A 57,671-nucleotide genomic window follows, 5' to 3' on the forward strand; every position below is an offset into this window, starting at 1 on the left:
GTGCACGGCGGCCCACCGGCGAATCGTGCCGAGTGCCCCCATTTTTAGTGGCTTGACCATTAATTCCGGCACACAGTTCTCACAGCCACGTTTCCAACCCTTGCGGTAAGTGTTAACGGATCGGGAACACTTCAAGCCGAATTGTGCGCTGCGGAACACCTGGGTTGTGGAGACAACCGTTTACGGATAGGGTCACTTCCTATAACCGGTCTCAGGTTCCAAATGCCAAGTGTCGGTGGTCGTTTCGACGCCGATTCGAGGCGGGGCCGGTTCTCTGGTTCATCGGCGAACAGAATCCAGCGGGTTGATGCCGTGTGCTGTCGTGGCATCGGCCGACGGGTCGGCAACGTACGGGGGTGTCACAAGGATGCTTGCCGTGCGCCCGACTCAAGCAACCCCGAGGTGGATGTGGTGAAAATGAGTGGAACCGCCCGAGTAAGACGCTCGGCAAACATCGAAAATGCGGCGCCGGACGCCATTTCGGAATGTTCCGCTCCACGCCTCGTCTCGGTGATACCGACAAACGATATGGCGCAACGGGTCGTCAACATTCAGATTGTGACGGACAACTTTCTCACCCGCGAGATGTTGTGCGGTTTCCTGAATTCCGAAGAGGATTTCGCGGTGGTCGGCGACGTGTCGTGGAGCGAGGCCGGATATCTCGCCGCGGCCGTGCATCCGGACGTGATCGTGCTCGACAACGACGAAATCGGCAGCGCCACCGTGCAGATGGTGCGCGCGCTGACCCGCGCCTGCCCGGCCGCGGCCGTCGTCGTGCTCAGCTCGACCGGCACCGAGACGCTGCTCTACGACATGCTCGACGCCGGCGTGCGATGCTTCCTGCACAAGAAGATCTCGCGCAGCGAGCTGGTCAGCGCGATTCGCGGGATCGCCTCGGTGGAGGACCAGATCACCGTCAGCGTGCCGCGCGACTTCCTCACCGGCTCGGCGGCGAATCGGGGCAGGCTCTCGGCGCGCGAGGAGCAGGTGCTGCGCCTCGTGGCCGAGGCGATGACGAATCGTCAGATCGCCAACGCGCTCTCGATCACCGAGGGCACCGTGAAACGGCACCTGCGGAGCATTTTCGACAAGCTGGGCGCCGTCTCTCGAATAGACGCGGTGAATCGGTACCGGGCCCATACGGGACAACAGAATTCCGCATGACGGCGCCGCCGGGCATGGTCCGCCCGGCGCCCGCGCGCGGTTGTGGCGTCGGCGACCGTTTACCCTGATCCGACCGGGGCATTCGAGCAGCAACCGGAACTGGTCGCTATCCGTCTACCCGTACACTGGGTCGACCAGAAGTAGCCGCGGACGGGAGGCGGATATGCGTATCGCCGAGTTGAGCAAGGTCTCGGGCGTGCCTGCACCCACCATCAAGTACTACATGCGCGAGGGGCTGCTGTTTCCGGGCGAACGTACCAGCCCGAACCAGATGCAGTACGACGATTCCCACGTGCGACGGCTCAAGCTGGTCCGGGCCCTGATCGAGGTCGGCGGCTTGTCGGTGGCGGCGACCAGGGAAGTGCTGGACAAGATGCACACACCGGGGATGACGGTGCTGGAATCCGCGGGCAAGGCACAGTTCGCGATGTCCAGGCCGCCTGCCGCCGAGCCGGACGAGACGCAGCTGGCCGCGGCTCAGCAGGTCCGCGAACTCATCGCCAAACGCGGCTGGCAGGTGCGCGAGACCAACCCGGCCCGCGGCACGCTCGCGGCGGTGCTCGCCACCCTGGGCAGGCTGGGACAGGAGTACTGGGACCTGCTCGACGACTACGCCGAACTGGCCGAACGGATCGCAGCCAAGGAGATCGACACGCTGTTGCGCCAGCCGAACGCGGAGAGCATGGCCGAGGCGCTGGTCGTCTGGACCGCGCTCGGCGATGCGATGTTCAGCGCTCTGCGCCGGCTGGCGCACGAGGACGCGGCCTCGGCCTATATCGCGACGCCCTCGCCGACGAGCTGACGCACCGCGGCGTCCACCTCGGCGGTCGCGGTCGCGGCGTCACGGAACTGCACCGCGCGCCAGCCCGCCGCTCGCGCGCCCTCGCAGTTCTGCGGCAGGTCGTCCACCAGGACGCACCGCTGCGGGTCGATGCCCGCGCGCGCGGCCGCCAGCTCGAAGATCCCGGGATCGGGCTTACGGCAGCCGACCTGCGCCGAGTTCACGATCTCCTCGAACAGCTCCTCCGCGACGACCATCCGCCGCCAGTGCGGCTCCCACGCGGGCGGCATGTTGGACAGCATGCCGACGAACAGGCCGGCGTCGCGGTAGCGCCGCAGCGCGTTCTCCCACGGCACGTTGGCCTTTCGGCCGTCGAACCAGGCGTCCGCGAGGCTGGGGACCTCCGTGTGCACGCCCTGCTTGCGCAGCGCCGCGCGCACCAGCTCCAGCCACTCGTCCTCACTGATCAGGGGCGTGTCCAGCGGCAGCATCATGTCCTCGGTACCGAACGACGCGGTGACTTCCGCGATCGCACGGCGCAACGGATCCGGCGCCAATCCCGTCTTCGCGCAGAATGCGGCGAATGTTTCGGCTACCGGCGGCGTGAGCACTCCCCCGAAATCCGACCAAATGGCGATGCGCTCCCGCGCTGTGTTGCTCGTCACAGTTTTTCTCCGCTCTGTGTTCGGCAATTCTTCGGTGCAGCGGGACCGTATCCGGCACACTGCATCGATCGCCATTACACAAAGGTGACAGTTCCTCCGGACTATTCCTTCCGAAAGATTTCCGTCCGAAAGTGATATGTCTTCCGATCGCGCACGCGTCGCCCTTCGGACCCCGTTCTATGCCTGTCCATTTCATCGCTTGCGCCCGTAATGTCCCTGTTCTGTCGGCACCGTCGTGAGGGGCTGCCGGCTGATAGAGGAGGGATTGCGATGGAAACCACACTCCGGGCTCGAACGCTCGCCGAGGCAATTTCGCAGCGCGCCGCCGACGCTGCCGATAGAATCGCGTACACATTTTTACCGGACGGCGAAAACGAATCGCATTCCTGGACCTTCGGCGAAGTCGAGCAACTGTCCCGCGCACTGGCCGCTCGAATTTCGCAGGACGCCGCGCCCGGCGATCGGGCGCTCATCGTGGCGCCGGATTCCGCGGATTTCGTGCTCGCGTTCCTGGCCTGCCAGTTCGCGGGCGTGGTCGCGGTGCCGGTGTACCCGCCGTTCCCGATCACCTCGCCGCGGCGGGCGCAGACCCTGCGCACCATCGCCGAGGACTGCGGCGCCACCGCGGTGCTGTGCGCCGCGCCCGAGCAGACCCGCGGGCTGCTGACCGAGGCCGTCCCCGAACTGGACCGACTGCGCTGGATCGGCATCGAGGCCGACGCGCAGGGCGCACCGGACTTCGAGCCGGTGCCGGTGACCGGGGCCGACGTGTCGTTCTTGCAGTACACCTCGGGATCGACCTCCGCGCCGAAGGGCGTGGTGGTCACCCACGACGCGCTCATGCACAACCAGGAAGTGATCCGCCAGTCCATGGGTTTCCACCCAGGAACGCGTTTCGTCGGCTGGCTGCCGCTGTTCCACGACATGGGCCTGATGGGCACCGTGGTCCCGGCGATCTACGTGGGCAGCCGCGCGGTGCTGCTGCCGCCGCTGACCTTCGTGCAGCGGCCGATCCGCTGGCTGCGCGCCGTGACCCGCTACCGGGCCACCATCACCGGCGGCCCCAATTTCGCCTACGAGCTGTGCTGCCGCCGGATCCCCGCCGCCGACCGAGAGGGCCTGGATCTCAGCTCGCTCGAGGTGATGTTCAACGGCGCCGAGCCGATTCGCGCGGAGACCCTCGCCAAGTTCGCCGCCGAATTCGCCGGGCATGGCTTCGATTCGAACGCCTTCTACCCCTGCTACGGGCTGGCCGAGTCCACTCTCATGACCACCGGTACGGTCCGCGGCACGGGCGCGGTCACGCTGAGCGTGAGCCGCGACGAACTGGCCGAGGGTCGCGTCACGCCGGGCGCGGATCAGACGCTGGTCGGTTCCGGCCGTGTCTCGTTGCACCGCGAGCTGCTGATCGTCGACCCGGACACCAGGGTCCCCGCGCCCGACGGACAGGTCGGCGAGATCTGGATCGGCGGCCCGGACGCGACGCTGGCCTACTGGGGCAACGACGCGGCCACCCAGGACACGTTCCACGCCGAAACCGTTGCGCCGCAGTCGGGTCCGTACCTGCGCAGCGGCGATCTCGGCGCGCTGATCGACGGCGAGCTGTACGTGGTCGGCAGGCGCAAGGATCTCGTCATCATCGGCGGGCGCAACTACTACCCGCAGGACATCGAGCACACCGTCGAGAACGCCGACTCGCGAATCCGGCGCGGCTGCACCGCCGCGTTCGCGGTCGACCGCGAAGGCGGTGAGGAGCTGATCGTGGTGGCCGAGCTGAAGGCGGACGCCGAGCCCGACGTCGCCGGGCTCACCGCGACGCTGCGCGCCGCCGTCACCGTCGATCACTCGATCACCCCCGCGCGGGTCGTCCTGGTGCGGGCGGGCTCGGTGCCCAAGACCTCCAGCGGCAAGCTGCAACGGCGCGCGACCCGCGCGGCGTTCGAGGACGGCACGCTCGACGAGATCACCTCGCAGGCCGCGACCGAGGCGGTGCGGTGATGAGGTCCACACCCGAGATCGAAGCCTGGCTGATCGCGCGGATCGCCGAGCTACTCGGCGTCGATCCGGCGGGCCTGCCGGTCGACGTACCGTTCGCCGCGCTCGGCCTCTCCTCGATGCAGGCGGTGGAGCTGTCCGACGACCTACAGAGCTGGGCCGGGATCAGCCTGTCGCCGACCTTCGCCTACGACCACCCCAGCGTCGCCGCCGCGGCCGCCGCCCTGGCCGCCGCACTCGCGGGCACGAACGAGACCACCGAGCAGAAGGGATCCGCCGCCGACCCGGCCGATGGCATCGCCATCGTCGGGATCGGCTGCCGATTTCCCGGCGCCGACGGGCCGAAGGAGTTCTGGGACCTGCTCCGCGCGGGCGTGGATGCCATCACGGAGGTCCCCGCGGATCGCTGGGACGCCGCGGCGCTGTACGACCCCGACCCTGACGCGCCGGGTCGAATGACCACCAAGTGGGGCGGATTCCTCGACGACGTCGAGCATTTCGACGCCGGGTTCTTCGGCATCGCGGCCAAGGAGGCCACCAGGATGGACCCGCAGCAGCGCCTGCTGCTCGAGGTCGCCTGGCACGCCATCGAGGACGCGGGCATCGGCCCGAGCAGGCTGGCGGGCACGTCGACCGGAGTCTTCCTCGGCGCGTCGTCGTACGACCACGGCGGGGCGATCCTCGCGCCGGGCACCGAGGTGTCGGCGACAGACGGCACCGGCTCCGCGCTGAGCATCGTCGCCAACCGGCTGTCCTACTGCCTGAACTTGGCGGGCGCGAGCATGGTGGTGGACACCGCCTGCTCGTCCTCGCTGGTCGCGGTGCACCTGGCCTGCCAGTCGCTGCGGGCGGGCGAGTCGGAGGTGGCGCTGGCGGGCGGTGTGAACATCATCGCTTCGCCCAGGGTGGCGCTGAGCTTCAGCAAAGGGCGGCTGATGGCGCCGGACGGGCGCTGCAAGCCGTTCGACGAGCGCGCCAACGGCTACGTCCGCAGTGAGGGGGCGGGCGTGGTGGTACTCAAGACGCTCGACCGTGCCCGCCGCGACGGCGATCGCGTGTACGCCGTGATCCGCGGCGGTGCGGTGAACCAGGACGGCCGGACGAACGGACTCATCGCCCCGAGCCGCCCGGCGCAGGAGCGGGTGCTGCACGCGGCCTACCGCGCCGCCGGCGTCGACCCGAGCCGGGTCGCCTTCGTGGAGGCGCACGGCACCGGAACCGCGGTCGGCGACCCCATCGAGGTCGGTGCGCTGGCGGCGGTGCTCGGTCCGGGCCGCGACCAGGAAAGCCCGCTGCGGGTGGGCTCGGCGAAATCGAACCTCGGTCACCTGGAGGCCGCCGCCGGCGTCGCCGGAATGATCAAAACCGCTCTCTCCCTGCATCATCGGGAGCTGACGCCGACCGTCCACTACCGGCGGCCCAACCCGCTGCTCGAGCTGGACCGGGTTCCCGTCGTGGTGCAGTCGCAGGTCGAGGCGCTGCCGGTCGACGCCGAGGGTGCCGCGATCGCCGGGACGAGCTCGTTCGGATTCGGCGGGACCAACGCGCACGTCGTGTTGTCCACCGCGCCCGCGACCGAGCCCGACGAACCGGTCGGCACAACGGATTTCGTGCTCTTCCCGGTGACCGCCCGGTCCGAGGCGGGGTTGCGGCGGCGGGCGCGCGGCTGGGCACGCGCCGCCGAACGTCATCGCGACGATCCGCACTGGATCGCCCGCGCCGCCGCCACCGCCGCGCTGCGCGGCGACCACGACGGGCACCGCGCCGCGGTGGTGGCCCGTGACGTCGACGAGCTGATCGACGGCCTGTTCGCGCTGGCGGACGGCGAACGGGTGCGCGGGGTCTGCGAGCCGCAGGCCCCCGGCCGTCGCGCCAGGCGCACCGCGCTGGTCTTCCCGGGGCAGGGCTCGCAGTGGGACGGCATGGGCCGCGCGCTCGCCGCCGCGCTGCCCGCGTTCGACGACGCGATGCGCCGCTGCGCCGCCGAGCTGGAGCGACTGCTCGGGGTGCGGCTGTGGTCGGCCGAGCGCGGCATCGTCGCGCAGGGCACCGCCCACGTGCCGCCCGCGCTGTTCGCCATGCAGGTCGCCCTGGCCGAGACCTGGCGGGCCTTCGGCATCGAGCCGACGGCGGTCTGCGGGCACAGCATGGGCGAGATCGCGGCGGCGCACGTCAGTGGCGCGCTGTCGCTGGCCGATGCCGCGCTCATCGTGTGCGTGCGCAGCGCCCTGCTCACCGAGATCTCCGGACACGGCGGCCTCGCGCTGCTCGAACTCGATGCGGCGCAGGTGGATTCGGCGCTCACCGAGTACCGCGACCGGGTGTCGGTGGCGGCGGTGAACGGGCCGCGCGCGACCGTCATCTCCGGCGAGCCGGACGCGCTGGACGAGATCGTGGCGCGGCTGGAGGCCGACGGGGTGTTCGCGCGGCGCATCGCGGTGGACTTCGCGGCGCACAGCCCCGCCGTGGAACCGCTGCGGCCCCGGCTCCGGGAGGCCGTGCGCAACATCGCGGTAGGGCAGCCCACCGTGCCGCTGTACTCGACGGTCACCGGCGGCCCGCTCACCGAGACGCTCGTCGATCCCGACTACTGGGCGCGCAATCTGCGCGACACGGTGCTGTTCGACACGGCGATCACCGCGCTGCTCGACGCGGGCCACGACACGTTCGTCGAGATCGCGCCGCACCCGGTGCTGGCCCGTTCGCTCACCGAGATCGCGGCCGCGGCCGCACCCGGCGCGGAGGTGGTCGCGGTGTCCTCGGCCCGGCGCGACGAGGACGAGGTCTTCGCGTTCCTGCATTCGCTCGGCCTGCTCTACACCCGTGGCGCCGACGTGGACTGGACCCGCCTCTACCAGCCGACCAGTCCGGTGCCGATCCCCTCGCAGGGCTGGAATGCCCAGCGCTACCCCCTGCTTCGCGCCGAGGCCGGGGCCGCCGCCGCGGCGAAGGCCGTGGGCTGGCTCGGGCCTCGCGCGCGGATCGCCACGCACCCCGAGCTCGGTGTGTGGCCGTTGCAGCCGGAGGCCGCGCCGGAACTCGCCGATCACGTGGTGGACGAGGTGCCGGTCATCCCCGGTGCGTACTGGCTCGGCGCGGCCGCGCGGGCCGCCGGTGATCTCGCCGACGGCGAGACGCCGACCGTTGTGCTCACCAACGTCACGTTCGAGGCGCCGCACGTGCTGCTGCCCGGGACGTCGTCGCCGCTGCAGCTGGTGGTCGAATCCGCAGGCGGGCGTTCGGAATTCGTGATCGTCTCCGAGCCGCAGGGCGGTACCGTCACGCACGCGCGCGGCTGGCTCGACCGGGCGGCCGCGCCGCTCACCGATCGACCCGCCCCGGAGATCGCGGAACTGCTGGAGCGGTGCGCCGAGCCGGTGCCGCTCGAGGAGTTCTACGCGCGCCTGGCCGCGAACGGCCTGCACTACGGCCCGGCGTTCCGCGGGCTGACCCAGCTCTCCCGCGGCGGCGACGAAGCCGTCGGAAAGCTCACGCTGCCCGCGTCGCTCACCGCCGACGCGGCGGGCCTGCACCCGGCGTTGCTCGACGCCTGCCTGCACACCGTCGCCGCGGCGGCCGGACCGCGACTGACCGACGCGCTGGCCCTGCCCGCAGGAGCCACCCGCGTGCAGTTCGCCACCCCGGCCGCGCCCGTCACCGAGGTCTGGTGCCACGCCCGGATCGTGCAGTACGGGGAGCGGGATCTGATCGCCGACCTGGTCGTGCTGACCGAGGACGGGCGAGTCCTGTGCTCGGCCATGGACTTCCGGGTCACCACGGCCGAAGCGTCCACCGCCGAGCACGGCAGGCTGTACCGGCTCGCCTGGCAGCCGCTGGAATCCACCGGCGGGCGCGCCCCGCGTGGCAGCTGGCTCGTCCTCGGCGAGGAGCACCCCGCCCTGGCGGCGCTGGCCGAACGCCTCACCGCCCGCGGCGACCGCGTCGTGCGCACCGACGCGCACGACTACGAGGCGGCGGTGGCGGCCGTCGACGAATCCGCCGAAGGGTTGCGCGGCATCATCGACGCGCGGGCCTACGCGAGCGCCATCGAGGACCCGGTCGTCGCGGCGAGCCACACGGCGAACGCGGTGGAGCTGGCCAGGTTCGTGATCGGTCGCACCTGGCGGGAAGCGCCGCGGCTGTGGCTGCTCACCCCCGGCACCCAGCGCGCGGCGCGTCCGGCGCGGCTGTCGGCGGCCAGTCTGTGGGGCGCAGGCCGGGTGATCGCGACCGAGCATCCCGAAGTGGCCTGCGGCGTCATCGATCTGCCTGGCGCGCCGAGCGGCGCCGACGTGGACCGCCTGGTCGCCGTCCTGCGTGATCCGCAGGCGCCGCAGCAGGTTTCGGTCGATCGGGAGGCGCTCGTGCCCCGCTTGGTTCCGGTGCCGCGCACCCGGAGCTCGGTGACCGTCGATCCGGAGCTGTGCCAGGTCGTCACCGGCGGTCTCGGCGCGCTGGGGTTGCGCGTCGCCGACTGGCTCAGCGAGCACGGCGCGCGCAAGCTGCTGCTGCTCGGTCGTTCCGCGCCGGACGCCGACGCCGACGAGGTGATCACCGAGCTGCGGTCGCGGGGCGTCGAGATCACCGTGGCCGCTGTCGACGTGGCCGACGCCGCCGCGCTCGAGGCGGTACTCGCCGGCGCGGGCCGGATCGGCGGCGTCTTCCACCTCGCAGGCGTGCTGGAGGACGCGGTCGTCGCGGATCTCGACGAGTCGCGACTGGTCCGGGCGCTGGCGGGCAAGGCGCGCGGCGCCTGGCACCTGCACCGGGCCACCCTCGATCAGCCACTCACCCATTTCGTGCTGTTCTCCTCGCTCGCCGGGCTTTTCGGCTCGCCGGGCCAGGGCGCCTACGCGGCGGCCAACACCTACCTGGACGCGCTCGCCACGGCTCGGGCCGCACAGGGACGGCCCGCGCACAGCATCGCCTGGGGTCCGTGGGCCGCGATCGGCCTGGCCGCCCAGGTGGGCAGCGAACGCCGCTTGGCCGCCCTCGGTGTGCCCGCGCTGGAGACCGAGGCCGCGATGGACCTGCTGGAGGCGGCGCTGGCCGACCCGGGCCCGGTCCTCGCGGCGGCCGCCTTCGACCTGCCGACGCTGGCCGGTCCTGGCACACCGCCCGTCGCCCGCGAGCTGCTGGCGAATCTGCTGCCCAGCGGCGAAAACGCGGGCGGCCCAGCCGTACCGGCACTGTCGCTGCACGAGATCGACGATCCCGCCGAACGACTCGAGCTGGTGCGCGGTTTCGTGCTCGCCCAGGTCGCGTCCATCGTCGGGACCACGCGGCCGGTCGACCCCACGGCGCCCTTCCGCGATCTCGGCTTCGACTCGCTGATGGCGGTCGATCTGCGCAATCGCCTGGAAACCGGCTTGGGCCAACGGATTCCGGCCAGCCTGATCTTCGCCCACCCCACCGTAGACCAGCTCGTCGAGGAGCTGGCGCAGCGGATGTTCCCGACGTCGGAGCCCGCCCCCGACGCGCCGGCACCGCAGCACGCCCGGCCCGAGATCGACGCGGACCTGGACCAGGCCACCGATGAAGAACTGGCCGATCTCCTGTCGGCCGAACTCGACCTGTCCACCGAAGGGGATGCCCGATGACGACCGAACCGAACGACGACAGGCGCGCGCTACTACGCCAGGCGCTGCGCGAAATCCGAACCCTGCGAGCCGCAGTCGACTCGCACACCGAACCCGCGGCGATCCTCGGCGCCGCGGTGCGGATGCCCTCGGGCATCGACGATCTCGGCGCCTACTGGTCCGCGCTGCGCGACGGCCACGACGCCATCACGCCGCTGTTCGACAACGAGGACGGCCGCCGCACCCTGCGCACCGCGCACAGCAGCCGCTTCGCCGGGCTGCTCGCCGAGGTCGACGGCTTCGACGCGGAGTTCTTCGGCATCTCGGCCGCCGAGGCCGAGCGGATGGACCCGCAGCAGCGGCTAGTGCTCGAGGTCGCCTGGGAGGCGATGGAGGACGCCGGGCTGACGCCCGCCGAGCTGCGCGCCGCGACGACCGGCGTCTTCCTCGGCGTCTACGGCAGCGACTACATGATGATGCAGTTCGCCGACCCGTCGAGCATCAACGCCTACACCGCGCCCGGCGGCGCGCACAGCATCGTCGCCAATCGGCTGTCGTACCTGCTCGACCTGTCCGGTCCGAGCATGGCGGTGGACACGGCGTGCTCGTCGTCGCTGATGGCGGTGCACCTTGCGGTGCGGGCACTGCGCAACCGGGACTGCGACATCGCCCTGGTCGGCGGGGTCAACACGATCCTGTCGCCGCTGTCCACCACCGTCACCGAGAAGGTGCTTCCGCTCGCGCCGGGCGGGCGCTGCCGCACCTTCGACGCGGGCGCGGAAGGCATCGTGCGCGCCGAAGGCTGCGGCATGGTGGTGCTCACCAGGGAATCGCTGGCCAAGGCCGAGGGCAGATCGGTGCGCGCGCTCATCCGCGGCACCGCGGCCAACCACGACGGACGCACCAACGGTCTGACCGCGCCGAGCCCGCGCGCCCAGACCGACCTGCTGCGGCGCGCGCTGCGCGACGCCGCGGCCGCACCCGCCGACGTCGTCTACATCGAGGCGCACGGTACCGGGACGCCGCTGGGCGATCCGATCGAGTTCGACGCGCTGCGCGCGGTGTACGGGGCGGGCGACGAGCCGTGCCCGGTCGGCGCGGTCAAGACGAACTTCGGGCATCAGGAGGCCGCCGCGGGCATCGCGGGCCTGATCAAGGCGATGCTGGTTCTCGAACACGACGAAGTCCCGCCCAACCTGCATCTGGAGCGGCCCAACCCGGAGCTCGATCTCACCGGAACGCGACTGCGCCTGCCGCGCGAGCGCACCCCGCTCGGCGGTGGAACCGGCTCCAAGCTGGCCGCGATCAGCTCGTTCGGCTTCGGCGGCGCGAACGTGCACGCCGTGCTGGCCGCCGCACCGCGCGAGGAGATCGATCCGCACGCGGAAGGCGCTCTGGTGCTTCCTGTTTCGGCGCGCAGCGCGGCCTCGGCGCGGGCGCTGGCCGGTCGGTACGCCGATCTGCTCGCGGCCGCCGACCACGCCACCGCGGCCGAGATCTGCGCGGCCGCGGCCACCCGGCGCGCACATCTGCCGGTGCGGCTGTGCCTCACCGGTGACACGGTCGACGAGCTGGTCGACCGTGCCCGTACCGCCAAGGCGGCCAGGCACATCGGCAACGGGCCGCGGCACCGGACGCTGTTCGTGTTCAGCGGGCAGGGTTCGCAGTGGCCGGAGATGGGCCGCCTGCTCGCCGACGAGCCCATCGCACGGGCCGAGATCGATGCCTGCGACGTGCTCGTGCGCAAGCTGGCCGGCTGGTCGCTGTGGGAGGAGCTGCTGGCGGCCGAGTCCGACACCAGGCTGCACCGCACCGATGTCGCGCAGGTGTGCATCGCCGCGGTGGAGCTGGCGCTGGCCGCGCTGTGGCAGTCGTGGGGCGTCCGCCCCGCGGCCGTCGTCGGGCACAGCATGGGCGAGATCGTCGCGGCAACCGTCGCCGGAATGCTCAGCAGGGAGCAGGCTTTCGAGATCCTGGTGCGGCGGGCCGCGCTCACCGAGCGGCACGCCCGCGGCGGCGCGATGTGCAGCATCGCCCTGCCCGCCGCGGCGGTGACCGAGCTGCTGGCCGGACAGTCCGAGGTCACCATCGGTGCTGTGAACGGCCCGCGCTCGACCGTGATCACCGGACCGGCGCCCGAGGTGCGCCGGATCGCGGCGGAGGCGAGCTCCCGCGGCGCGTCGACCAAGGAGCTGCCGGTCGAATACGCCTTCCACAGCACGCTGCTCGCCACGTGCGCACCGGAATTCGCGACGCACGCCGACACGGTGCGCGCCGCGCCGGGGACCGTCCCGATGTACTCGACCGTCACCGGCGAGCGCGTCACCGCCGAACACCTCACCGGCGCGCACTGGGCGGCCAACCTCGTCGACGCCGTCCTGTTCGCGCCCGCGATCCAGGCGGCGCTGGCCGACGACGCCGCGCTGACCACCGTGCTGGAAGTCGGCCCGCATCCGGTGCTGATCCGCGATATCGCCTCGGCCGCGGGCGAACTCGACCGCTCGGTCATCCTGGCGGCGAGCCTGCGCCGCGACCGGTCCCGATCCGCGTCGCTCGATCACAGTGTCGCCGAGCTCTACCTCGGCGGTCACGACCTGAACTGGTCGGCCGTGCTGGGAGCGCCCAGCGGCCGGGTTCCGCTGCCGCACTACCCCTGGAACCGCAGCAGGCACTGGCTGCCGGAACGGCGCGTCGCCGAGGAGCAGCACGTGCACGCCACCGTCCGCCCGGCGACGGCCAAGCGCAGGCCGTCCGGCCCCGTGGCGCTGACCCGCGCCCACCACGTCGACCGGCCGACCCGGCTCGACGCGCTCACCGGATTCGTGCGGGAACGGATCGCGCGTGCGCTGCGCAAGCCCATCACCGAGATCGACGAGGCGACCCCGATCCGCGACTACGGACTGGAATCGCTCGTGGTGGTCGAGATGAAGAACGAGATCGAGGCCGAGTCGGGCACCGTGGTGCCGCTGGCCCAGCTGCTCGAGGTGCTCGAACAGGGCAGCGCGCGCGACCTGGCCAAGGTGATCGTCGAGGCCGAGTCCGCCGCCGCGGTGAGCGGCGACGAAGGCGGAAGCGGGTCGCTGCTGACGAGCGTCGGCGAGGCGGAGTCATGAGCTCCTCGACGGCAGCGCCGCTGCCCACCGGGCACCGCGGCGTGCTGACCTGCCCACGCCCGCAAGCCAATCCGGCGATCCGGTTGCTGTGCTTCGCCCACTCGGGCGGCAATCCGCGGATGTTCCAGCCCTGGATCGACCAGCTCGCCCCCGCGATCGAGCTGTGGTGGGTCACCCTGCCCGGACGCGGGCCGCGCTGGCGCGAACCGCACGCCAGGCAGTGGGAGCCGCTGATCGCCGACATCACCGAGGCGGTCGTGGCGCACGTGCCGCGGCCGGTCGCGCTGTTCGGGCACAGCCTCGGCGCGCTGCTCGCCTTCGATGTGGCGCTGCGGCTCACCGAGGCCGAACTGCCGCCCGAGCACTTGTTCGTCTCGGCCCGCGCGCACCCGCGGCGACAGTTCGCCCTCGAGCTGCCCGAGGACGACACCGGCCTGCTGCGGCTCGTCGACCAGGTGTACCGCGGCGTGCCGGAGGCGATCCTGAATACCCCCGAACTGGCCGAGCATTTCGCGCCGACGCTGCGCGCCGACCTGATGCTCGGCGCCGACTACCGCTATCGCGGCGCACGCACCCTTTCGGTCCCCATCACCGCCCTCGGCGGCGTGGACGACCCGATGACCCCGACCGAAGAGCTGGCCGCCTGGCAGGACTGCACCACCGCGACGGCGCGGTGGCGTCAGTTCCCCGGGGGCCACTTCTACCTCGACGAGTCCGAAGCCGGCGTGCTCCGGACGATCCGCCGCGGTCTCGCCGCACCGATGGGCAAGGAGTGAAACGATGACCGAAACCGAAACCCGGTTCCCCGCACCGCCTTCCACGCTGACCTTCGATCGCACCGTGGCGCGGTCGCACGCGCACCGGCGCGCACTCGGAGAGGTGTTCGTCTCCGACTCGGTCGCCGACGGCGATTCCACCTTCTACACCGCGGTCCAGGTCCCGCGGGCGCACAGCCTCTGGTACGACCGGACCACGGTCTACCACGATCCGTTCGCGATGGCCGAGGCCGCGCGGCAGGGCTCGTTCGTGATCCTGCACCAGCACGTCGGTGTCCCGGTGGGGCTGCCGTTCAGCATGCAGCGCTACGAGTTCGACGTCACCGATCGGGAGGCCTTCCGCGACGACGAGAGGACCCCGTTGCAGGGCGTTCTCCGCTACGAGATCGTCTCGCGCGTGGACCGCAGCGCCGATTTCAGCGACCTGACACTCGCGGGCGATCTCACCGTCGACGGCCGCGTCGCCATGGAATTGAGCGCGGACGTGGTCTTCCTGGCCCGCGCCGACTACGAGGCGCTGCGCGCCTACCAGCTCGGGCGGGTCGCCGCGGGCGGCCCCGACTACACGGCCGCGCCGCTGCCCCCGGCGGCCGTCGGGCGCCGGGATTCGCGCAACGTGGTGATCGGCGCGCCGGTCGCGGTCGGCTCGGCCTGGGACTATCCGCTGCTGCCCGACCGCCGTCACCCCGCCATGTTCGATCACGACTACGACCACGTGCCAGGCCCGTTCATCATCGAGGGCTTCCGGCAGGCCGCGATCGACACCGTGGTCAGGGAAGGCATGCTCGGCACCCCGAACACGATGGTCATGTCCTGCTCGTCGCGTTTCTCGCAGTTCGCCGAGTTCGGCGCCCCCATCGAATGCCGCAGCACGCCACTGGATCCGACGCGGCCCGGCACGGCCCGCGTCGAGCTGGAACTGCGCCAGTTCGACAAGGTCCTCACCGTCGGCACGATCGAGCTGGCGGAACTGACCGGTCACGAAGACCCCTTCCTGCACCGAACGGAGCACCAGGCATGAGTGAGACGCTGCACGTGCTGGTGGTCGGCGCGGGGCCGACCGGTCTCGCACTGGCCACCGAACTGCGCAGGCACGGACTGACCTGCCGGATCATCGATCGCGCCGTCGACAGGCCCGCCAATCAGGCGCGCGCGCTGACGATGTGGGACGGCGCCCTCGACGTGCTCGACCGCCACGGCACCGGGGACGCGGTGCGCGCGCGGGGCCTCCCGATGACCGCCGCCCGCTACTTCTCCGGCGGACGTCCCGTCGCGCAGGTGCGTTTCGGGCCGACGACCGGCAACGACGCCGAGCCGCTGATCATCACCCAGCCGTCGGTGGAATCCGTACTCGTCGAGAACCTTCGGGCGCTGGGCGTCCCGGTGGAGTGGCGCACCGAACTGCTGGAGCTGACCGATCGGGGCGAGCACGTCGAGGTGCTGCTGCGCCACGGCGACGACGTCGAACGACTCACCGCACAGTGGGTGGTGGGCTGCGATGGTGCGCACAGCGCGGTGCGCACCCTGAGCGGAATCACCTTCGAGGGCAGCACCTATCCGCAGTCCTACACGCTCGGCGACGGCGTCATCACGGCGCCGGTGCCGCCGGGCGAGGCGCACTACCATCTGCACCCCGACGGCGTGCTCGTGGTCGTGCCGCTGCCGGACGGCCAGGTGCGGGTCTTCGCCGACGCCAGCACCATCGGCGGCGATCCGGACGCCGCACCCACGGTGGATGACCTGCAACAGCTGGTCGACAAGCGCGCGCCCTACCCCATCCGCATCCACGAACTCCAGTGGGCCACCAGGTTTCTGGTGCACATGCGGCATTCGGCCGCCTTCCGGTCGGGCCGCTGCGTGCTGGCGGGCGACGCCGCGCACGTGCACAGCCCGGCGGGCGGGCAAGGCCTCAACACCGGCATCCAGGACGCGGCCAATCTCGGCGGAAAACTGGCGGCGATCGTCAGCGGCGGCGCGGACGCCGAGGTGCTGCTGGCCGGCTACGAGTCCGAGCGGATGCCGATCGCGCGCGAGGTGATCCAGGCCGCCGACCGGCAGACCAAGCTGTGGACGGTGCGTTCCCGCCCGGGACGCGCGCTGCGCGACCTGGTGCTCAGCAGCCTGAGCCGCAGCGGGCTGCTGGAGAAGCGGCTGGTGCCCTCGCTGGCCCAGTACGAGCTCGACTACCGGCACAGCCCCGCCGTCGGCAAGCGCGGCGGACGGCGGGCGCTCGGGCGCGCGATTCCGGAGGCGACGCTCGTCGGCCCGGACGGCGCGGGGACCGGGCTGCGCCGGTTGCTCTCCGCGCCGGGGCATGTGCTGCTCGCGGTGCTCGACGCGACGCCGTCGGCCGACGACGCCGGGCGGGTGTCGATGCTGCGCGCGCGAATCAAGGAGTCGGGCTTGCCTTTCCGGCTGCACGTGATCGTGCCCGGCGATCCGTCGGCGACGACCGCGCCCGATCTCGGCGAGGTGTTCTACGCCCCGCCCGGCTTCGCGCCGAAGCACGAGCTCGCGGGCTGCAAGCTGATCGCGATCCGGCCGGACGGCTATGTCGCCGACGCCTCCCCGACGCTCGACCTCGACGAACTGCTCGGCAAGCTGCCCGGCTTCCGCGCGCCGCACGGCGTTGTGCCCACCCCGCTCGGACGGAAGGTCTCCTGACATGTGCTCCCCGCAGATCCTCGCCGCCGCCCTGGCCGAGGCGCCGCCGCACGACGACCTGTGCGGCGGATACGGACACCCCGCGGGCGCGCATCACGAGCACGGCGCGCACGCCGGACGCAGCGCGGACGCGCATCATCAGCACAACGCGACAGCGCATCATCAGCACAACGCGGCCGCGCACCCCGGACACCACACGGCCACGCACCACGAACTCGGTGCGCGGGCGCCGCACGAGCGCAGCGCGTCTGCGACGCACGAGCACGGCCGCGGCGCGGCACCCACCGCCGAGGGCATCGGCCGTCGTCGCGCGCTGCGCACCGCGCTGGGCGCCGCGCTCGGCATCGCGGGTGCGTCGGCCGCCGCCGGGGCGATCGGCGCGCCGCGCGCCCAGGCCCAACCGCTGAACCTGAGCGGCTTCAGCGTGCGCGACCTGACCCATGCGGTGGGGCCGGAATTCCCGGTGTTCAACCTGTACGTGCGCCAGCCGGTGCAACGTCAGGTGATGTTCGAGGAGATCATCGGCTTCAACACCGCCGAGTGGACCATGAACGAACACACCGGAACTCACATCGACGTGCCCGCGCACTCGCAGCGCGGCCTGGCGCACGCCGACGCGATCCCGGTGGAAAACCTGGTCGCCCCGCTGTGCGTCGTCCGCATCACCGAGCGCGCGGCCCAGGACAACACCACCGAGCTGCACGTGGAGGACCTGCTCGACTGGGAGCGCCGCAACGGCCGCATCCCCGACGGCGCGTTCGTCGCGATGGACACCGGCTGGTACCACCGGGTCCACGATCCCGCCGCCTACCTGCCCTTCGACCCACTGCGGCTGGCCCTGCTGATCCCCGGCATCGGCCCCGACGCCGCCGAATTCCTGCTCACCGAACGATCCATCGTCGGCTTCGGCACCGACAGCAGCAGCCTGGACGTCGGCACCAGGTTCGAGCCGATGGTGCACCGGATGCTGCTGCGCTCCGGGCGGTACGGCATCGAGAACCTCGCCGCGCTGGACACCGTGCCGGAACGCGGCGCGACGCTCGTGGTCGGCGCCGCGAAGTTGCGTGGCGGCTTCGGCGCGCCGGTGCGGGCGCTGGCCTTCGTCTGATTGCTGTTGCCGCTCTTGGCAACCCGCCGTAGCATTCCAGATAGATAGCAGCACTATCCGTAGTGGATAGTTCGACTCTATATAGGTGGAGGAATCGTGTTCGAAAAACTCGGCAGGTGGTCCGCCGCCCATCGCAGATGGGTGGTGGTAGGCACCGTTCTGTTCATCCTGCTCGGCGGCTTGTGGGGCTCGGGCGCGGGCAATCTGCTCGGCGGCGGCGCCGGACTCGACGATCCGACCAGCGAGTCGTCGCACGCGGACGAGATCCTGGAGACCACCCTCGGCAGGCACGTCGCCGACGTGGTGGTCATGTACGAGAGCGCGGACATGACCGTCGACGATCCGCGCTACCGCGAGCGGGTCGAGAACGGGGTCGCCAAGATCCCCCGCGACTCCTACACCTGGCTGGAGACGTTCTGGAGCACGGGCTCCCCCGATTTCGTCTCGGCCGACCGGCACAAGACCTACATCTCCATGCAGCTGCCCGGCCAGATCGAGGAAAAGCGGGTGGTGGTGTGGCGCGAGATCGAGCACCTGTTCGATCAGCCCGGCCTCGAGGTCCGCTTCGGCGGACTGGTCGCGGTGAACGACCAGTTCAACGAGATCACCGAGGAAGATCTCGCGCGCGCCGAGTTGATCTCCTTCCCGCTGCTGCTGCTCCTGCTGATCGTCATCTTCCGTAGCGCCATCGCCGCGGCGCTGCCGCTCGCGGTCGGCGTCGTCGTCTCGATCGGCTCGCTCGCGGTACTGCGCGTGGTCGGCACGTTCACCGATCTGTCCACCTTCTCCATCAACCTGGTCGTCCTGCTCGGCCTCGGCCTCGCCATCGACTACGCGCTACTCATCGTCAACCGGTTCCGTGACGAGCTGGCGGCGGGCCGCTCGGTCGACGATGCCATCGGCATCACCATGGCCACCGCTGGCCGTACCGTCGCCGTCTCCGGCATCACCGTCGCAGTCACCCTGGGCGGCCTGGTGATCTTCCCGTCGCGGTTCCTCACCTCGCTCGGCTACTCGGGCGTCAGCGTGGTGTTGTTCGCGGTGCTCGGCGCGCTGATCGTGATGCCCGCCCTGCTGCGTTTCGCCGGCCTGCGCATCAACTCGCTGCGCATCCCGCTGCCGTCGTTCGGCAAGGGCGGCGGCGAGCCGGGCTCGCGCTGGTACAAGGTCGCCCACGCGGTGATGCGCCGCCCCGTGCTCGCCGCGTCGAGCATCGGTCTCGCACTGGTGCTGCTCGGCCTGCCACTGCTCGGCGCGACCTGGACGCGGCCCGCCGACTGGGCGCTGCCCGACGGCACCGACAGCCGGGTCGTCTCGGCGGAGCTCGATCGGGACTTCCCGCTCGATCCGACCAAGGTGATCACCGCGGTGGTCGACATGCCCGGAGACGCCGCGAGTCCGCAATCCCAGCAGGCGCTTTCGGCCTACCTCGACCGCCTGCGCGCGGTGCAGGGCGTGGACAGCGCCACCGTGACCGGAACGGCGGGCGATCTGGCCCGCGTCACGCTCGGTTACTCACTGGACTCGATGGACGCGCCGATCCGCGACGTGGTGCGCGAACTGCGGGCCGTCGAACCGCCCGCCGACGCCACCTCGTCGTTCACCAACCGCCCCGCGGCGGTGGCCGACCTGCTCGACATGCTCACCGAGCGGCTGCCCTGGATGCTGCTGATCGTGACGTTGGTGTCGTTCGCGGTGCTGTTCCTTGCCTTCGGCTCGGTGCTGCTGCCGTTGAAGTCGGTGCTGATGAACCTGCTGTCGCTGTTCGCCGCCTTCGGCATCGTGGCGCTCATCTTCCAGTACGGTTTCCTCTCCGGCCCACTGAATTTCGTGCCCGCGGGCTACATGGACGCGAACATGCCGATGATGATCATGGCGATCGCCTTCGGCCTGGCGATGGACTACGAGGTGTTCCTGCTGGCGCGCATCCGCGAGCACTATCTGCGCAGCGGTGATCCGGTGGAGTCGGTGGCCTTCGGCGTCCGCCACACCGCGCGACTGATCACCAGCGCCGCGCTGCTGCTCGCCGTCGTGCTCGGCGCCTTCGTCTTCTCCGGCATCACGATCGTCAAGATGATCGGCGTCGGCCTGGTGGTGGCCATCTTCCTGGACGCCACCATCGTGCGCGGCCTGCTGGTGCCCGCGACGATGCGGCTGCTCGGCAGCAAGGCGTGGTGGGCTCCCGCGCCGCTGGCGAGGTGGTGGGACAAGTACGGAATTCCCGAACCTGGAGCCGACGCGGCTCCGGAGACCGGCGGTGCAGGCCGGCCGAGCGAACCGGCAAACGCGCTCGGCACTACGGCGGCGACCTCGACAGCGCTGTCGCGGTGATCGTCGGTATCGCGGCGGGCCCGGCATCCTCCTCTTGCCGGGCCCGCCGTACCGGAAGGACATAGAGCATGGCAGCGCAGTACCTAGCCGGTCCGGTCCGCAAGGTCCTCAATCGCGCCGTGATGGCGTTGGCCGCGCGCGGCGCGGGACCGGACGGCATGTACATCCTGGAGACCACGGGGCGGCGCAGCGGTCTGGCGCGCCGAAACCCGGTGCGCATCATCGAATTCGACGGCCAGCGGTGGCTCGTCTCCCCCTACGGGGAGGTGGCCTGGGTGCACAACGTCCGCGCCAGCGATCTCGTCCGCCTGCGCCGCGGCGGCGACGACCAGCGGGTACGCGCCGAGGCGGTGCACGGCGAGCGCGCGGGCGCGGTGCTGCATCAGTACATCAGGAAGGCACCGGTGACCATCCCCTACTTCGACGCCTCGCCGCGCTCCGCGCCGAGCGAGTTCGCCGCCGAGGCGCACAAACACCCCGTCTTCGTATTGCACGGCTGGAGCAAGACCGCATGACCACCACACGCCCGACGACAGCGCCGAATTCGACGGTGCACGAACCGGTCACGGATCCCAGCCGGTGGTGGGTGCTCGCCACGGTGTGCGTGTCCACCTTCATGCTCACCCTCGACATCACGGTGGTGAACGTCTCGCTGCCCGCCATCCAGGCCGACCTGTCGGCGAGCTTCAGCGCGCTGCAATGGGTGGTGGACGCTTACGCGCTCGGCATGGCCGCGTTCCTGCTCACCAGCGGTTCGCTGGCGGACCGGGTGGGCAGGCGCAGCCTGTTCGCGGGCGGGCTCGTGGTGTTCACCGCGGCGTCGGTGGCCTGCGGTGTCGCTGGTAATCCCCTGCTGCTCAACGTTTCTCGTGGCGTCCAAGGCGTCGGCGCGGCCATCCTCTACGCCGTCGGCCCTGCCATGCTTGCGGCGGCCTTCCACGGCAAGGAGCGCGGTACCGCGTTCGGCCTGTTCGGCATGACGACCGGAATCTCGGTCGCCGCGGGTCCGCTGGTCGGCGGCGCGCTCACCGAAATCGATTGGCGCTGGGTGTTCTACCTGAACGTGCCAACGGGGCTGCTTGCGCTGCTTGTGGTGCTGGCGAAGGTGCCCGAAAGCGCCCGGCGCGGCAGCAGGCCGGTCGACCGGGCCGGGCTCGTGCTGTTCTCGGCGGCGCTGTTCCTGTTGGTGTACGGGATCATTCGCGGTCCGGTGGCCGGGTGGACAGCGGGCTCCTCCATCCTGTGCTTCACCGGGTGCGTCGTGCTCGTCGCGGCATTCGTGCTGGTGCAGCGCCGGGGCAGGCACCCGATGCTGGATCTGAGGCTGTTCGCCAACCGCACCTTCGACGCGCTCTCGGCCGCGACCTTCGTGCTGAATTTCGCGGTCATCCCGGTCATCCTGTTCGGGGTGCTGTGGATGCAGGGCGTGCTCGGCCACTCCGCGATCGAGACCGGGCTGCGCTTCCTGCCGCTCACCGGCATGCTGCTGGTGGCGGGCGTGCTCGGCGGCATATTGAGCGTGCGGGTGGCGACCAACCGGCTGATCGGCGCGGCGCTGATCCTCACCGGCGTCGGATTCCTGCTGCTGAACTCCATCGGCCCGGAGGACGACTGGACCGCGGCCCTGCTGCCGTTCCTCGTCGCAGGCATCGGCATGGGACTGTTCAATCCGCCCCGGGCCAACGCCGCGGTCGCCATCGTCGCGCCGGAGGACTCCGGCATGGGCTCCGGGGTGAACGAGACCTTCCAACAGGTGGGTTCGGCGCTGGGCGTCGCGGTGCTCGGCGCGGTCGCGCACGCCAGGATCGCCGACAGCCTGTCCGGGCAGCCGGTGCCCGCCGCGGCCGTCGACGCGATCGCCGCGGGCTCGATCGATCGGCTCACGGCCGAAATCTCCCCCGCGCACGCCGCCGAACTGACCACCGCCGCGCACGCGGCGTTCGTCTCCGGCCTGCACGCCGTGGCGACCATCGGCGGCCTCGCCAGCGTGATCGTCGGCGCGGCGGCGCTGGTGCTGATCCGCCGCCAGGATTTCGTCCAGGATCCGGCCGCACCCGAACACGACGACGCACCCGTCCCTGCCTGACCGGCTAGTGACTTCCCAAGGAGAGACATGAACTGTCGCAAGCACATCGGAAGGTCCGTCGCGGCCGCGGCGGCCGGCGCCGCCGCGCTCGCGTGCGGCACCGCCGGCGCCGACGTGGTGGTGCCGCTACCCGGCGCCGAGAAAGTGCAGACGCTGTCGGACGGCACGGTGGTCACCGTCCGGCTCGTCGGCGAATCGGTGACCATCAATCCCTCGCTCGGCGGCACCCCGCTGCATCGCAACGCCTGGGTGTCGGGCAGCGCGCAGGTCGAGGTGGCCGGGGCGGGCGATCGGCCGGGCGGCAAGCTCATCCCCGGCTACACCGTCGGCTGTCAGGTGGACATCTCCGGCGGCGGCGTGGAGGGCGGGGTGGAAGGCGGGCTCAACTGGAGCAACGGGCAGAACGTGCGTCCGAACGTCGGCGCGGAGTCCGGCGGCGCGCTCTCGCTCGGCCCGGGCCAGACCCGGTCCTTCTACCTCATGGACGTCGAGGTCCCCGACGACTTCGGCAACGAAGACCACAAGCCCGTCAACCGTTTTCGCGGCAACACCGGGTCGGTGACCTGGGCCGACTCCACCATCGCGCTGTCCGGCTGCGCGGGCTACGCGCAGGCACGGGCCTTCATCCGCGTCGAGATCGAAACCGCGACCGTCGCCTCCCACCTCACCGTGTGGGGCGCGCCGTTCAGCCTGGGCTGAGCATCAGCTTCCGTCAGAACATTCCGTGCGGGATCTGCGCGGCGTCGGGCACTGGCTGCACCACATCCCAGTGCTCGACGATCTTCCCGTCCTCGAGTCGCCAGATGTCGACGACCGCGCTGCCGCGCTCCGCGCCCGGCTCGATCATGTGGTAGTGCACCACCGCGTATTCGTCATCGGTGACGACGCGCTTGATGTCGAGCCGGGCGCCGGTCACCGGCGCCGTGGCGAGGAATTCGAGGAACGCGTCGCGGCCCGACGGGTTGCCCGGACTGTGTTCCAGGAAGTCCTCGTGCAGCAGGTCGCGCAGCACTTCGACATTGCCGCCGGTGAATTCGGCGAGGCCGTGCAGCACGAGGTCTTTGTTCTTGGCGGCGAGAGTGTTGTTCGTCATGGGACAACCATGGCGGCCCGAGGGCGACGCGTCGATTACCAGACATGTCATGGCGTCGCGGCGGGAACACCGTCGATACTGGCTGCATGGATCACGATCGTCCGGTCGGCGCGTTGCTGCGCGAGTGGCGGGTGCGCCGAGGGTTGAGCCAGCTCGCGCTTTCGGTGCGCTCGGGGATCTCCACCAGGCACATCAGTTTCGTCGAGACGGGCCGGACGCTGCCCAGTCCGGACATGCTCGATCGGTTCGCCGGACACCTGGACATTCCCCTGCGGGAACGGAATCGGCTGCTCGTCGCGGCCGGGCACGCGCCGCGCTACCGGCAGCGTCCGATCGACGACCCCGAACTGGCCGAGGCGATGGCCGCGGTGCGGCGGGTGCTGACCGCGCACGAGCCGTATCCGGCGCTGGCGGTGGATCGCCGCTGGAATCTGTTGTACGGCAACGCCGCCGCGCAGATCTTCCTCGACGGGGTCGCGCCCGAGCTGCTCACCCCGCCGATCAACATGATGCGACTCGGCCTGCATCCGCGCGGATTCGCCCCCCGGGTGCGCAATCTGGCCCAGGTGCGCGGCTTTCTGCTCCCCCGGCTGGCGCGGCAGGCATTCCACACCGGCGATCAGGAACTCGCCGCGCTGCACGAGGAGTTGTGCGGCTATGCCACCGAAGACGCACCGGATCTGGTCGATCCGGCCGCCGTCGCGCTACCCATTCACCTCGTCCACGACGGCATGCGACTGTGCTTCCACAGCACGATCATGACCTTCGGCGCGGCCTTCGACATCACCCTCGACGAGATCGCGATCGAGACCTATCTCCCTGCCGACGCGGCCACCGCGGAGCACCTGCGCACCCTCGCCGAACAGCGAGCGCGGGAACCCGTCGCGGCCGCTCGCCGACCAGGCGCACTCAGCCCGCGAGATCGCACATGACCGTGTCGAGCATGTCCTGGATGCCCCCTCGCGGGGCGAGCGAGGCGGCGAGGGTCGGCAGCTGATTCATGGCGAGGGTGACCGCGAAACGGTCGGTGGCCGCGCCGACCACGCTGCTGCCGGTGATCGTGCCGCCGTGACCCCACGTCTCCATGCCGCACCTGTTCACCCGCCGGAACAGCCCGAGACCGATCTCCTGGTCGACCAAGGGCACGCCGCTCGGAATCGTCGTACGCATCTGCTCCAGTTGCGCGAGCGGGACCACCCGGCCCGAGTTCAACGCCATGAAGTAGCGATTCAGATCCCGTCCGGTGGCGACCATCGCGCCGTCGGCGAGGCCCCAGTTCGGATCGATGTCGGTGACGTCGACGCGTTCGACGCCGTTGACGAGATAGCTGCGGGGATGCGGGAGGCGCACCACCTGCTCGAGCGGATACAGCGGCCAGTAGGTGTCGTGCAATCCGAGCGGCAGGATGATCCGCCGCGTGACCTCCACGCCCACCGGGAGGCCGGTCACCCGTTCGATCATCGAGCCGATGATCAGGTAGTTGGTGTTGGAGTAGCCCCAGTGCGCGCCGGGCTCGAACTCGGCGGGCCGGTCGAGCGCGCCGCGGATCAGCTCCGACGCCGGACGGTAGTTCTGCATGCCCGCGACGCTGTCGAGATCCACCTGGCTGAGGTAATCGGGGATGCCGCTGGTGTGCTGCAACAGATTGCGCACGGTGATGCGCTGCCCGTCGCCACCCGGGCCCGTGACGACGCCTGGCAGGTATCGATCGATCGGCGCGTCCAGGTCGACGCGCTGCTCGGCGACCAGCTGCAAGGCGACGGCGGCCACGAACGCCTTGGTGTTGCTCGCGATCCGCACCTGCGCGTTGTCGGGGAAGGGCGCTCCGGTGCCGAGATCACCCGATCCGCTGTTCAGCTGGAGCTCGCCGAAGTCGCCGCTGACCACCAGCTGCGCGCCCGGCACGCCCGACACGACCACGACGCGATCGAGATCGGGTTGCCAGGACGGCCGCGCGAGGCTCGGTTCCGCCCCCACAGAACCGGACACCGGACACAGCATCATCGCGACCAGCATCGCCGCCACCGTGAACCAGCGCATGTTTTCCCCTCTCACCGGAACACCGCGGCCCGCCGCCGGGCGGACCACAGGGCCGGGCACAGAGCGAATGACCCTCAACAGGTGTGGACACATCTGATTCGAGCAACCGTTCGGCACGGTTTCCGGCTCCCGAGCGGCTCCGATCGGTATGCCGTACCCATACCCAGCCTTCCGCATGTCACGCCTGGGAGGTAGCCCCCACCGCACGCGATCCAGTCCCCGGCTCCCACGGCGGGGCCGCACGCTGCGAGACCTGCCGCTCTTCACCGCCACGGAGGTCGTCACGCGCTCGGCCGATCCGCCGCCTCGATGCCACGATCCAACGCCCCGGTGCCCCGATCCGAACTCCGCGGTCGGCGCTATCGGCCGAACGCACCGCCGAGCGCGAGCACGACCACCGCGGACGCCGCCACCGACCAGGTCACCGCGGACGCTTCGGCCAACGCGATGAGCGCGGAGAATGCCTGTAGCGCGGCGCACTGCCCCGGTGAGAGCACCTCGAAGCGGCCTTCCTCGCCTTCACCAACGGAACCACGCAGGAGCTCAGTGGATTTCGCGTCGCCGACCCCACCTTCGTCCGTTTCCAACAGCTCTGGTCGGCTGGTCGTGAACTGTCCCCGCCCGCTGACGATGGCCCGCAGTGAACGGGGTAGCGGCGGCAGAGCGGGCGGCAGAGCGCGACGGCGGAGCCACACCCGGGTGGGGCCCCACCGGATTGCGGATCATCGTGCTCGTCCCCTCCACGCGCCGATGCTCTACCGGTCGAATCGTGGTCGGCCCCAGGCTCGTTACCGACTGTCGGCAGCGATCGCGGCGGGTAGCAGATGGTTGCGGGCGAAGGCGCGGGCGTCTTCGTCGGTGTCGAGGCGGAAGTAGCTGTCGGGGATCAGAAGCAAGGTGAGGGAAAGGCGAGCGGCGATCTCGGCGGCGGCGTCGGGATCGATGCCATCCGCATCGTCGGCTTGGCGGAGCTGGTCGGCGAAGAAGGTACGCGCGGTATCGACCAGGGCGCTGCCATAGGTGATGAGGAACGGCTTGCCTGCTTCGTCGGCGAGCAGGATGCGGTTGGTCAGCGGGTCGGCGCGCAGCGTCCGCAGCGCGATGGTGAAGCCTTCGACCGCTCGCGTACGGACGTCGGGGTGGCCCGCGACGGTGTCCGCGATGTCACCGAGCACGCGCTGCACCCAGGTGGTCAGCGCGACGCCGACGAGGGTGTCCTTGTTGGGAAAGGCCCGGTAAACGGTCGCGCGGTGCATCCCGGCGCGGCGCGCGATGTGTTCCATGCGCACACGATCGAGCCCGTGCTCGCGGAACTCGTCCAACGCCGCGTCGACGATCCGCGCGGCCTGCGGATCGGCGTCGGCCGCCGATCCTGGGGAGGCGACCATCTGCCGGGCTGTGAACATCGCTTCATCCCTGACTGAGTGCGGCATGCTCGCGCATGCCTTGGCGGGCACGGGGATGGTAGCGCAGCGGTTCGGGCAGCAACGGCCACGCGTTGCGGATCAGCGTGACCGCGGCGCGGAACCGGGCGCGGTCGACGGCCGAATAGCGCAGCCCGAGCCGATCCCGCGCGGATTCGGGCAGCAACGCGGTGGTGATCACCCGGTATTCGGACATGATCACCGGACGCACCACCGCCTCGATCGGCCCGGGCAGATACGGCAGCCGCAGCCCGCTGGTGACACCGAGCTGCCCGGCCAGCCACCGCGCGGATTCCGTTGCCTCGAGCACGTTCTCGCACATGTCGTCGAAGTAGCGGGTGAACGCGGCGTAGTCGGCGGGCATGGGCCGCTCGCTGAGCCCGTAGCGGCGGTACCAGGTCTTGCCTTCCTGATAGAAGGTCTCGCGCTGCGCGTCGGTCAGCCCGCCGTCGTAGACCTCGGCGATGGTGATCACACCCTGCAGGATGGTGGCGTGGGTCCAGAAGTAGACCTCCGGATTCAGTGCGTGGTAGCGCTTCCCGTGGTGATCGACTCCCCCGATGTCGCGGTGGTAGTCGCGCACCCGCGCCGCGGTACCGGACCGGGGTGAGTCGTAGACGGTGCCGACGATTTCGGGAATCGAGCGAAACACGCGGTCCCACGGATCGACGAAGAAGTCGGAATGGTCCGCCACGCCCGCGCCCACCGCCGGGTGCATGAGTTGCAGCATGCCGTAGGGCGCGGTGACCAGAAAAAGGCGAAGATCCCCCGCGTAACGCCAGGTCAGAGAGCCGGGACCCAGCTCGGGCGCGATGTCGGCATTCGTGTCGTCGATCCGGTGGGCGCGTGCGGTCATCGTTGACCCCTTTCAGTGTGCGACAGAATTACGTTATCTGTCGCACACGTCGCGAGCAAGGCCGCTCGTCAGCGGGCGCCGCACCTCAGCGCTGCCGCACCGGCCGGACGACGATCTCGTTGACGTCCACATCCGGCGCTTGACCCACCGCATAGGCGACGGCGTCGGCGATCGATTCGGGCGCGATCGCGTTCCGCCGGTACTCGGCCATCACTGTCCGCGCGTGCGGGTCGCTGATAGTCTCGGCCAGTTCGCTGTGGACCACGCCGGGCGAGATCGTGGTGACCCGGATGCCGGGCGGCGATTCCAGCCGCAGCCCCTCGGTGATGGCCCACGCCGCGTACTTGGTTCCGCAGTACACGGCCGCGGTGGGGCTGACGGCGTGCGCACCGATCGACGCGATCGTCACCAGGTGGCCGCTGCCTGTGGCGTGGAAATGCGGAAGCGCGGCCGCGATGCCGTACAGCAGACCGCGGATGTTGACGTCGATCATCCGGTCCCATTCGCCGACCAGACCGGCGTCCAGCCGCGACAGCGGCATCACCCCCGCGTTGGCGACGAACACATCGAGCCGGCCGTGCCGGGCGACGAGGTCGTCGACGGCGCGGCGGACGGCATCCCGATCGGTGACGTCGAGGGCGCACGGCTCGATCGCTCCCCCGCTCTCCTCGGCGAGCTCGTGGAGCCGGTCGATGCGTCGCGCGGCCGCGACGACGCGCATGCCGTCGGCGGCGAGCCGCCGCGCGATGGCACGGCCGATGCCGCTGCTCGCGCCGGTGACGAGGGCGACGGAGTCTGTCATGTTCTCTCCCTTGGATATTCGGCGAGACGCCGCGCCGGCCGGGCGGTCGGCGCGGTGTCCACTCTCGAAGCCCGTGGCCGCCGCTGGAAGAGCGAAACGTTCCTGGGAGCAGCGCACCCAGGCTCTCGGCGGGTCGCCGCCCTACGATGCGACCATGGCAGATACCGAGCTCGGCGCGTTCCTGCGCGCCCGCCGCGAACAGATCGCGCCGTCGCGGGTCCGGCTGCCGATGGCGGGCCGACACCGTCGCGTGCCCGGCTTGCGCCGCGAGGAGGTGGCGCTGCTCGCCGGGGTGAGCGCGGACTACTACACCCGCCTCGAACAGGGGCGGGAGCGCAGGCCGTCGGCCCAGGTCGTCGACGCGCTCGCCGCCGCACTCGACCTCGACGAGGACGCGCGCGGGCACCTGTTCCGGCTCGCGGGCCTCGGCCCGCGCGCGCACGCGGCGACCGACGACCGCGTCGACCCGCGCCTGCTCGAGCTGGTCGCCGCTTGGCCGAACAATCCGGCGGTCGTCTACAACCGCGCCTACGACGTCCTGGCCGCCAATGCCATCGCCGACGCGCTGTTCTCCGGCTGGCGCCACCCCCGCAACCTGCTGCGCATCGTGTTCACCGATCCGGCCGCGCGGACCTTCTATCGCGACTGGCCCGACGTGGCCCGCAACGTCGTCGCCGGATTCCGCCTCGGACACGGTGCGGCGCCGCACGATCCGCGCGTCCGCCGAGTACTCGCCGACCTGCTCGACACGAGTCCCGAGTTCGCCGAACTCTGGGCCCGTCACGATGCGCGCGGAAAATCGTTGGAGCGCAAGCGTTTCGACCACCGCGACGTGGGGCTCGTGGAATTGACCATGCAGACCTTCGACGTACGATCCAGTCCCGGACAGGAACTGGTCGTCTACCACGCCGAGCCGAACTCATCGAGCGCCGAGGCGCTAGCGTTGCTCGGCTCCCTCGCCGCCACTCCACGTCCGTCGCACTGATTCGGCCTTCGGCGGCGGAGAGCTCAATGCGTCGATGCGCATATCTTCATAGTGCAATTTTTTCCACGTCGGTCACGCATCTGCTGAACGAGAGCGTGGCAAGGATTCGGCACCGATTGGCCGATGTTCTCGTACGACCTCAGAGACCCCGCGGTCGCCGACGAGCATGGGAAGAACTTCTACACGCGATGCTCGGGCTGTTCCGCAAGCCGTTAGGCGACTCCCCTCCCCCTGGATGCGCCGCCCAGGCCGCCGAAACGACGACATGCGACGCTCGCAGAGCCGCCGAAGCATACGCTCGGAGCATGGTCGATGATGCTGATCTCGTGTACCTGCGACGGTGCGTGGACCTGGCCCGGGAGGCGCTCGACGATGGCAACGCGCCGTTCGGCTCGCTGCTCGTCGGCGACGGCCGGGTGCTCGCGGAGGCGAAGAACGGCGAAGGCGGCGGTGATCCGACCCGGCATCCGGAACTCGAATTGGTGCACTGGGCCATCGCCCACCTCGCACCCGCCGAACGCGCGACCACGACCGTCTACACCTCCGGCGAGCACTGCCCGATGTGTTCGGCCGCGCACGCCTGGGCCGGTCTCGGTCGCATCGTCTACGCCAGCTCGGCGGCGCAGCTGACCGAATGGCTCGACGAGATGGGCATCCCGCCCGCCCCGGTCCGGGCCTTATCTATCAACGTGGTCGCGCCGGGCATCCCCACGTCGGGGCCCGCCCCCCAGCTGGCCGGCGCGCTGCGTGAACTCCACCGACTCCACCGGAGGCCCCACGACTGATCAGCCCGGCCCGCACCGGCAAGTTCGCCGCGCCCCGCGGCATCCAACAGCACTCTTGGCCGGTCCCGCTCGCCCGGCGCGTTATTGCGGCCGCAGCACCACGATCCCGGGTGTCGATCGCACATAGTCGGCCAACGGCGAATCGACCACCTGGTTGTTCGCCGCGAGGGAGGACGCGTTGCGGAAGATCGGTCCGTCGGACGTCATCACGAAGATGCCGACGTGGGTGACGTCCAGTCCGGGCTGGTCGGTGTAGGCGCCGATGTAGTCGCCGGTGCGGAGCTGCCCGATGACGTTCCCGTCGACCGCGGCGCTCGGGATGTAGGTGATGTCGCGGCCGACCACGGGCAACCCGGGGAGATACGTTCCCCCATCGGCTTTCGCGTTGAGCCGCTTGCCGACCGTCACCGCCGCGGGGCTCAGCGTCGCGGTGATATCGGTCGCGGCGATTCGCGGCGTGTGCGACCAGTCGCTGAAGAAGTGTTTGCGCTGGAGGAAGTCGACGCGTCCGCCCGCGTAGCGCGTCTCGATCAGGTTCGCCACGAACTGGTCGCGGTCGGCGGACCTGCTCAGCGCTTCCACGTAGTCGAGGAAGGTGAAGCAGTCCACCCGCCGCAGATCGACGACCAATTGCTCGGGTTGGGTCGCGGAGCCGACCAGCATGTTCGCCCCGTACGGCGTGCCCAGAAACCGGCTCGACAGCAGCGCGAGCAACTCCCCCTTGGCGGCGGTGGGCGCGGTGGCGCGCAGTGCCAGCAGCTCATCGATCTTTCGCGCGGTGGCGTCGTCGAAGCTCGCGGCGTTCGGCGCTCCCACCGCCGCGGGCAGCGCAGGCACCATGCCGCACGCCAGGGCCAGCAGGACGAGCAGTACGCGGGCGATGGTGCGCAAAACGCCTCCCGAGAGTGGACCGGTGCAAGAACCCACCGTAGCCCGCCGCCCCGTCGGCCCGAAGTCGTCCATCCACAGGATTTAGTTGCTTAGCTCAAGCAAGTGAAATATAGTTGCTGACTGCAAGCAAATTATCTCCTGCGGGGAGCGGACATGGCGGTATCACCCGATACGGCACAAAGCCTGATCAAGGAGCTCTACCTGATCGGCAGGGCGATCCGGATCACCCTTCTCCATCCGGAAGAAGGCCAGCTACTGCCCGGCGGCGTCGGCGTGCTGGGGACCTTGGAAACCAAGGGCCCCTGCCGCCAGGTCGACCTGGCGGTGGATCTGTGCATCAGCGCCTCGGCGCTGAGCAGGCACGTCACCGAACTGGTCGGCGCCGGCTACATCAGCCGCCACGCCGACCCCAGCGACGGCCGGGCCACCCTCATCCAGGTCACCGACGCGGGCCGGGACCTGCTCGGCCGCGTCCGGGCGTCGCGGGCGCGCGGCCTGCAGACCGTCCTCGCCGACTGGAGCGAGGACGACGCCGAGCTCGCCTGCGAGTCGGTCCGCAAGCTCAGGAATTCGCTCGCCGCGCACGCGCAGCGCGCGGGAACGACGGAACCCCAGCCGGTTTCGACAGAGAGTCAGGGAGTAGATGTCTAGTTCAGTCGAGACGCCCGTGCGGCGCGACCCGACCGCGATGAGCCATCGCGAAGTCCTCGAGGCGATGACCGGCCTGCTGGCCGCGCTGTTCACCGCCCTGTTGAGCACCACCATCGTCGCGACCGCGCTGCCCACCATCATCGGCGATCTCGAGGGATCACAGACGGCGTACGCGTGGGTCATCACGACGGCCCTGCTCGCCAACGCCGCGTCCACCCCGATCTGGGGCAAGTTCGCCGACCTGTTCAACAAGAAGCTGCTGGTCCAGACGGCGATCGTCATCTTCGTGATCGGCTCGATCATCGCCGGATTCGCGCACACGGTGGCCCTGCTGCTGGTCGCCCGGGTGATCCAGGGCATCGGCATGGGCGGGCTGACCGCGCTGGCGGTCGCGATCATCGGCAGCATCGTGGCGCCGCGCGAACGCGGCCGGTACTCCGGCTACATGGGCGCGGTGATGGCGGTATCGATGTCGGGCGGCCCGATCCTCGGCGGCGTCATCGTCGACAGCCCGCTCGGCTGGCGCTGGTGCTTCTTCGTCTGCGTGCCGCTGGCGGTGATCGCGCTGATGCTGCTGCACCGGACGCTGCGGCTGCCCACCGAACGGAAGCCGGGCGTGTCGATCGACTGGCTCGGCGCCGCGCTGCTCACCGCAGGGGTCTCGGTGCTGCTGATCTGGGTGTCGTTCGCCGGGAAGGCGGGCTACTACGAGTGGATCTCGCGGGAGTCGGCCCTGTACGTCGGCGGCGGCGTGCTGCTGCTGATCGCGACCGTGTGGGTGGAGTCCCGCGCCAAGTCACCGATCATCCCGCTGCCGATCATCACCGAACGCACCACCGGACTGGCGATCCTCGCCTCGATCGCGGTCGGCGTCGGCATGTTCGGCGCCACCACGTTCCTCGGCCAGTACTTCCAGACCGCGCGCGGCTATTCGCCGACCGCCGCGGGCGTGCTGAGCATCCCGCTGGTCGTCGGCATGCTCATCGCCTCGGTCGGCTCAGGTCAGCTGATCACCCGCTTCGGCAAGTGGAAGCGGTTCGTGGTCGCGGGCGGCGCGCTGCTCGTGGTCGGGTTCGCGCTGCTGTCGACTATCGATCACGCGACGAACCTGTGGCTGGTCGGCGCGTACACCGTCGTCGTGGGTCTCGGCGTCGGCATGATGATGCAGAATCTCGTTCTCGCCGTACAGAACACCGTGAGCGTGCACAACATCGGCGCCGCCTCCAGCAGCGTCGCCTTCTTCCGCACCTTCGGCGGCGCGATCGGCGTTTCGGTGCTCGGCTCGGTGCTGGCCACCCGGGTGACCGAACTGTCCACCGAGGGGTTCGCCAAGCTCGGCATCCAGACCCGCTCCTCCGGCAGCGGCAACCTGAATCTCGACGCGCTGCCCGGACCCGTCGCGACCATCGTGCGCACCGCCTACGGCGACGCGACCGGCCGCATCTTCCTCATCGCCGCGCTGGCCACGGTCGTCGCGCTGATCGCCACCGCGCTGCTGCCGAATCGCCCGCTGCGCAACACGATCGACATCGATCCGGCGCTCGACCCGATGCGCGCGCAGGCCGAGGACACTCCCCCGGTCGGCGCATCGACAAGCAGCCGTGACGACGACAAGGTGCGGGTACTACAGAGCTGAGCGACCAGAGCGGGGCGACTCCGAACGGGGGTCGCCCCGCTCGCCGGTACGGGAAAGTGGCCGTGTCGCAAAGCAACTCGCCGACAACGTGTGCAAGTGCGCCGATGGATCGGCAGCTACCTTTCAGCTCACAGGGAATGTAATTATCGCCACGACGCGAGCCGATTCCTACGGTCGGTAGCCGTGACAGCGAATGTGAGCACGTCGTTGAACGACATCACGGAGACCGCCGAGCGCTACGCCGAACTGCAACGGGCCGTGGACGCGCACTGCCCGGTCCTCGATCTCTCGACCGCGGCGACGCCGGTCGAGACCACGCTGATCACCGCCTGACCTTCCCCGCGCCCGCACGCGGGCCTTTCGCACTGGTCGGCGGGCACGGCACGGCCATCGGCGGCGTGATCGTCGACGGCGGCACGTTCGACTGGACCGGCGGGCGGTTCCCCGGCTTCACCGAACCCGACCCCAGCTACCACGGCGTCCGGTACGCCGATCTCGGCGCTCCCGCCTACACGCTCAAGGCCCGGGTGCAGCTGCTGCGCGATCTCGGCGCGGCCATCTCGCCGTTCAACGCCTTCCTCATCAGCCAGGGCCTCGAGACGCTGAGCCTGCGCGTGGAACGCCATGTGCGCAACGCCCAGGCGGTGGCGGAATTCCTGGTGGCGCGGCCCGAGGTCACCTCCGTGTCGTACGCGGGACTGCCCTCCTCGCCGTGGTACGACCGGGGCCAGGCGCTCGCTCCCAAGGGCGCGGGCGCGGTGATCGGTTTCGAGCTGGCAGGCGGAGTGGACGCGGGCAAGCGTTTCGTCGAGGCCCTCACCCTGCACAGTCATGTCGCCAACATCGGCGACGTGCGCTCGCTGGTGATCCACCCGGCCTCGACGACCCACTCCCAGCTCACCCCCGACGAGCAGCTCGCCGCGGGCGTCACGCCTGGTCTGGTCCGGCTCGCCGTCGGCATCGAGGGCATCGACGACATCCTCGCCGACCTGCGCACCGGTTTCGCCGCCGTCTGACCACGCTCGATTCGAGGATCCTCCGCCGCCCCGGCGACGGAGGATCCTCGCCGCCGATCCGGACGACGCGCGAAGCGCGCTGACACATGACTCGCTCACTCCGTTCGCTCATGCGGGAACCCCTGTCGTGATGCTCGTCGGCGTCGCGGGACCGCTGTCGCCCTCGCGATTCGATCACTGCCGCGTGCCCGCTCGCCTCATCCGTCGCGGGTGAGATCCCGTCCGGGCGGCAACATCGGGAACGTCCCGAACGCGCCGCATTTCGGCCCACTCAGCACACCTCGGGCTACTATCCTGGGGTCGTTGCTGTTTCGACCGGAATTCACTCGATTCCGATCGGTTCGGACCATGCGTTCCGGCGTCCGGCCTCCGAGACCGACCCTCGGTGGCCGAGGCGATAGCGGAGAGGACGGCCATGGAACACCGCCATCACGACGAGCCCGGGGGATGCTGCGCGCCGAACGCTCGACGAACGGTCCTTCCCGGCGCGCCGACCGAGACCGAGTCCGAGGGCGACGCTCCCGCCACGCTGATCCTCTTGCCCGGCGGAGAATTCCTCATGGGCGACGAGAGCGCATGGGCCTATCCGGGCGACGGAGAAGGTCCCCGCCACCAGGTGACCGTCGGTTCGTTCGCCATCGACCGGTACACCGTCAGCAACGCCGCCTTCGCCGCCTTCGTCGACGCGACCGGTCACCGCACCGACGCCGAGCGGTACGGGTGGTCGTTCGTCTTCGCCGGTCTGCTCCCCGACGACGCGCCGCCGACCAGGAGCGTGGTGGGCGCACCGTGGTGGCGGCAGGTGGAAGGCGCCGATTGGCGCCACCCCTCGGGTCCGGGATCGCGCATCGACGACGTCCTCGACCATCCGGTGGTGCACGTCTCCTGGAACGACGCCCAGGCCTACTGCGCCTGGTCGGGCACGCGGCTGCCGACGGAAGCCGAATGGGAGTACGCCGCGCGGGCCGGATCGGCCGACTCCTTTCCCTGGGGGCCGGACCTCGAACCGGACGGGCAGCCTCGGATGAACGTCTTCCGCGGCCGGTTCCCGCGCACGGACCCCGGCGCGCACCTCGGCACCGTCGCGATCGATGCCTTCGCGCCCAACGACTTCGGCCTGCACAATGTCACCGGCAACGTGTGGGAGTGGTGCGCCGACTGGTACGCCCGCGACTACTACCGGCACAGCCCCGACCGCGATCCCACCGGCCCCGCGACGGGAGCAGGCCGGGTCATGCGCGGCGGCTCCTATCTCTGCCATCGCTCCTACTGCCGCCGGTATCGCGTCTCCGCGCGGCAGGGCAGCGAACCGGTCTCCTCGACGGGCAACCTCGGATTCCGCGTCGCGCAGGACCGCTGAACAGCTGCCACAATCGAGACCGCCAGCAGGGGCAGATCTCCGAGTACCGCGCCAATCCGGGACACGGTAGAGCGAGGACACTCGGTGTTCGTCATACGTCGCGGGTGAGACGGCGGCTCAGGTCGAGGGCGTCTCGGTGTCTTTGCCGGGCGTCTCGGTGCCCTTCGAATCCTCGCTGCCCTTCGAATCCTCGCTGCCCTTCGAATCCTCGGAGACTTCCGCTTCCCCGGTGTCCGGCGCTCTTTCGGCGATCAGCACATTGGCCCAGCGCGTGGTGGGGTCGATGTCGAACAGGGCGCCCTTGACCAGCAGCGTGAGCGGGATCGCCAGCAGCGCGCCGAGCGGGCCGAGCGCCCAGGACCAGAACGCCAGCGACAGGAAGGTCACCGTGACGCTCAAACCCACGGCGTCACCGACGAACTTCGGCTGTATCACCGACTGGATGACGAAATTGATGACGCAGTAGACCACGATGACCCAGAGCATCAGCCCGACCCCGCCGTCCAGCAGGGCGAGCAGCGCGGGCGGTATCAGTCCGATGATGAATCCGATGTTCGGGATGTAGTTCGTGATGAACGACAGCAGCGCCCACAGCAGCGGCAGCGGCACGCCGAGCAACCACAGCGCGGCGCCGTCGAGCACCGCGACGATGAGGCCGAACACCGTCGACACGAGCAGGTACTTGCGCGTGCCGAGCGCGAAAGCGGAAAGGGCATACGCGATTTCGGGCCTGGTGCGCTCGACGAACGTCATCTTCTTGTCGATCACCATGCCGTCGAACGCCATGAACACCAGCAGCGCGAACACGAAGAACAGATTCGAGAAGACGCCGAGCAGCCCGCGCAGCGCCGATTCCAGCACGCCGACGACCTTGCCGATGTCGAGCGAATTCAGCATGTTCTGAATCTCTTCGGGGCTCACCCCGGCGCCGGCCAGCGCATCGCGCAGCCGGTCCACCAATTCGTCGGCTCGGTCGCTGTAGTTGGGCAACTCGGTGGCCAACTGCGCGGCCGACACCACCACCGCGCCGATGAGCCCGATCAGAATCGACACGACCGCGACGAGGGCGACGACCATGCCGACCCACGGCCGCAGCCCGCGCCGCTGCGCCCACGTCTGGAGGGGTTGGACGGCCATGGTCAGCATCAGGGCGAGGAACACCGGCCCGAGAATGCCCGCGAACGCCTTGATCCCGCCGACGGCGACCACCGCGCTCGCCGCGGCGAGCAGCACGACGAGACCGCGCGGAATGGCCCAGATCCCCGCGGTGGCGGCCGGTGGCCGCACGGCACGCGCCTCCGTCGGCCGTCGCCGCGGCGTTCGCATCGTCTTCCGCCCTGGTCCGGTCAGTCCGCGAAGGCTGGGCGCGAGGTGGCGAACGCGGTGCTCGCCCCGAGCGGGATTGCGGCCATGACCTGCTCCTTCGCTGCTCGATTCGCGCGGGTACGCCGACGCTAGGTCCGCCGCGCCGATGGCGCCTCACCCGTTGCGGGTGAGATCGGCGACCTTGCCCTGCTCGTCCCGATGGTCGCCGCGATTCGGCTCTCGGTGATCGGAACCGGTGTCCGGCTCGGTGCGGCCCACTAGCGTCGGCCGCATGAGCGAACGGAGTGAGCGAATCGTGTGCCAGCGCGCCTCGCGCATGCCGGAGCCGAGCGCCAGCGAGGTGCAGGCATGAGTGTGGGTGGGCGACGGCGGCCTTTGAAGATCGTCACGGGGGTCAGTGGCTCACCGGACGTGTACGGGGCGGCGGTGGATCCGCGACGGTCCACGCTGGCGTCCGCGGTGGAGATCGCGAAGATCGCGGAGGCCGAGAAGTTCGACGCGCTGTTCGCGGCGGACCTGCTGAGCTTCGGCTCGCAGGGCGCGATCGGCGCGCAGGAGCCGCTGATCTTCGTCTCGGCGCTGGCCGCGGTGACCTCGCATGTCGGGCTCATCGCGACGGTGACGACAACCTTCCACCACCCGTACAACCTGGCCCGTCTGTTCGGCACCCTCGACCACGTGAGCAACGGTCGCGCCGCGTGGAACGCGGTGACCTCCTCGGTGGGTGAGGAGAACTACGGCGACCAGGAGCTGCCGAGCCCCGAGGAACGGTACGCGCGAGCGGCTGAATCCCTGACGGTGGTCAACGCGCTGTTCGACAGCTGGGCGCCGGGCGCGCTGACCCCCGACGGCCGCGGCGGCGCGGTGCTGCGCCAGGAACTGGTGCGTCCGATCGACCACGCCGGACCGTACTTCACGGTGCGCGGCCCGCTGAACATCCCGCCGCTGCCGCAGCGGCGGCCGGTGCAGTTCCAGGCCGGTCAGTCCGAAGGCGGCATCGAGCTCGGCGCCCGCTTCGCCGAGGTGGTGTTCACCTCGCTGCCCACCTTGGCCGACGCCATCACCTACACCAAGCGCATCCGCACCCGCGCCGCCGAACTCGGTCGCGCCGAAGGGCTTCCGTTCATCATGAGCTCCTTCCACGCCACCTACGGCGCCACCGAGGCCGAGGTGCGCGCCGCGGTACGGGAACGTGCGGAGGCCACCGACTTCGACGCCGGGCGCCTCGCGCTGGCCGACATGCTCGGCGGCGCCGTCGACCTGTCCGAGCTGCCGCTGGACGAACCGATCCCCGAACACCTGCTGCCCGATGTGCACGCGGTGCACCGCCGCCGCGGCCGGGTCGAGATCTTCAGCAATTTCGCCAGGTCGGGAAAGACGCTGCGGGAGTTGATCATCGCGGCGAAGGACACCGGGCACTGGGCCGCGGCGGGCACACCGGAACAGCTCGCCGACGCCATCGAGGAACGCTACGACGCGGGCGTACTGGACGTCATCGCCCTCGGCGGCTTGGACAACCCGCGCACCAGCGACTTCCTCCGCAACGGTCTGCTCCCCGAACTCCGCCGCCGCGGCATCGTCGGCGCCGACTACGTCGGCGACACCTTCCGCGCGAATCTGGAGCTGCCGCCGCTGCCGGAGTGAATGCCGCCGCATCCGCTCCGTGTCGGCGCGTCAGCCAAGGACGGCGAGTTTGCCTGTCAGCACCGATCTTTCGCGTTCGTTGGCGCACAGCCGCACGGCGAGTTCCAGCTCGGTGCGCGCCTCCGCCGTGCGACCGAGCCGGGTGAGCAGCTCGCCGCGCACGCTCGGCAGCAGGTGCGAATTCGACAGCGCCCCAGCGGCTACCAGATCGTCCACGATCGGCAGCGCCGCTGCGGGCCCGTGCGCCATGGAGACCGCGACCGCCCGGTTGAGGTCGATCACCGGGGAGGGCGCGAGCCTGCCGAGCGCCTCGTAGAGCAGCACGACGCGCTCCCAGTTCGTCTCCTCGACCGATGCCGCGACGGCATGGCATTCGGCGATCGCCGCCTGCAAGCCGTAGGCGCCGAGGCCACGACCGAGCCGCTCCGCGGCGGCGAGTGCGGCGCGGCCACGCCGAATCGCCGCGCGGTCCCACCGGCGGCGGTCCTGCTGCTCGAGCAGGACCGGCGTGCCGTCGGGCGCGGTGCGGGCCGGGAAGCGCGCCGCGGTCAGCTCGAGCAGCGCGAGCAGGCCGTTGGCCTCGGTTTCGTCCGGCACCAGGCGGGTGAGCACCCGCGCGAGGCGCTGCGCCTCGCTCGCCAGATCGAGCCGGATCAGATCGCTGCCGGAGCTGGCCGTCGACCCTTCGGTGAAGATCACGTAGACCACGTTCAGCACCGACCCGAGCCGGGCGCGCCGCTCCTCGGGCGAGGGCGCCGCGAACGGCACCCTGGCCGCCGCCAGGGTCTTCTTCGCCCTGGTGATCCTGGCCTGCACGGTGGCGGTCGGCACGAGGAACGCCTTGGCGATCTCGTCGCTGGTGAGACCGCCGACCACCCGCAGGGTGAGCGCGATCCGCGCTTCCCGCGAGAGCACCGGGTGGCAGGAGATGAACATCAACGCGAGCACGTCGTCGTCGATCTGGTCCGGGTCCCAGAGCACGTCCTCGGCCGGCTCGGCGGGCGCGCCCCCGGAGGCGGCGCCGCCCTCGCCCAGCTCGTGGGCGAGCGCGGCGTACCGCTCGTCGAGGGCGGAGCGCCTGCGGAACGCGTCGATCGCGCGGCGCTTGCCGACGGTGAGCAACCATCCGGCGGGATTGCGCGGCACGCCCTCGCGCGGCCAGGTCACCAGCGCCTCGGCCAGCGCCTCCTGGGCCAGGTCCTCGGCCAGCGCGAAGTCGCCGGTGTAGCGCGCGAGCGCGCCGACGATCCGCGCGGACTCGATCCGCCAGACGGCGGCGACGGCCTCACGGCCGGTGTGGTCGGCCATCGCCGGAGGGCCCGCTCAGAGCTGTCCGGTGGCTTCGCGCCACGCCCGCTCCTTCTGGATCCACTCGTTGTCCTGCGGGAACTCGTCGATCGTCGTGACCCTGCGGATCTCGGTCTTGAGCCCGGGGCCGGTCAACGGCGCCCGCTTGGCCCACTCGATGGCCTCTTCCTTCGAGGCCACGTTGAGGATGTAGAACCCGCCGAACAGCTCCTTGGTCTCGCCGTACGGGCCGTCGGTGACGACAGGCGTCTCGGAGGAGTGGTCGACGACCACACCCTCGGCGGCGTCGTCGAGGCCCTCCGCGGCCAGCAGCACACCGGCCCGGATCATCTCGTCGTTGAACCTGCCGATGGTCTCGAGCATCTTCTCGAAATCGACGTCGGCCATACCCGCCCAGGCCTCGTCGGTGGCGCGCATGATCAGCATGTACTTCATGGTCTGTCTCCCTGTGCTGTGCGGGTCCCGCTCGGACCCTCTCGCCCATAGGTCGAACGGGGATCGCGGCGGATCGACACCCGCGCCGAAGTTTTTTCCGCGATCGCGGGGCAGCATATGACGGTGTGTCCGCGGATGCGGGGCGGTTGGCCGTCGTCGGTCAGCCGCGCGTGGTCGCGGGCTGGGTCACCGACGCCGCACCGCCGGGTGCGGCGCCCACCCCGGTTCGCGGATTCGGGTGGTGATCGCGACAACGATGTCCGGCGCCTCAGTCGGCCTTCCAGCGCCCCGCGCCAAGGCGCCGCGCCCGCCAGGTGATCGTCGCCGACACCGTCCGCAACTCGCCTGACAGCAGGAACGCCTGCACGAGCCCCTCCACCTCGTCCAGCACCGCGCCGTCGGGCCCGCACACCAGGCAGTGGTACCAGCATCGGCCGCGGTGCAGGCCGCCCGCGCCCGGCCCGAGCAGGTCACGGTAGATCCGCGTCGCCAGCTCGGACAGCGCCGCCGCCGTCTGCGCGGGCGTGCCGGTGTTGCTGATCCGCCACCACTGCTCGTCCAACCGGCCCGGCAGCGAGATCTCGACCACGTAAGTCAGCTCCGAGCTCGGATCACCCATAGCAAGCAATGGTGCCCAGCGAAGACCGTCCTGTTCGTCAACGACGCGCCGTCCGGGACTCCGCCCTCGGTCAGCGCCACCTCGACGAATCGATGTGACCCTTGCCACACGTGGTACATGAGCGTACCGTGCGGGTGGTACGCCGAAGTACCACGCTGGGAGATGGCGCATGAGCACAGTGCAACTGCCCGAAGGACCATCCACGCCGCCGTTCGTCCAGAACGTCGCGATCCTCGCGGGCCGGACCCGCGCCTGGCGACACTGGCACCGAAAATACGGGTCCGCGTTCACGGTCCACGCACCACGATTCGGCCGGACCGTCGTGATCTCCGACCCCGCCGAGGTCAAAGCGCTGTTCACCGCGAGCAGCGACGTCGCGGACAACTTCGAGGTCAACCTCGGCCAATTCCTCGGTCCCGGTTCGCTGTTCGCGTTGCGCGGAGCCGAACATCGCAAACAGCGCAAGCTGCTCACCCCGCCCTTCCACGGCAGGCGGCTCGCGGTGTACGAATCGCTCGTCGAGGAGGAAACCGAACGCGAGCTGGCGACCTGGCCGTCGGGTGTCGAGTTCGCGACGATGGACTCGATGATGCGGATCACCCTGAACGTGATCCTGCGCGCGGTCTTCGGCGCCGAGGGCCGGGAGTTCGACGAACTGCGCGCCCTGCTGCCCCGGCTTGTCCTCGTCGCCTCCGCGCTGGCCGCCGTGCCAGTGCCGCGCGGATTCCTCGGCCGTTATGGCCCGTGGTCCCGCTTCGTCGCGCACCGCAAGAGCTACGACGAGATCGTCGGGCGACTCATCGCCCGCGCCGCCGCCGACCCCGCTCTCGGCGACCGCGACGACGTGCTGTCGATGATGCTGCAGGCCCGCTACGACGACGGCTCCGCGATGACCCACAGCGAGATCGCCGACGAACTGCTCACCCTGCTCACCGCCGGGCACGAGACCACCGCGACCACGCTGGCCTGGACCGTGGAGCGGTTGCGCAGGCATCCGGACGTGTTGCGGCGCTTGGTCGCCGAGGTCGACGCGGGCGGGTCGGAGCTGCGCGAGGCGACCCTGCTCGAGGTGCAGCGCGTTCGTCCCGTGGTCGACGCGACCGGGCGTCAGGTGCGCGCGGAGACGATGTCGTTGGGGCGCTGGACGCTCCCGAAGGGCCAGCGAGTGCTGGTGAGCATCCGCCTGATGCACGACAACGAGGAGCTCTTCCCGAGGGCGCGCACCTTCGACCCGGACCGGTTCGTCGGGGTGCGGCCCGGCACCTTCACCTGGATCCCGTTCGGCGGCGGTTCGCGCCGCTGCATCGGCGCGGCCTTCGCCACGATGGAGATGAACGTCGTGCTGCGCACGCTGCTCAGGGATTTCACGCTGGAGACGACCGACGCGCCGGACGAGCGCACGCACTTCCGCGGCGTGGCACTGGTTCCCGCCAAGAAGGGCCGCGCGGTCGTGCGCAGGCGAACGCCGCGCCCTTCCGTTTCCACCGACGCGCGGGCCGCCGAGGTGACGGCATGACCGAGGGCCTCCTCGACGTCGGGCGCGACATCCGCCTCACCTATCAGCGTCTCGGCGATCCGGACGGCACACCGGTGGTCCTGATCGCCGGACTCGGCCAGCAGATGCACTCCTGGCCGGACGGTCTGTGCCGTCTGCTCGTCGAACGCGGGCATTCGGTGCTCCGCTTCGACAACCGCGACGTCGGCGAGTCCACCCACTGCACGTTTCCGCCACCGAGTCCGCTCGGCTTCCTGCGCAGGCGGTGGCATCCCGCGCAGTACCGACTGGGCGACATGGCCGCCGACACCGTCGGCCTGCTCGACGCGCTCGACATGGATGCTGTGCACCTGGTCGGGGTGTCGATGGGCGGCATGATCGCGCAGACCGTCGCCGCACGCTATCCCGAGCGGGTAGCCTCGCTGACCTCCATCATGTCCACGACGGGTGCCCCGCGCGTCGGCCGCCCGGCGCTTTCGACGTGGCGGCGGATGTTCGGCAAACCGGCGCGCACCCGCGACGAGCACGTGGACGCCGCCGTCCGCATGTTCCGGCACATCGGGTCCGCGGGCTATCCGTTCGACGAGGCCGCGGTGCGCGCGGCGGCGGCGCTCGCATGGGATCGCGATCCGCGACCGGCGGCCGGAGTCGCCCGCCAGCTCGCGGGAATCCTGGCGTCCGGCGACCGAACTCGCGAACTGGGCGCGGTGACCGCGCCGACGCTGGTGCTGCACGGCGATCGCGACCGCATGGTGGCGCCGACCGGCGGCGCGGTCACCGCGCGTGCCATCGCGGGCGCCCGCCTGCACACGCTCACCGGCATGGGCCACGACCTGCCGGAGGGCGTCTGGCCGGCGCTCGCCGACCTCATCGACGACCACATCCGCACCGCAGCCACCAGGAGCACCGATGCCCCGAAACGCTAGGCCACTGTCCGGCCATCCGGCGATGATCACCGGCGCCGCCTCCGGCATCGGACGCGCACTCGCCCACCATCTCTCGCACCGCGGGTCCCCGGTCGCCATCGCCGACATCGACGCGGCGGGACTGAAGGAGACCGCCGCGTCGCTGCCCGGCCCCGTCCTCACCCGCGTGCTCGACGTCAGTGACGCGGCCGATCAGCGGGCCTTCGCCGACGAGGTCAGGGAGTGGCTCACCGCGCCCTTGGCCGCGGTGTTCAACAACGCGGGCGTCGCGGTGTCCTCGTCGGTGCTCGACGCGGACGCCGAGGACGACGAATGGTTGCGCCGGATCAACTTCGACGGCGTGGTCAACGGCACGCGCGCCTTCCTGCCGCTGCTCGTCGAGCAGGACAGCGGCGTGATCGTCAATACGTCGAGCGTCTTCGGATTGGTCGGGATGCCGAACCAAAGCGCCTACTGCGCGGCGAAATTCGCGGTCCGCGGCTTCACCGACGCACTGCGCCAGGAACTTCGGGGCACCGGGGTGTCGGCGGTGACAGTGCATCCGGGCGGCATCACCACGAACATCGCGCGAAACGCCAGGATGCGCAAGGATCCCGAGGGGCGCGGGCGCAGCAAAGAGCAGATGGCGGCCGAGTTCGAAGCGGTCACGCTGACCTCGCCCGAGAAGGCGGCCGACATCATCCGGCACGGTGTCGAACAGGGCAAGGCTCGGATCCTCGTCGGCCCGGACGCTTACCTCTTCGACGCGCTGGCGCGGGTGACGCCCACCCACTATTTCGCGGTGATCGCGCTGCTGGAACGAACGCTGCGCGCCAGGGGACGGAAGCAGGCGCGGACATGAACCACCATCTCGACGTGGTGATCGTCGGTGCGGGCCTGTCCGGCATCGGCGCGGCGCACCACCTGCAGACCGCGTTCCCCGGCCGCACGTATCTCGTACTCGAGGCGCGCGAGGCGATCGGCGGCACCTGGGACCTGTTCCGCTATCCGGGCGTGCGCTCGGATTCGGATATGCACACCCTCGGCTACCGATTCCGGCCGTGGACCGACGCCAAGGCCATCGCCGACGGCCCGGCGATTCTCGACTACGTGCGCGCGACGGCGACGGAAGCGCGCATCGACCGGCGAATCCGCTTCGGGCACAAGGTCGTCGACGCGTCCTGGGACAGCGGGACGGCGCGCTGGACGCTCACCGTCGAACACGACGGCGCCTCGATCACCATGACGTGCTCGTACCTGTACGTCTGCGGCGGCTACTACCGCTACGACCGCGGCTACACCCCCGAGTTCGACGGTATCGAGGACTTCCGCGGCCGGGTCGTTCACCCGCAGCACTGGCCTGACGATCTCGATCACGAAGGCAAGCGCGTCGTCGTGATCGGCAGCGGCGCCACGGCGGTGACACTGGTCCCCGCCATGGCGCGTACCGCTGCCCACGTGACGATGTTGCAGCGCTCCCCCACCTACATCATGTCCGTCCCTACTGTGGACACGGTGGCGACCCGGCTGCGTACGCTGCTCGGTAACCGGCGCGCCTACACGATCACCCGGTGGAAGAACGTGGTCATCGGCACGCTCATCTATCAGCTCAGCCAGCGGCGGCCCGCGATGATGCGCAAATTCATTCGCACGCAGACCGTCAAACAGCTGCCCGAGGGCTACGAGGTGGACGTCCACTTCAACCCGACCTACGGTCCCTGGGATCAGCGGCTGTGCCTGGTGCCCGATGCCGACCTGTTCCAGGCGATCGGCGACGGCAGCGCGTCGATCGTCACCGACCGGGTCGACCGGTTCACCGAGCGCGGGGTGCTGCTGGCCTCCGGCACGGAAATCGAGGCCGACGTCGTGGTGACCGCGACGGGTCTGCAATTGCTCGCCCTCGGCGGCATTCGCCTCACCGTCGACGGGCGGGAGATTCCGCTGCCGCAGACCATGGCCTACAAGGGCATGATGCTCGGCGGAGTGCCGAATTTCGCGTTCACCATCGGCTACACGAACGCGTCGTGGACGTTGAAGGCCGATCTCGTCGCCGAGTACGTCTGCCGGCTGTTGCGGCACATGGACATGCACGGGTATGACCACTGCGTGCCCGTGCCCGACCCGGCGATGGACGCCAGACCGCTGCTGGATTTCCAGGCCGGCTACGTCCTGCGTTCGCTGGACCGGTTCCCGAAGGCGGGATCGCGGGCGCCGTGGCGGCTCGGCATGAACTACGCCCAGGACGTGCTCACCCTGCGTCACGGCCGGATCGCGGACGGCACCATCCGGTTCGGGCGAGCGACGCCGCGCAGCGTCGACTCCGAGATGCTGGCGGGACCCGCTGGTCACTAACCTGGTCGATGTGACCCGTGCCGAGCCCGTCCCCACGACCGCCGCCGAGCATGCGCCGGAATCCGGATTCCGGCGCAGGCTGCTCGACGCGATGGCGGACGCGGTGCGCGAGCGCGGCTACCGCGACGCCACGGTGGCCGACGTGGTCCGGGCCGCGCGCACCTCGCGGCGGACCTTCTACGAGCACTTCGCCAGCAAGCAGGACTGCTTCATCGCGCTGCTGACCGAGCGGAACAACCAGACCATCCGGCAGATCTACGACGCCGTCGATCCGGAGGCGCCGTGGCGGACACAGGTCCGCCAGGCCATCGAGGCGTGGCTGAGCGCGTCGAAGACCGACCGGACGATCACCCTCGCCTGGATTCGCGACACCCCCGCGCTCGGCGAGAACGCGCGGCAACTGCACCGCGACGCCGCCGACGCGTTCATCGCGTTGATCCAGAACCTCACCGCGACACCGGAATTCGGGGCGGGTGGTGTCCATCCCGCGACGCGGAAGACGGCCACCATCCTGTACGGCGGCTTCCGCGAGCTCATCGCCTCCACCGTGGAGGACGGCGAAGACATCGCCGATATCGCCGAGGTGGCCGTGGAGACCGCCATCGCACTGCTGGGCCCGCGCTACGAACCCGAGGGCCGCGACTAGCACCTGCCGCCGCTCGACGCCGTCCACCTCCACGGCGTGTGCTGCGCCTCTGTGCACATGCACAAGTGCCACGGCAGCAGAGCTGTCGGTCTGGCGGTAGGCAGCCGCCGATATCTCGCGTGGAATGGTCGTCGATGGCGGCCGTGACCCAGACGGCCGGTCGAACGAACGGACGCTTCGATGAGGAAGAGCCTGCTGCGGCAGTTGGTCGCGGTGTATTCGTCGGTGTGCTTGACGACGCTCGGCGCGGGTGTCGTCGCGGCGGAACCAGTGTTTCCGCCCGCGTTTCCGCCGGATCAGAATCAATTGCCGCGACTGCCGTCGGAACCGCAGTTGTACGACCTGCTGCCGATTCTGCCGCCGGACCGCGACCCGTGGTACAACGATCCGCCGGACCTGGCCGACTACCAGCCGGGCCAGATCGTGCGCACCAGGGAGGTGCAGACCCGGCTGCTCGGCATTCCTTTTCCGGTCTACACCAAGCAGATCCTGTTCCGCACCAACGACGTCCACGACAACGCGATCGTCACCGCGACGAGCGTGCTCGTCCCCGGCATTCCCTGGCAGGGCAGCCCGCGCCCGGTGCTGTCGTTCCAGGAGGCGATCGATGCCAGCGATTCGGCGTGCAATCCCTCCTACACGTTGCAGGTCGGAACGATGAAAGAGGCCGCGCTGGCCCAGTTCTGGCTCGCGCAGGGCTTCGCGCTGAACGTGCCCGACTTCGACGGCAAGTTCAACACGTTCAACACCTACGACGAGGGCAAGATGGTCCTCGACAGCCTGCGCGCGCTGAAGAACGACCCGGCGCTCGGACTCGCCGATTCCGGCATCGCGCTGTACGGGTACTCCGGCGGCGGCTCCGGATCGCTGCGCGCCGCCGAGCTGCGCGCCGGTTACGCCCCCGACGTGCGGTTGCTCGGCACCACGATCGGCGGGACGCCGGGCAACCTGATCGAGCTGGCCCGGTACGCCACGGCCAGGCAGCCGGGGTTGACCGGAACCAGCAGTTTCACGATGTGGCTCGGCCTCGCCTCGTTCGCCAAGGAGTACCCGGAGGTGTTCCGGGTCGACGAACTGCTCACCCCGGAGGGGCAGGCGATCGTCGCCGATCTCCAGAACCGCTGCGTGTACACCGCCGCGCTCACCGGCGTGTACCGGCCGGTCAGCGAGTACTACCAGCCGGGCAAATCGCTGGAGACCTCGCCGGAGATCCTGCGCGTGCTCGCCGAGAACAGCCTCGGCAAGCACATTCCCGACACGCCGATCCTCTGGTGGCACGGCATGTGGGACGAGCTGATCCCGCCCTCGACCGTGTTGCCGACCGTCGAATCCTATTGGGAGCGCGGCGCGGATCTGCGCTTCTACACGGTGCCGGTGCCCGAGCACATCACCAACGCGGTGACCGGCTGGATTCCGGCGGTCGCCTGGACCAACGCGATCCTGCGGGGACTGCCGCCGGGGCCGAGGTTCAACGCGGCCTTCCAACCGCTGCCGCCAGGGTTTCCCGGTAGCTGAGGTCCTCCCCTGAGCGCCACAGGAATTCGTGTCTGGTGAGTGTTCACAGTTTCACGAACACTGCTATTCGCAGAACCGGTAGTCGACTACCTTCCCCTGCGACGGCTCGCACCGAAAGGATCTCCCGTGTCCGGACCGATCAGAATCGCCCTGGCGATCGTCACCGTATTGGCCGGTGTCGCACTCACTTTCGTCCCCAGCACCACCGCGACGGCGGCGGGCATCGTGCGCTGGGAGGCGCGGGTGAGCGACCGCATCCTCGACATCGGCATCTCCTCACCCAACCTGGAAGGCCCCGACTGGTCGGTCAAGGTCGTCCGCCTACTGCTGCCGCCCGGCTGGTCCAAGGACGCGAACCGCACCTGGCCGACGGTGTGGGTGCTGCACGGCGGCTTCGACGACCACAAGTCCTGGACGGACAAGGGCGATCTCGAAGCGCTCACCGCGGGTAAGGACGCCCTCTTCGTATTGCCCGAAACCAGCTGGTGCAGCGCCTATTCCGATTGGTACAACAACGGCTCCTTCGGCGCGCCCGCCTGGGAGAAGTACCTCCTCGAAGACGTGCGCACCATCCTGGAGACCGGCTACAAGGCCAACACCACGCGCGCCGTGGCGGGCAACTCCATGGGCGGGCTCGGGGCCATGAAGTTCGCGGCCGAATACCAGGGCTGGTTCCGCTCCGCGGCCGCCTTCAGCGGCAACGTCGACCCGTTGCACGCCTCCGGCGCCCCCGGTGATCCGGACAAGCCGGGCCAAGGCTGCGGCGCCGACTGGAAGCGCGTCTGGGGCGACTACACCATCCCGGCCCAGCGCGCGATCTGGGAACAGAACAATCCCTACAGCCAGGCCGCGCGGCTCACCGGCAAGCCCCTGTTCGTCTCCTACGGAAAGAACGACGCCGTCGAATCGGCGGTCTACGAACAGAATTACCGTTTCGTCGACCGGCTGCAACAGCTCGGCGCCACCGTCGACGAGCGATACGTCCCCGGCCACGGCCACAACTGGGACGCGTGGCGGGCGCAGATGCAGAACGCGCTGCCGATGCTGCTGTCCTCGGTAGGCGCCTGACCCGCGCCGCCGCCGGGCGACCGGGTCATGCCGGGCCGCGCCGCCGCACGGCGTCGTGACCCTGGAATGTTCGGATCTGGCACTCGGAAATGATTACCCGCCAACGGAATACAACGGCCCTGACGACCCGCCGGGGCCGTTGCCGAGCCCGGAACTCCAGCGAAACATGCGGCCCCACGCGGCGACTCACTCCGTACGGAGCACCCCTTCGACCAGGGCGGTGACCAAGGTCGACGCCTTGGCGATGTTCGACTGCCGACCCGCCAAAAGGTCGGCGTACAACACGGATTCACCGAGCCGGACCACCGCGAACGCGAGCGTGCCCAGATCCACCGAGGGCCGCAGACCACCTTCGCGGACGTCGTGCTTCAGCAAATCCGTGATGGCGGTGATCATCCGGGGTTGCACCGCGCCCTCCGGATCGGTCAACGCCCGGATGGCCGCGATCGGCTCGTCGTCGAGGAGCTTCTGAAAACCGGTGTCGCGCCCGGTCCGCGCGCAGTGATCGGTCACGATCCACATGCTGCGCAGCGCTCCGCTCTCGCTGCGCACAGCGTCGCCGTTCACGTGTCGCCAGCGGCCGATGGAGGATTCGAGGCTGCGCTCGTTCAGCCACCACAGCGCCTCGCTCAACAGCTGATCGCGGTTGCCGACGCGCCGGAACAACGTCACCCGCGAGATGTGCAGTTCGGCCGCGAGCACACCGAGATCGAGTCGCTTGCCCTCCTCGATCTCGGTTGCCGCGTACCGAATGATGTCGTCGCGTCCCACCGGCATAGCTCCCTACCGTAAGCGCATCGCACCCGCGCGATGGAATCCGCATGCCACCCGCGTCCGCCTCGGGTGAGCCGGGGTGCCACGAGGCGCGTCACACACTCCGGCGCTCGCGCGGGCCGGTCAGCAATTGCTTTGGGCGGGGCGGCCTTCCAGTCGATCGGCGAGCCAGTCCATCGCGGGTCCGCCGCCCGTGACGGCGGCAGGTCCGTGCCCGGCCAGCGGATAGGTGTGCCACTCGACGGAGGCGCCGAGCGCGCACCAGTCCGACCGGAGCTGCTCGCCGAGCCCGTAGGGCACGACCTCGTCGGTGGTGCCGTGGTAGAGGTACACCGGGGCGGCGGGCGACCGAGTCCCGAGGCGGTCCTCCCCGAGGCGCCGCTGCCATTCCGGCGAGTCGATCGGATTGCGGGCGAGGAGATCCTCGAGCGTCCTCCCCCTGCTGGCGACGACGTTCTCCAGCACGCAGCCGCCGCGCAGCTTCTGGACGAGCGTGCGCCCATCCCCCGTCAGGTACGAATCCAGCTTCAGCTCGGGATAGGCGGCGTCGTGGCCGATGGCGATCATCATCGAGAGCCCGACATTGCGTGCTTCCTGCCCTTTCCCGTCGGAGGCGCCCTGCAGGACGTCCGCGGGCACCCCACCGCTGGCGATGCCTTCGACCTGGAGTTCGGGCGCGTAGTCGCGGGCCAGCTCACCGGCCCACGCGCTGGCGTGACCACCTTGGGAGTAGCCCATGATGCCCACCGGCGAGCTGGTCGTGACGCCCTCGCGCTGCGCCTCGGGCAGCCGCTGCGCGGCGCGGGCGGCGTCCAGCACTGCGTTACCCTCGGCGCGGCCGACGAGATAGGTGTGGTCGCCGGGCGTGCCGAGCCCCGGATAGTCGGTGATGACCACGGCCCAGCCGTGTTCGAGCGCTCTGGCGATCGAGGGCGCCTCGACGGCGGTGCCCGTGGTGAGGGTGGCCGACGGCGCGCACTGGTCACCCATTCCGACGGTGCCCACCGCGTAAGTCACCAGCGGGCGCGTTCCGGTCCGGCCGTCCTCCGGCACGATGACGGTGCCGGAGACGACGTCCGGCCGGCCGGTGGCGTCGGTCGAGTGATAGAAGATCTTCCACGCTCTGGTCGGGGTGGGAAGAACCGGCAGCACGCGGAAGGTGTACGGCTCGACGCCTGCCAAGTCCCCCGGACGCCCACCGGCGATGTCGGCGCCATCCTGCCCCGCCGACGGGCCCGCACCGGTGACATGTGCGAGAGCGCCGACCAACGCGACAACTGCCAGCACGGCGAATCTATTGCGGTGGTAGAGCTTTCGCCCGCTTCGTTTCATGGTTCTCCTCGAGATCACGGCTCGCGCCGATGGCGGGCGTCGCGCGGACGGATGTGGCGCCGATCCGTCCGACGCGAGGCGCCCGGACTCTCGTCATGAAACACCTAAGCGATCTGTTTCACAAGACTTGTACACCTCAGAAGGCAGGCGTACAGACCCACGCCGCCGACGACCGACTGGTTCCGGCGGCGCGGGCGCTCGCAGCGCTAGTTCGCTTGCGCGAGACCAGGATTCGAGACCGCGATGTCGAGTTCGTCGGCCGCGTAGCGGGCGCGAAGGACCTTCTTGTCGAACTTGCCGACGCTGGTCTTGGGCACCTCGGGCAGGAATGTCCAGCGTTCCGGCACTTGCCATTTCGCCACCTTGCCGGTCAGGAACTCGCGCAACGCGCCCGCGTCGGCCTCGGCGCCGGAGCGCAACGTGGCGGCGACGACGGGGCGCTCGTCCCACTTCTCGTCGGGCACCCCGAACACCGCGGCCTCGACGACATCGGGGTGCGCCATGATCGCGTTCTCGAGTTCGACCGACGAGATCCATTCGCCGCCGGACTTGATGATGTCCTTGGCTCGATCGACCAGGGTCAGGTAGCCGTCGGCGGTGATGGTGCCGACGTCGCCGGTGCGCAGCCAGCCGTCGCGGAACGCGTCGGAGCCGACCGTGCCCGCGTCCGGCGAGTAGTAGGAGGCGGTGATCCACGGCCCGCGAACCTCCAACTCGCCCACCGCTTTTCCATCATGCGGCAGCTCCGTGCCGTCGTCGCCGACGAGCCGGGCTTGCACCGGAGCGGGGAAGCGGCCCTGGGTGACTCGGTACGCGTAGGCCGCCTCGCCTTCGGCGCCGGGCGGCGGCCACGCGACGGAGCCCAGCGGCGAGGTTTCGGTCATGCCCCACGCCTGGATGATGCGCACGCCGTGGCGCTCCTCGAAGGCCCGCATCAGCTGCGGCGGCACGGCCGAGCCGCCGACCACGACCGCCCGCAGATGGCCGAGGTCCTGCGGGGCGGCGTCGACCGCGGCGAGCACGCCGTTCCACACGGTCGGCACGGCGGCGGCGAAATCGGGGCGCTCGGCCGCCATGAGCTCGAGCAGCGGCGACGGCTGCAGGAATCGATCGGGCATCACCAGCGAGGCGCCTGCCATCAGCGCCGCGTAGGGCAGGCCCCAGGCGTTGGCGTGGAACATGGGCACGATCGCCAGCACCCGATCCCCCGCCCGGATGCCCATGCCGTCGGCGGTGCAGGCGTGCATGGAGTGCAAAAAGTTCGACCGGTGCGAATAGACGACGCCCTTCGGGTCGCCGGTGGTGCCGGAGGTGTAGCACATCGCGGCGGCGGACCGCTCGTCGAGCACGGGGAAGTCGAACGTGGCCGGATACGCGGCGAGCAGCGTGTCGAGTTCGTGCACCGCGACACCCTCGGGTGCGGGCAGGGCCGACGCGTCACCGTTGGCGACGATGACGTGGCGGACGGTACGCAGCCGCGGCAGCACCTGCGCGAAGGCGGGCGCGAGCGATCCGTCGACGATCACCACCTGGTCGGCCGCGTGGTCGGCCACGTAGGTGATCTGGTCGGGAAAGAGCCGGATGTTGAGGGTGTGCAGCACCGCGCCCATGGCGGGCACGGCGCAGTAGGCGACGAGGTGTTCGTTGTTGTTCCACATGAACGTGCCCACCCGGTCGCCGCGGCCGATGCCGAGCGCGGTGAGCGCGTTGGCGAGCTGGGCCGCCCGCTCGCCGAGCTCGTGGTAGGTCATGACGCGCGAGTCGCTGCCGGTCCAGGTGCGCACGGTGGCGTCGGCGTGCACGGTGGTCGCGTAGCGCAGCAACGTCGCCAAGGAGAGCGGTTCGTCCTGCATGGTGCTCAGCATCGGCAGGTCGTAATCGTGATAGGTCATCGGGGTTCTGGTCTTTCTCGGAGAATGCCCGGCAGGCTGGAGCGGCGGTGAGCCCGGGCCGAGGGCGTCGCCTCGGCCCGGGCTCACCTGTGTGCTCAGCCGCGTAGTGCGGAAGCGAAGATCGACGGCAGGGCTGCGACGCGGGGGTTCTTCGCGAAATCGGTCAAGCGCCGCAGGGTCGTGGCGCCGGTGCGGTTGGTGACGAACCACGGCGGCTTCGGCGAGAGACTGAATTCGCCGTGCAGCAGCGACCGCGGCGCGGGACGGAACGGGCCGCGGACCACCGTGCGCTCCGGTTCGGCGATCAGCAGCGCGTTGTGCACGACGCCGATGCCGCTCTGGATGTCGGCGAGGGTGTGCCCGGGGAAGGCGCCCCACGACGCGCGAGCGGTGAGATAGCCGAGGCCGGTCCAGGCGTTGACGGCGATGGTGCCGTAGCGCAGGTCGGTCACGGCCTTGTCGAATCGCTCGCCCAACCGCTTGATGCTGGCGGGGTGGGCGATGATGTTCGCGCCGAGCGTGCCCTCGAACTCGTCGTTGCACACCTGAACCGCCCGCGCCAGGAATGCGGCCGGGTCGCCGGGCAGTTCGATCACGCCGAGCACCGGCGCGAAGTATTCGGTGTGCAGCGCGGGCTCGCCGCGATCCGGCGCCAGGCCCTCGATGAGCGTGCGCGCGCCGATCGCCTCTGCCTGCGGGTAGGTCCGGCGCGCGGCCGCGACCCGGTCGGCCGATCCCGGGTAGTAGTCGGGCCGCTGCGGCGCCCGGTCGATCGCCGCGCGCAGTTCGTCGAGGAACCGCTCCTTCTGCGGCCAGTCCGCGGAGATCACCGCGACCTGCGCGGCGACGCAGTTGTACCCGTTGTTGTGCAGCCGCTGCGTGGCCAAGTGCTCGGCCTGGAAACGCAGGTCCGCGTTCGACCAGCGACCCGGCACCACGATCGTGGGCGAGACGCCGCCGAGCTCGCTGGTGATCGGCTTGTTCAGTGCGGGCGTGCCCGCCGCCTTGTTCCGTTCGCCCTCGGCCCCGGTGCCGAACACGATGGCGTCGTGGGTGAGCGAGCTGCCGGTCATGTGGACCGCGTTCACATCGGGGTGGTGCACCAGCGCCGAGCCCACGTCGGCGCCGCCGGTGATCACCCGGACGAAACCGCGCTCGATCGCCGGAGCGAAGATCTTCTCCAGCACCGGCAGCAGCGGATCGGTGATCGGGTTGAGCTTCAGCGCCACCACCCGGTTGTCCGCGTAGAGCTGGTACAGCACGTCCAGCGGGGCGATCGAGAAGATGTTGCCCGCCCCGAGCACGACGCCGATACCGCCGGTGTCGGCGGGAGTGCGCTGGCCGAGACCTGCACGGGCGCGCACTGTTGCCGAGTCGACGCCGGGCCGCGACCAGACCTCGGCGCTGAAGCCGTTGAGCAGCAGGGCATCGAAGATGCCGTGCGGGAACACGTCGACGGCGGTGCGGCCGCCGGGCGCCGGACGCATCGGGTAGCCGTCGACCGGGCTGCGCCCTTCCTCCAGCGCCAGCAGCGATTCCGCGAGCCCCGCGGCCCCGGTGAGCAAGGAGTACGGGCCGCTGACCCACTCCTCACCCAGCAGGGGCGAGTCCAGGGGCAGTTTCTTGATGCGGGCGGCGGTCTCGACCCACTCCTGCGCGTGCCGTGCGGTATTGGCGTGAATCTGGTCCAGCAGTTGCCTGCGGGCGGACAGCGCGGTGCGCGCCCACTCGATCTCACCGCGTCGTAGCGCGGAGACGGCGGCCTCGACGGTCGCGGTCACAGTGGTGGTCACGGCTGGTTTCCTTCCGAATCGGCGTCCTCGAGGAGCATGGCGGCGGCCTTCTCGCCGATCATGATCGTGGGCGCGTTGGTGTTGCCACGGACGACCGACGGCATGACCGAGGCGTCGGCCACGCGAAGGCCGCGCAGTCCGAACACGCGCAAGCGCGGGTCGACGACGGCGCCGATGGCGCAGGTCGAGGTGGGGTGATAGAGCGTCTGCGCGGTGCGGGCCGCGAAATCGAGCAGCTCGGCGTCGGAATCACCAGCGGGAGTGAGGAATTCGCCGGTGGTGAGCTCCCGGAGCGCGGGCTGGTCGGCGATCTCGAGCGCGCTGCGCAGACCGGCGAGGATGCTCTGCCGGTCGGCTTCGGTGCCGAGGTAGTTGTGGCGGATACGCGGCGCCGTACCCGGGGCCGCGGAACGCAGGGTGAGTTCGCCGCGACTGGTCGGGTTGACCAGGCAAGGACCGAACGCGTACCCGTGCTCGGTCGCCGCGCCCATGCCTTCGCCGTGGAAGAGCACCGGCGCCATGTGGAACTGGATGTCCGGACCGGCGAGACCGGCGCGGGTCTCGATGAAGCCGCCCGCCTCACCGACATTGGAGGTCAGCGGCCCGCGGCCCGCTTCCTGCAACAGACCGAGGTTCTCCGGGGTGAGCGCGGTCATCAGCGACTCGCGATCGGTGCGGTAGTTGAGGAACACCGACAGGTGGTCCTGCATGTTCTGGCCGACCGGCAGATCGCGGACCGTCTCGATGCCGAAGGCCGCCAGCTGTTCGGCCGGGCCGACGCCCGAGAGCAGCAGCAACTGCGCCGATCCGTAGGCGCCCGCGGCCAGCACCACCTCGCGCCGAGCGCGAATCTCTTCCGTGCTCCCGTTCCGGCCGATGACCACGCCGGTCGCGCGACCGTTCTCGAACACCACCCGGTGCGCGAGCGCGTCGGTGATCACGGTCAGGTTGGGGCGCGACGCGGCCGGGTGCAGATAGCCGACGGCGGCGCTGCACCGCATGCCGTTGCGCTGGGTCAGCTGGTAGCGGCCGACGCCGAGCTGCGTGGCGCCGTTGAAGTCGTCGTTGCGCGGGTGGCCCGCCTGTTCGGCGGCGAGCAGGAACGCCTCGCCCAGCGGATGCTGCGATCGGCTCTCGCTCACCGCCAACGGTCCGCCCGCGCCGTGGTAGGCGTCCTTCCCGCGTTCGTTGTCCTCGGCCTTCAGGAAGTACGGGAGGACCTCGTCGTAGCTCCATCCGTCGGCGCCGCCCGCGGCCCAGCCGTCGTAGTCGGCGCGCGCCCCGCGGATGTAGATCATCGCGTTCATCGAACTCGACCCGCCGAGCACGCGCCCGCGCGGCAGGTAGGCGCGACGGAAGGACAGACCGGGTTCGGGCTCGGTGTCGTAATCCCAGTCGAGCGGGCTCTTGAACAGCGCGGGGAAGGCGACCGGCAAGTGGATCTCGTCGGCGGTATCCTGCGGACCGGCCTCGATCACGGCCACCTGGACCCGCGGGTCCTCGGACAATCGACTGGCCAGCACGGATCCGGCGGATCCAGCGCCCACGACGACGTAGTCGTACACGGTCGGCACCTCTCTCGAAAGCATCCTCGAATCGGGGTGCTATGACCCCGGTCACTGTCGCAGTCGATAGTGCGGGCCAGGGGCTGCCGCCCACCATGTGCGCGAGTTTGCCGATCCCCGGACCCCGACTGTGCGCCAGCACAGTCACAATCCAGAGCGAATGCCTACCATCGAACCCATGACCGCGCTGATCGAGCCGCCCACGAACGATTCCGCCGCCGTGGCCCGCACCCTGCTCGCCGAGGTCGACGATCTCACCGCGGAGCTCGTCGGCCGCATTCGCACCGGCGATCACGCGTACGCGGAATCGACCGCGCTCACCGACGCCGAACTCGGGCTCGTCGTGCGCGACAACCTCGTCTCGGTGCTCGGCCAGCTCTCCGGGAATCTCGGGCGCAGGCTACAGCCCGCCACCGTCGTCGGTCGCGTCAAAGCCGAGCTCGGCGTGCCGCTGGCCGCGGTGCTGCACGCGTACCGCCTGGCCGGACGACTGCTGTGGGAACGCGCGCTCAGCGCGTCGACCGGCACGAACCTCGACGTATTGCCCCAGCTCGGTTCGGAGATGTGGCGGATCATCGACGACTACTCGGGTGCGGCCGCCGAGGCGTACGGCGACTACCTGACCGAGCGCGTCCGGCGCGACGACTCCGAGCGCCGCGCGCTGTTGCGCAGACTGCTCGACGGTGATTCCAACGATCCGACCCAGCGCGACATCGCCCGCGCCCTGCACTTGCCCCCGCTGGGCAGCTTCCTCGTCGTGTACGCCGAGGCCGAGCCCGAGGCGCTGGCGCCGCTGCTCGGCATCGAGGACCGGCTCCGCGCCGAATTCATCGAATCGATCTGGATCACCGAGGCGGGCGCGCGCATCGGCCTGCTCAACCTGGCCACCGCACGCGTGCACGACCGGGTGGTCGACCGGCTCAGGGACCACGCCACCGGCCGCATCGGCGTGAGCCGCACGTTCACGACCGCGGGGCACGCCAGCACCGCGCTGCGCGAGGCCGAGCTGGCGGGCCGCTGCGCACCGCCCGGCGCCGCCACGGTCACCGTCTACGGCAACACGCCCATTCCGCTCGTGCTCGCGCACGCTCCGTCCGCCTCACATCACCTGGCCGACGACGTGCTCGGGCCCGTCCTCGACCTGCCCGCCGAGGAACGCGACACCCTCCTCGACACGCTCGCTCTGTGGTTCGAATGCGGT

General features: G+C 70.2%; 45 protein-coding genes and 2 pseudogenes (1 of these 47 cut by a window edge). 30 read left to right on the plus strand and 17 right to left on the minus strand.

Going from position 1 to position 57,671, the window contains the following annotated elements:
* The first annotated feature begins 558 nt into the window (after positions 1–558).
* The gene (locus ACRWNM_RS18150) at positions 559–1,164 is read left to right on the plus strand and encodes a LuxR C-terminal-related transcriptional regulator (RefSeq protein ID WP_431968956.1); all 606 of its coding nucleotides are present in this window, start codon (positions 559–561) and stop codon (positions 1,162–1,164) included.
* 163 nt (positions 1,165–1,327) lie between these two features.
* Positions 1,328–1,966: a MerR family transcriptional regulator gene (locus ACRWNM_RS18155; RefSeq protein ID WP_431968958.1), complete on the plus strand. Its 639-nt coding sequence runs from the start codon at positions 1,328–1,330 to the stop codon at positions 1,964–1,966.
* Here ACRWNM_RS18155 and ACRWNM_RS18160 read toward each other — a convergent pair.
* Positions 1,936–2,610 carry an HAD family hydrolase gene (locus ACRWNM_RS18160; protein ID WP_431968960.1) on the minus strand — a complete coding sequence of 225 codons (675 nt, stop codon included), beginning with the start codon at positions 2,608–2,610 and terminating at the stop codon, positions 1,936–1,938. The two genes, ACRWNM_RS18155 and ACRWNM_RS18160, sit on opposite strands and share 31 nt — an antisense overlap.
* Before the next feature lie 270 nt (positions 2,611–2,880).
* Between ACRWNM_RS18160 and ACRWNM_RS18165 the strand changes: the two genes are divergently transcribed.
* From ACRWNM_RS18165 to ACRWNM_RS18215, 11 genes are all read left to right on the plus strand, one after another.
* Positions 2,881–4,608: a fatty acyl-AMP ligase gene (locus ACRWNM_RS18165; RefSeq protein ID WP_431968962.1), complete on the plus strand. Its 1,728-nt coding sequence runs from the start codon at positions 2,881–2,883 to the stop codon at positions 4,606–4,608.
* Positions 4,608–10,205, plus strand: a complete 5,598-nt coding sequence (locus ACRWNM_RS18170; protein ID WP_431968964.1) for an SDR family NAD(P)-dependent oxidoreductase — start codon at positions 4,608–4,610, stop codon at positions 10,203–10,205. The genes ACRWNM_RS18165 and ACRWNM_RS18170 overlap by 1 nt, the downstream gene beginning before the upstream one ends.
* Positions 10,202–13,297, plus strand: a complete 3,096-nt coding sequence (locus ACRWNM_RS18175) for a type I polyketide synthase (protein ID WP_431968966.1) — start codon at positions 10,202–10,204, stop codon at positions 13,295–13,297. Before ACRWNM_RS18170 ends, ACRWNM_RS18175 begins: the two co-directional genes overlap by 4 nt.
* Positions 13,294–14,073: a thioesterase II family protein gene (locus tag ACRWNM_RS18180; protein WP_431968968.1), complete on the plus strand. Its 780-nt coding sequence runs from the start codon at positions 13,294–13,296 to the stop codon at positions 14,071–14,073. The genes ACRWNM_RS18175 and ACRWNM_RS18180 overlap by 4 nt, the downstream gene beginning before the upstream one ends.
* 4 nt (positions 14,074–14,077) lie before the next feature.
* Positions 14,078–15,094, plus strand: a complete 1,017-nt coding sequence (locus tag ACRWNM_RS18185; protein ID WP_431968970.1) for an AfsA-related hotdog domain-containing protein — start codon at positions 14,078–14,080, stop codon at positions 15,092–15,094.
* Positions 15,091–16,737 carry an FAD-dependent monooxygenase gene (locus ACRWNM_RS18190; RefSeq protein ID WP_431968972.1) on the plus strand — a complete coding sequence of 549 codons (1,647 nt, stop codon included), beginning with the start codon at positions 15,091–15,093 and terminating at the stop codon, positions 16,735–16,737. Before ACRWNM_RS18185 ends, ACRWNM_RS18190 begins: the two co-directional genes overlap by 4 nt.
* 1 nt (position 16,738) lies before the next feature.
* Complete coding sequence (locus ACRWNM_RS18195; RefSeq protein ID WP_431968974.1) at positions 16,739–17,845, plus strand: cyclase family protein; 1,107 nt, start codon at positions 16,739–16,741, stop codon at positions 17,843–17,845.
* Positions 17,846–17,941: 96 nt separating this feature from the next.
* Positions 17,942–20,176 carry an MMPL family transporter gene (locus ACRWNM_RS18200; protein WP_431968976.1) on the plus strand — a complete coding sequence of 745 codons (2,235 nt, stop codon included), beginning with the start codon at positions 17,942–17,944 and terminating at the stop codon, positions 20,174–20,176.
* 68 nt (positions 20,177–20,244) lie between these two features.
* A complete protein-coding gene (locus ACRWNM_RS18205; RefSeq protein WP_431968978.1) occupies positions 20,245–20,691 on the plus strand; it encodes a nitroreductase family deazaflavin-dependent oxidoreductase in 447 nt (148 codons plus the stop codon).
* Entirely contained in the window at positions 20,688–22,262 is a 1,575-nt protein-coding gene (locus ACRWNM_RS18210) for an MFS transporter (protein ID WP_431968980.1), read from the plus strand. Before ACRWNM_RS18205 ends, ACRWNM_RS18210 begins: the two co-directional genes overlap by 4 nt.
* 27 nt (positions 22,263–22,289) lie before the next feature.
* Positions 22,290–22,961, plus strand: a complete 672-nt coding sequence (locus ACRWNM_RS18215; RefSeq protein ID WP_431968982.1) for an MspA family porin — start codon at positions 22,290–22,292, stop codon at positions 22,959–22,961.
* A 13-nt stretch (positions 22,962–22,974) separates the two neighbouring features.
* On the opposite strand, the gene ACRWNM_RS18220 is transcribed toward ACRWNM_RS18215, so the two are convergent.
* Positions 22,975–23,355 (minus strand): nuclear transport factor 2 family protein, encoded by a 381-nt coding sequence (locus ACRWNM_RS18220; protein WP_431968984.1) that lies wholly within the window; start codon positions 23,353–23,355, stop codon positions 22,975–22,977.
* An 86-nt stretch (positions 23,356–23,441) separates the two neighbouring features.
* On the opposite strand from ACRWNM_RS18220, the gene ACRWNM_RS18225 reads away from it, so the two are divergent.
* Entirely contained in the window at positions 23,442–24,287 is an 846-nt protein-coding gene (locus tag ACRWNM_RS18225; RefSeq protein WP_431968986.1) for a helix-turn-helix domain-containing protein, read from the plus strand.
* Here the strand turns inward: ACRWNM_RS18225 and ACRWNM_RS18230 are convergent.
* The 5 genes from ACRWNM_RS18230 to ACRWNM_RS18250 all read right to left on the minus strand — a co-directional run bounded on the left by ACRWNM_RS18230 (position 24,265) and on the right by ACRWNM_RS18250 (position 28,477).
* On the minus strand, positions 24,265–25,410 hold the full coding sequence (locus ACRWNM_RS18230; protein WP_431968988.1) for a serine hydrolase domain-containing protein: 1,146 nt from the start codon (positions 25,408–25,410) through the stop codon (positions 24,265–24,267). The two genes, ACRWNM_RS18225 and ACRWNM_RS18230, sit on opposite strands and share 23 nt — an antisense overlap.
* 344 nt (positions 25,411–25,754) lie before the next feature.
* Entirely contained in the window at positions 25,755–25,982 is a 228-nt protein-coding gene (locus ACRWNM_RS18235) for a hypothetical protein (protein ID WP_431968990.1), read from the minus strand.
* Between the two features lie 201 nt (positions 25,983–26,183).
* A complete protein-coding gene (locus ACRWNM_RS18240) occupies positions 26,184–26,801 on the minus strand; it encodes a TetR/AcrR family transcriptional regulator (protein WP_431968992.1) in 618 nt (205 codons plus the stop codon).
* A 4-nt stretch (positions 26,802–26,805) separates the two neighbouring features.
* Positions 26,806–27,675 (minus strand): oxygenase MpaB family protein, encoded by an 870-nt coding sequence (locus ACRWNM_RS18245; protein ID WP_431968994.1) that lies wholly within the window; start codon positions 27,673–27,675, stop codon positions 26,806–26,808.
* An 85-nt stretch (positions 27,676–27,760) separates the two neighbouring features.
* Positions 27,761–28,477, minus strand: a complete 717-nt coding sequence (locus ACRWNM_RS18250) for an SDR family oxidoreductase (RefSeq protein WP_431968996.1) — start codon at positions 28,475–28,477, stop codon at positions 27,761–27,763.
* Positions 28,478–28,631: 154 nt separating this feature from the next.
* On the opposite strand from ACRWNM_RS18250, the gene ACRWNM_RS18255 reads away from it, so the two are divergent.
* On the plus strand, positions 28,632–29,462 hold the full coding sequence (locus tag ACRWNM_RS18255) for a helix-turn-helix transcriptional regulator (RefSeq protein ID WP_431968998.1): 831 nt from the start codon (positions 28,632–28,634) through the stop codon (positions 29,460–29,462).
* Between the two features lie 305 nt (positions 29,463–29,767).
* The gene (locus ACRWNM_RS18260) at positions 29,768–30,247 is read left to right on the plus strand and encodes a nucleoside deaminase (RefSeq protein ID WP_431969000.1); all 480 of its coding nucleotides are present in this window, start codon (positions 29,768–29,770) and stop codon (positions 30,245–30,247) included.
* Positions 30,248–30,328: 81 nt separating this feature from the next.
* Here ACRWNM_RS18260 and ACRWNM_RS18265 read toward each other — a convergent pair whose 3' ends face one another.
* On the minus strand, positions 30,329–31,087 hold the full coding sequence (locus ACRWNM_RS18265; RefSeq protein WP_431969110.1) for a DUF1460 domain-containing protein: 759 nt from the start codon (positions 31,085–31,087) through the stop codon (positions 30,329–30,331).
* A gap of 204 nt (positions 31,088–31,291) precedes the next feature.
* Here ACRWNM_RS18265 and ACRWNM_RS18270 point away from each other — a divergent pair, with 204 nt between their 5' ends.
* The 5 genes and pseudogenes from ACRWNM_RS18270 (at position 31,292) to ACRWNM_RS18290 (ending at position 35,801) form a co-directional block, all read left to right on the plus strand.
* Positions 31,292–31,789 (plus strand): MarR family winged helix-turn-helix transcriptional regulator, encoded by a 498-nt coding sequence (locus tag ACRWNM_RS18270; protein WP_431969002.1) that lies wholly within the window; start codon positions 31,292–31,294, stop codon positions 31,787–31,789.
* Complete coding sequence (locus ACRWNM_RS18275) at positions 31,782–33,425, plus strand: MDR family MFS transporter (protein ID WP_431969004.1); 1,644 nt, start codon at positions 31,782–31,784, stop codon at positions 33,423–33,425. The genes ACRWNM_RS18270 and ACRWNM_RS18275 overlap by 8 nt, the downstream gene beginning before the upstream one ends.
* 222 nt (positions 33,426–33,647) lie before the next feature.
* A pseudogene (locus tag ACRWNM_RS18280) lies at positions 33,648–33,758 on the plus strand (OsmC family protein); the annotation flags it as partial.
* Positions 33,759–33,793: 35 nt separating this feature from the next.
* Positions 33,794–34,441: pseudogene (locus ACRWNM_RS18285) on the plus strand (PLP-dependent transferase); the annotation flags it as partial.
* Positions 34,442–34,856: 415 nt separating this feature from the next.
* Positions 34,857–35,801, plus strand: a complete 945-nt coding sequence (locus ACRWNM_RS18290) for a formylglycine-generating enzyme family protein (RefSeq protein WP_431969006.1) — start codon at positions 34,857–34,859, stop codon at positions 35,799–35,801.
* 117 nt (positions 35,802–35,918) lie between these two features.
* Here the strand turns inward: ACRWNM_RS18290 and ACRWNM_RS18295 are convergent, their stop codons facing one another.
* On the minus strand, positions 35,919–37,127 hold the full coding sequence (locus ACRWNM_RS18295; protein ID WP_431969008.1) for an AI-2E family transporter: 1,209 nt from the start codon (positions 37,125–37,127) through the stop codon (positions 35,919–35,921).
* A 348-nt stretch (positions 37,128–37,475) separates the two neighbouring features.
* On the opposite strand from ACRWNM_RS18295, the gene ACRWNM_RS18300 reads away from it, so the two are divergent.
* Positions 37,476–38,771: an NtaA/DmoA family FMN-dependent monooxygenase gene (locus ACRWNM_RS18300; protein WP_431969010.1), complete on the plus strand. Its 1,296-nt coding sequence runs from the start codon at positions 37,476–37,478 to the stop codon at positions 38,769–38,771.
* A 30-nt stretch (positions 38,772–38,801) separates the two neighbouring features.
* Here ACRWNM_RS18300 and ACRWNM_RS18305 read toward each other — a convergent pair whose 3' ends face one another.
* From ACRWNM_RS18305 to ACRWNM_RS18315, 3 genes are all read right to left on the minus strand, one after another.
* On the minus strand, positions 38,802–40,079 hold the full coding sequence (locus ACRWNM_RS18305; RefSeq protein ID WP_431969012.1) for an RNA polymerase sigma factor: 1,278 nt from the start codon (positions 40,077–40,079) through the stop codon (positions 38,802–38,804).
* Positions 40,080–40,094: 15 nt separating this feature from the next.
* On the minus strand, positions 40,095–40,514 hold the full coding sequence (locus tag ACRWNM_RS18310; protein WP_431969014.1) for a YciI family protein: 420 nt from the start codon (positions 40,512–40,514) through the stop codon (positions 40,095–40,097).
* A gap of 268 nt (positions 40,515–40,782) precedes the next feature.
* On the minus strand, positions 40,783–41,133 hold the full coding sequence (locus ACRWNM_RS18315; RefSeq protein ID WP_431969016.1) for a hypothetical protein: 351 nt from the start codon (positions 41,131–41,133) through the stop codon (positions 40,783–40,785).
* Positions 41,134–41,302: 169 nt separating this feature from the next.
* Here ACRWNM_RS18315 and ACRWNM_RS18320 point away from each other — a divergent pair, with 169 nt between their 5' ends.
* From ACRWNM_RS18320 to ACRWNM_RS18350, 7 genes are all read left to right on the plus strand, one after another.
* Positions 41,303–42,649: a cytochrome P450 gene (locus ACRWNM_RS18320; protein ID WP_431969018.1), complete on the plus strand. Its 1,347-nt coding sequence runs from the start codon at positions 41,303–41,305 to the stop codon at positions 42,647–42,649.
* The gene (locus ACRWNM_RS18325; protein WP_431969020.1) at positions 42,646–43,554 is read left to right on the plus strand and encodes an alpha/beta fold hydrolase; all 909 of its coding nucleotides are present in this window, start codon (positions 42,646–42,648) and stop codon (positions 43,552–43,554) included. Before ACRWNM_RS18320 ends, ACRWNM_RS18325 begins: the two co-directional genes overlap by 4 nt.
* Complete coding sequence (locus ACRWNM_RS18330) at positions 43,538–44,395, plus strand: SDR family NAD(P)-dependent oxidoreductase (protein WP_431969022.1); 858 nt, start codon at positions 43,538–43,540, stop codon at positions 44,393–44,395. Before ACRWNM_RS18325 ends, ACRWNM_RS18330 begins: the two co-directional genes overlap by 17 nt.
* Positions 44,392–45,885 carry a flavin-containing monooxygenase gene (locus ACRWNM_RS18335; RefSeq protein WP_431969024.1) on the plus strand — a complete coding sequence of 498 codons (1,494 nt, stop codon included), beginning with the start codon at positions 44,392–44,394 and terminating at the stop codon, positions 45,883–45,885. Before ACRWNM_RS18330 ends, ACRWNM_RS18335 begins: the two co-directional genes overlap by 4 nt.
* 10 nt (positions 45,886–45,895) lie before the next feature.
* On the plus strand, positions 45,896–46,531 hold the full coding sequence (locus ACRWNM_RS18340) for a TetR/AcrR family transcriptional regulator (RefSeq protein ID WP_431969026.1): 636 nt from the start codon (positions 45,896–45,898) through the stop codon (positions 46,529–46,531).
* A 180-nt stretch (positions 46,532–46,711) separates the two neighbouring features.
* Positions 46,712–48,046 (plus strand): lipase family protein, encoded by a 1,335-nt coding sequence (locus ACRWNM_RS18345; RefSeq protein WP_431969028.1) that lies wholly within the window; start codon positions 46,712–46,714, stop codon positions 48,044–48,046.
* A gap of 126 nt (positions 48,047–48,172) precedes the next feature.
* Positions 48,173–49,114, plus strand: a complete 942-nt coding sequence (locus ACRWNM_RS18350) for an alpha/beta hydrolase (protein WP_431969030.1) — start codon at positions 48,173–48,175, stop codon at positions 49,112–49,114.
* Between the two features lie 186 nt (positions 49,115–49,300).
* On the opposite strand, the gene ACRWNM_RS18355 is transcribed toward ACRWNM_RS18350, so the two are convergent.
* The 5 genes from ACRWNM_RS18355 to ACRWNM_RS18375 form a co-directional block, all read right to left on the minus strand.
* A complete protein-coding gene (locus tag ACRWNM_RS18355; protein ID WP_431969032.1) occupies positions 49,301–49,891 on the minus strand; it encodes a QsdR family transcriptional regulator in 591 nt (196 codons plus the stop codon).
* 120 nt (positions 49,892–50,011) lie between these two features.
* Entirely contained in the window at positions 50,012–51,220 is a 1,209-nt protein-coding gene (locus tag ACRWNM_RS18360; RefSeq protein WP_431969034.1) for a lipase family protein, read from the minus strand.
* Between the two features lie 206 nt (positions 51,221–51,426).
* A complete protein-coding gene (locus tag ACRWNM_RS18365; RefSeq protein ID WP_431969112.1) occupies positions 51,427–53,085 on the minus strand; it encodes a long-chain fatty acid--CoA ligase in 1,659 nt (552 codons plus the stop codon).
* Between the two features lie 122 nt (positions 53,086–53,207).
* Positions 53,208–54,905, minus strand: a complete 1,698-nt coding sequence (locus tag ACRWNM_RS18370) for an aldehyde dehydrogenase family protein (protein ID WP_431969036.1) — start codon at positions 54,903–54,905, stop codon at positions 53,208–53,210.
* Positions 54,902–56,470, minus strand: a complete 1,569-nt coding sequence (locus ACRWNM_RS18375) for a GMC family oxidoreductase (protein WP_431969038.1) — start codon at positions 56,468–56,470, stop codon at positions 54,902–54,904. The genes ACRWNM_RS18370 and ACRWNM_RS18375 overlap by 4 nt, the downstream gene beginning before the upstream one ends.
* 178 nt (positions 56,471–56,648) lie before the next feature.
* Here ACRWNM_RS18375 and ACRWNM_RS18380 point away from each other — a divergent pair, with 178 nt between their 5' ends.
* On the plus strand, positions 56,649–57,671 hold the 5' portion of the coding sequence (locus ACRWNM_RS18380; protein ID WP_431969040.1) for a PucR family transcriptional regulator. Its footprint extends 171 nt past the window's final position; only the first 1,023 of its 1,194 coding nucleotides appear in the window; the start codon lies at positions 56,649–56,651; its stop codon lies off the right edge, out of view.

This window comes from Nocardia sp. bgisy134, assembly GCF_965341865.1.
Classification (GTDB): Bacteria; Actinomycetota; Actinomycetes; order Mycobacteriales; family Mycobacteriaceae; genus Nocardia.

Bases quoted from the DNA above. Each gene is read 5' to 3' on its own strand.
- ACRWNM_RS18330 (WP_431969022.1), top strand. From the start codon at position 43,538: ATGCCCCGAAACGCTAGGCCACTGTCCGGCCATCCGGCGATGATCACC.
- ACRWNM_RS18225 (WP_431968986.1), top strand. From the start codon at position 23,442: ATGGATCACGATCGTCCGGTCGGCGCGTTGCTGCGCGAGTGGCGGGTG.
- ACRWNM_RS18245 (WP_431968994.1), bottom strand. From the start codon at position 27,675: ATGACCGCACGCGCCCACCGGATCGACGACACGAATGCCGACATCGCG.
- ACRWNM_RS18155 (WP_431968958.1), top strand. From the start codon at position 1,328: ATGCGTATCGCCGAGTTGAGCAAGGTCTCGGGCGTGCCTGCACCCACC.
- ACRWNM_RS18345 (WP_431969028.1), top strand. From the start codon at position 46,712: ATGAGGAAGAGCCTGCTGCGGCAGTTGGTCGCGGTGTATTCGTCGGTG.
- ACRWNM_RS18305 (WP_431969012.1), bottom strand. From the start codon at position 40,079: ATGGCCGACCACACCGGCCGTGAGGCCGTCGCCGCCGTCTGGCGGATC.
- ACRWNM_RS18195 (WP_431968974.1), top strand. From the start codon at position 16,739: ATGTGCTCCCCGCAGATCCTCGCCGCCGCCCTGGCCGAGGCGCCGCCG.
- ACRWNM_RS18310 (WP_431969014.1), bottom strand. From the start codon at position 40,514: ATGAAGTACATGCTGATCATGCGCGCCACCGACGAGGCCTGGGCGGGT.
- ACRWNM_RS18300 (WP_431969010.1), top strand. From the start codon at position 37,476: ATGAGTGTGGGTGGGCGACGGCGGCCTTTGAAGATCGTCACGGGGGTC.
- ACRWNM_RS18325 (WP_431969020.1), top strand. From the start codon at position 42,646: ATGACCGAGGGCCTCCTCGACGTCGGGCGCGACATCCGCCTCACCTAT.
- ACRWNM_RS18190 (WP_431968972.1), top strand. From the start codon at position 15,091: ATGAGTGAGACGCTGCACGTGCTGGTGGTCGGCGCGGGGCCGACCGGT.
- ACRWNM_RS18295 (WP_431969008.1), bottom strand. From the start codon at position 37,127: ATGCGAACGCCGCGGCGACGGCCGACGGAGGCGCGTGCCGTGCGGCCA.
- ACRWNM_RS18265 (WP_431969110.1), bottom strand. From the start codon at position 31,087: ATGGTGCCTGCGCTGCCCGCGGCGGTGGGAGCGCCGAACGCCGCGAGC.
- ACRWNM_RS18315 (WP_431969016.1), bottom strand. From the start codon at position 41,133: ATGGGTGATCCGAGCTCGGAGCTGACTTACGTGGTCGAGATCTCGCTG.
- ACRWNM_RS18360 (WP_431969034.1), bottom strand. From the start codon at position 51,220: ATGAAACGAAGCGGGCGAAAGCTCTACCACCGCAATAGATTCGCCGTG.
- ACRWNM_RS18210 (WP_431968980.1), top strand. From the start codon at position 20,688: ATGACCACCACACGCCCGACGACAGCGCCGAATTCGACGGTGCACGAA.
- ACRWNM_RS18275 (WP_431969004.1), top strand. From the start codon at position 31,782: ATGTCTAGTTCAGTCGAGACGCCCGTGCGGCGCGACCCGACCGCGATG.
- ACRWNM_RS18255 (WP_431968998.1), top strand. From the start codon at position 28,632: ATGGCAGATACCGAGCTCGGCGCGTTCCTGCGCGCCCGCCGCGAACAG.
- ACRWNM_RS18320 (WP_431969018.1), top strand. From the start codon at position 41,303: ATGAGCACAGTGCAACTGCCCGAAGGACCATCCACGCCGCCGTTCGTC.
- ACRWNM_RS18240 (WP_431968992.1), bottom strand. From the start codon at position 26,801: ATGTTCACAGCCCGGCAGATGGTCGCCTCCCCAGGATCGGCGGCCGAC.
- ACRWNM_RS18180 (WP_431968968.1), top strand. From the start codon at position 13,294: ATGAGCTCCTCGACGGCAGCGCCGCTGCCCACCGGGCACCGCGGCGTG.
- ACRWNM_RS18290 (WP_431969006.1), top strand. From the start codon at position 34,857: ATGGAACACCGCCATCACGACGAGCCCGGGGGATGCTGCGCGCCGAAC.
- ACRWNM_RS18175 (WP_431968966.1), top strand. From the start codon at position 10,202: ATGACGACCGAACCGAACGACGACAGGCGCGCGCTACTACGCCAGGCG.
- ACRWNM_RS18205 (WP_431968978.1), top strand. From the start codon at position 20,245: ATGGCAGCGCAGTACCTAGCCGGTCCGGTCCGCAAGGTCCTCAATCGC.
- ACRWNM_RS18250 (WP_431968996.1), bottom strand. From the start codon at position 28,477: ATGACAGACTCCGTCGCCCTCGTCACCGGCGCGAGCAGCGGCATCGGC.
- ACRWNM_RS18355 (WP_431969032.1), bottom strand. From the start codon at position 49,891: ATGCCGGTGGGACGCGACGACATCATTCGGTACGCGGCAACCGAGATC.
- ACRWNM_RS18335 (WP_431969024.1), top strand. From the start codon at position 44,392: ATGAACCACCATCTCGACGTGGTGATCGTCGGTGCGGGCCTGTCCGGC.
- ACRWNM_RS18270 (WP_431969002.1), top strand. From the start codon at position 31,292: ATGGCGGTATCACCCGATACGGCACAAAGCCTGATCAAGGAGCTCTAC.
- ACRWNM_RS18170 (WP_431968964.1), top strand. From the start codon at position 4,608: ATGAGGTCCACACCCGAGATCGAAGCCTGGCTGATCGCGCGGATCGCC.
- ACRWNM_RS18260 (WP_431969000.1), top strand. From the start codon at position 29,768: ATGGTCGATGATGCTGATCTCGTGTACCTGCGACGGTGCGTGGACCTG.
- ACRWNM_RS18220 (WP_431968984.1), bottom strand. From the start codon at position 23,355: ATGACGAACAACACTCTCGCCGCCAAGAACAAAGACCTCGTGCTGCAC.
- ACRWNM_RS18185 (WP_431968970.1), top strand. From the start codon at position 14,078: ATGACCGAAACCGAAACCCGGTTCCCCGCACCGCCTTCCACGCTGACC.
- ACRWNM_RS18215 (WP_431968982.1), top strand. From the start codon at position 22,290: ATGAACTGTCGCAAGCACATCGGAAGGTCCGTCGCGGCCGCGGCGGCC.
- ACRWNM_RS18165 (WP_431968962.1), top strand. From the start codon at position 2,881: ATGGAAACCACACTCCGGGCTCGAACGCTCGCCGAGGCAATTTCGCAG.
- ACRWNM_RS18365 (WP_431969112.1), bottom strand. From the start codon at position 53,085: ATGCTGAGCACCATGCAGGACGAACCGCTCTCCTTGGCGACGTTGCTG.